Annotated in this window: 54 protein-coding genes (2 of these 54 running past the window's edge); 23 read left to right on the top strand and 31 right to left on the bottom strand. The window is 64.2% G+C overall.

What is annotated here, in order from left to right:
* Together ACO07C_RS24615 and ACO07C_RS24610 are read right to left on the bottom strand one after the other, a co-directional pair.
* A protein-coding gene (locus tag ACO07C_RS24615; protein WP_421916769.1) for an MFS transporter crosses the window boundary here: on the bottom strand, nt 1-172 show its 5' portion. The gene continues 1,640 nt to the left of window position 1, outside the view; only the first 172 of its 1,812 coding nucleotides appear in the window; its start codon is at nt 170-172; the stop codon falls past the left edge of the window.
* Nucleotides 169-648, bottom strand: coding sequence for a MarR family winged helix-turn-helix transcriptional regulator (locus ACO07C_RS24610; protein ID WP_421916768.1), 480 nt, complete (start codon nt 646-648; stop codon nt 169-171). The genes ACO07C_RS24615 and ACO07C_RS24610 overlap by 4 nt, the downstream gene beginning before the upstream one ends.
* A gap of 133 nt (nt 649-781) precedes the next feature.
* On the opposite strand from ACO07C_RS24610, the gene ACO07C_RS24605 reads away from it, so the two are divergent.
* The 3 genes from ACO07C_RS24605 to carB all read left to right on the top strand — a co-directional run bounded on the left by ACO07C_RS24605 (nt 782) and on the right by carB (nt 6,617).
* A complete protein-coding gene (locus ACO07C_RS24605) occupies nt 782-1,537 on the top strand; it encodes a metallophosphoesterase family protein (RefSeq protein ID WP_421916767.1) in 756 nt (251 codons plus the stop codon).
* Nucleotides 1,538-1,682: 145 nt separating this feature from the next.
* Entirely contained in the window at nt 1,683-2,903 is a 1,221-nt protein-coding gene (locus ACO07C_RS24600) for an SH3 domain-containing protein (protein WP_421916765.1), read from the top strand.
* 222 nt (nt 2,904-3,125) lie between these two features.
* Nucleotides 3,126-6,617, top strand: a complete 3,492-nt coding sequence (carB, locus tag ACO07C_RS24595; RefSeq protein WP_421916764.1) for a carbamoyl-phosphate synthase large subunit — start codon at nt 3,126-3,128, stop codon at nt 6,615-6,617.
* 104 nt (nt 6,618-6,721) lie between these two features.
* Here carB and ACO07C_RS24590 read toward each other — a convergent pair whose 3' ends face one another.
* The 8 genes from ACO07C_RS24590 to ACO07C_RS24555 form a co-directional block, all read right to left on the bottom strand.
* Nucleotides 6,722-8,275, bottom strand: coding sequence for an anti-phage dCTP deaminase (locus ACO07C_RS24590; RefSeq protein ID WP_421916763.1), 1,554 nt, complete (start codon nt 8,273-8,275; stop codon nt 6,722-6,724).
* A gap of 304 nt (nt 8,276-8,579) precedes the next feature.
* Nucleotides 8,580-8,972 (bottom strand): Rid family hydrolase, encoded by a 393-nt coding sequence (locus tag ACO07C_RS24585; protein ID WP_421916762.1) that lies wholly within the window; start codon nt 8,970-8,972, stop codon nt 8,580-8,582.
* A gap of 102 nt (nt 8,973-9,074) precedes the next feature.
* The gene (locus ACO07C_RS24580; RefSeq protein WP_421916761.1) at nt 9,075-9,539 is read right to left on the bottom strand and encodes a cupin domain-containing protein; all 465 of its coding nucleotides are present in this window, start codon (nt 9,537-9,539) and stop codon (nt 9,075-9,077) included.
* A 428-nt stretch (nt 9,540-9,967) separates the two neighbouring features.
* Nucleotides 9,968-10,507: a DUF4142 domain-containing protein gene (locus ACO07C_RS24575; RefSeq protein ID WP_421916760.1), complete on the bottom strand. Its 540-nt coding sequence runs from the start codon at nt 10,505-10,507 to the stop codon at nt 9,968-9,970.
* Between the two features lie 104 nt (nt 10,508-10,611).
* On the bottom strand, nt 10,612-11,034 hold the full coding sequence (locus ACO07C_RS24570) for a pyridoxamine 5'-phosphate oxidase family protein (protein ID WP_421916759.1): 423 nt from the start codon (nt 11,032-11,034) through the stop codon (nt 10,612-10,614).
* A 229-nt stretch (nt 11,035-11,263) separates the two neighbouring features.
* Complete coding sequence (locus ACO07C_RS24565) at nt 11,264-11,677, bottom strand: lysozyme inhibitor LprI family protein (protein ID WP_421916758.1); 414 nt, start codon at nt 11,675-11,677, stop codon at nt 11,264-11,266.
* A gap of 550 nt (nt 11,678-12,227) precedes the next feature.
* Entirely contained in the window at nt 12,228-12,716 is a 489-nt protein-coding gene (locus ACO07C_RS24560) for a GNAT family N-acetyltransferase (RefSeq protein ID WP_421916757.1), read from the bottom strand.
* 5 nt (nt 12,717-12,721) lie between these two features.
* Complete coding sequence (locus ACO07C_RS24555) at nt 12,722-13,684, bottom strand: transglycosylase SLT domain-containing protein (RefSeq protein WP_421916756.1); 963 nt, start codon at nt 13,682-13,684, stop codon at nt 12,722-12,724.
* Between the two features lie 182 nt (nt 13,685-13,866).
* On the opposite strand from ACO07C_RS24555, the gene ACO07C_RS24550 reads away from it, so the two are divergent.
* Complete coding sequence (locus ACO07C_RS24550; RefSeq protein ID WP_421916755.1) at nt 13,867-14,436, top strand: methylated-DNA--[protein]-cysteine S-methyltransferase; 570 nt, start codon at nt 13,867-13,869, stop codon at nt 14,434-14,436.
* Nucleotides 14,437-14,529: 93 nt separating this feature from the next.
* On the opposite strand, the gene ACO07C_RS24545 is transcribed toward ACO07C_RS24550, so the two are convergent.
* Nucleotides 14,530-14,856, bottom strand: coding sequence for a hypothetical protein (locus ACO07C_RS24545; RefSeq protein ID WP_421916754.1), 327 nt, complete (start codon nt 14,854-14,856; stop codon nt 14,530-14,532).
* A 279-nt stretch (nt 14,857-15,135) separates the two neighbouring features.
* Here ACO07C_RS24545 and ACO07C_RS24540 point away from each other — a divergent pair, with 279 nt between their 5' ends.
* Entirely contained in the window at nt 15,136-15,348 is a 213-nt protein-coding gene (locus ACO07C_RS24540; RefSeq protein WP_112396569.1) for a cold-shock protein, read from the top strand.
* Between the two features lie 426 nt (nt 15,349-15,774).
* Here the strand turns inward: ACO07C_RS24540 and ACO07C_RS24535 are convergent, their stop codons facing one another.
* The 3 genes from ACO07C_RS24535 to ACO07C_RS24525 form a co-directional block, all read right to left on the bottom strand.
* Entirely contained in the window at nt 15,775-16,383 is a 609-nt protein-coding gene (locus ACO07C_RS24535; RefSeq protein WP_421916753.1) for a glutathione S-transferase family protein, read from the bottom strand.
* Between the two features lie 80 nt (nt 16,384-16,463).
* Nucleotides 16,464-17,339, bottom strand: coding sequence for an EAL domain-containing protein (locus ACO07C_RS24530; protein WP_421916752.1), 876 nt, complete (start codon nt 17,337-17,339; stop codon nt 16,464-16,466).
* On the bottom strand, nt 17,336-18,232 hold the full coding sequence (locus tag ACO07C_RS24525) for an EAL domain-containing protein (protein ID WP_421916751.1): 897 nt from the start codon (nt 18,230-18,232) through the stop codon (nt 17,336-17,338). Before ACO07C_RS24525 ends, ACO07C_RS24530 begins: the two co-directional genes overlap by 4 nt.
* 250 nt (nt 18,233-18,482) lie before the next feature.
* On the opposite strand from ACO07C_RS24525, the gene ACO07C_RS24520 reads away from it, so the two are divergent.
* The gene (locus ACO07C_RS24520; RefSeq protein WP_421916750.1) at nt 18,483-19,685 is read left to right on the top strand and encodes a pyridoxal phosphate-dependent aminotransferase; all 1,203 of its coding nucleotides are present in this window, start codon (nt 18,483-18,485) and stop codon (nt 19,683-19,685) included.
* An 80-nt stretch (nt 19,686-19,765) separates the two neighbouring features.
* Here ACO07C_RS24520 and ACO07C_RS24515 read toward each other — a convergent pair whose 3' ends face one another.
* Both ACO07C_RS24515 and ACO07C_RS24510 read right to left on the bottom strand, forming a co-directional pair.
* Entirely contained in the window at nt 19,766-21,283 is a 1,518-nt protein-coding gene (locus ACO07C_RS24515) for a DHA2 family efflux MFS transporter permease subunit (RefSeq protein WP_421916749.1), read from the bottom strand.
* 66 nt (nt 21,284-21,349) lie between these two features.
* Entirely contained in the window at nt 21,350-21,745 is a 396-nt protein-coding gene (locus ACO07C_RS24510; RefSeq protein WP_421916747.1) for a (R)-mandelonitrile lyase, read from the bottom strand.
* A gap of 261 nt (nt 21,746-22,006) precedes the next feature.
* On the opposite strand from ACO07C_RS24510, the gene ACO07C_RS24505 reads away from it, so the two are divergent.
* From ACO07C_RS24505 to ACO07C_RS24490, 4 genes are all read left to right on the top strand, one after another.
* Complete coding sequence (locus ACO07C_RS24505) at nt 22,007-23,533, top strand: putative bifunctional diguanylate cyclase/phosphodiesterase (protein WP_421916746.1); 1,527 nt, start codon at nt 22,007-22,009, stop codon at nt 23,531-23,533.
* A gap of 199 nt (nt 23,534-23,732) precedes the next feature.
* Nucleotides 23,733-25,784 carry an elongation factor G gene (locus tag ACO07C_RS24500; RefSeq protein WP_421916745.1) on the top strand — a complete coding sequence of 684 codons (2,052 nt, stop codon included), beginning with the start codon at nt 23,733-23,735 and terminating at the stop codon, nt 25,782-25,784.
* 912 nt (nt 25,785-26,696) lie between these two features.
* Entirely contained in the window at nt 26,697-27,518 is an 822-nt protein-coding gene (locus ACO07C_RS24495) for an alpha/beta fold hydrolase (protein WP_421916744.1), read from the top strand.
* A gap of 296 nt (nt 27,519-27,814) precedes the next feature.
* Entirely contained in the window at nt 27,815-28,999 is a 1,185-nt protein-coding gene (locus ACO07C_RS24490; RefSeq protein ID WP_421916743.1) for an MFS transporter, read from the top strand.
* Nucleotides 29,000-29,181: 182 nt separating this feature from the next.
* Here the strand turns inward: ACO07C_RS24490 and ACO07C_RS24485 are convergent, their stop codons facing one another.
* From ACO07C_RS24485 to ACO07C_RS24470, 4 genes are all read right to left on the bottom strand, one after another.
* Nucleotides 29,182-29,550: a response regulator transcription factor gene (locus ACO07C_RS24485; protein ID WP_421916742.1), complete on the bottom strand. Its 369-nt coding sequence runs from the start codon at nt 29,548-29,550 to the stop codon at nt 29,182-29,184.
* A gap of 105 nt (nt 29,551-29,655) precedes the next feature.
* Nucleotides 29,656-30,279, bottom strand: coding sequence for a response regulator transcription factor (locus tag ACO07C_RS24480; protein ID WP_421916741.1), 624 nt, complete (start codon nt 30,277-30,279; stop codon nt 29,656-29,658).
* On the bottom strand, nt 30,279-31,844 hold the full coding sequence (locus tag ACO07C_RS24475; RefSeq protein ID WP_421916740.1) for a sensor histidine kinase: 1,566 nt from the start codon (nt 31,842-31,844) through the stop codon (nt 30,279-30,281). Before ACO07C_RS24475 ends, ACO07C_RS24480 begins: the two co-directional genes overlap by 1 nt.
* The gene (locus tag ACO07C_RS24470) at nt 31,841-32,533 is read right to left on the bottom strand and encodes a YoaK family protein (RefSeq protein ID WP_421916739.1); all 693 of its coding nucleotides are present in this window, start codon (nt 32,531-32,533) and stop codon (nt 31,841-31,843) included. Before ACO07C_RS24470 ends, ACO07C_RS24475 begins: the two co-directional genes overlap by 4 nt.
* A 213-nt stretch (nt 32,534-32,746) precedes the next feature.
* Here ACO07C_RS24470 and ACO07C_RS24465 point away from each other — a divergent pair, with 213 nt between their 5' ends.
* Together ACO07C_RS24465 and ACO07C_RS24460 are read left to right on the top strand one after the other, a co-directional pair.
* Nucleotides 32,747-33,799 carry a cupin domain-containing protein gene (locus ACO07C_RS24465; protein ID WP_421916738.1) on the top strand — a complete coding sequence of 351 codons (1,053 nt, stop codon included), beginning with the start codon at nt 32,747-32,749 and terminating at the stop codon, nt 33,797-33,799.
* A gap of 42 nt (nt 33,800-33,841) precedes the next feature.
* Nucleotides 33,842-34,339: a Dps family protein gene (locus ACO07C_RS24460; RefSeq protein WP_421916737.1), complete on the top strand. Its 498-nt coding sequence runs from the start codon at nt 33,842-33,844 to the stop codon at nt 34,337-34,339.
* A 155-nt stretch (nt 34,340-34,494) separates the two neighbouring features.
* Here ACO07C_RS24460 and ACO07C_RS24455 read toward each other — a convergent pair whose 3' ends face one another.
* On the bottom strand, nt 34,495-35,391 hold the full coding sequence (locus ACO07C_RS24455) for a LysR family transcriptional regulator (RefSeq protein WP_421916736.1): 897 nt from the start codon (nt 35,389-35,391) through the stop codon (nt 34,495-34,497).
* A gap of 81 nt (nt 35,392-35,472) precedes the next feature.
* Nucleotides 35,473-36,447, bottom strand: a complete 975-nt coding sequence (gene trxB / locus ACO07C_RS24450; RefSeq protein WP_421916735.1) for a thioredoxin-disulfide reductase — start codon at nt 36,445-36,447, stop codon at nt 35,473-35,475.
* Nucleotides 36,448-36,707: 260 nt separating this feature from the next.
* On the opposite strand from trxB, the gene ACO07C_RS24445 reads away from it, so the two are divergent.
* Nucleotides 36,708-37,184, top strand: coding sequence for an Lrp/AsnC family transcriptional regulator (locus ACO07C_RS24445; RefSeq protein WP_421916734.1), 477 nt, complete (start codon nt 36,708-36,710; stop codon nt 37,182-37,184).
* 99 nt (nt 37,185-37,283) lie between these two features.
* Here ACO07C_RS24445 and ACO07C_RS24440 read toward each other — a convergent pair whose 3' ends face one another.
* The 4 genes from ACO07C_RS24440 to ACO07C_RS24425 form a co-directional block, all read right to left on the bottom strand.
* The gene (locus ACO07C_RS24440) at nt 37,284-37,919 is read right to left on the bottom strand and encodes a D-glycero-alpha-D-manno-heptose-1,7-bisphosphate 7-phosphatase (protein ID WP_421916733.1); all 636 of its coding nucleotides are present in this window, start codon (nt 37,917-37,919) and stop codon (nt 37,284-37,286) included.
* A complete protein-coding gene (locus ACO07C_RS24435) occupies nt 37,912-38,484 on the bottom strand; it encodes a D-sedoheptulose-7-phosphate isomerase (protein WP_421916732.1) in 573 nt (190 codons plus the stop codon). The genes ACO07C_RS24440 and ACO07C_RS24435 overlap by 8 nt, the downstream gene beginning before the upstream one ends.
* A 7-nt stretch (nt 38,485-38,491) precedes the next feature.
* The gene (gene rfaE1, locus ACO07C_RS24430) at nt 38,492-39,982 is read right to left on the bottom strand and encodes a D-glycero-beta-D-manno-heptose-7-phosphate kinase (RefSeq protein WP_421916731.1); all 1,491 of its coding nucleotides are present in this window, start codon (nt 39,980-39,982) and stop codon (nt 38,492-38,494) included.
* A 151-nt stretch (nt 39,983-40,133) separates the two neighbouring features.
* On the bottom strand, nt 40,134-40,766 hold the full coding sequence (locus tag ACO07C_RS24425) for a LysE family translocator (RefSeq protein WP_421916730.1): 633 nt from the start codon (nt 40,764-40,766) through the stop codon (nt 40,134-40,136).
* 470 nt (nt 40,767-41,236) lie between these two features.
* Here ACO07C_RS24425 and rfaD point away from each other — a divergent pair, with 470 nt between their 5' ends.
* Genes rfaD through waaC form a run of 3 tightly spaced genes read left to right on the top strand, consistent with a single transcriptional unit; the run spans nt 41,237 to nt 44,153 of the window.
* Nucleotides 41,237-42,187, top strand: a complete 951-nt coding sequence (gene rfaD, locus ACO07C_RS24420; RefSeq protein ID WP_421916729.1) for an ADP-glyceromanno-heptose 6-epimerase — start codon at nt 41,237-41,239, stop codon at nt 42,185-42,187.
* A complete protein-coding gene (gene waaF, locus ACO07C_RS24415) occupies nt 42,160-43,167 on the top strand; it encodes a lipopolysaccharide heptosyltransferase II (protein ID WP_421916728.1) in 1,008 nt (335 codons plus the stop codon). Before rfaD ends, waaF begins: the two co-directional genes overlap by 28 nt.
* Nucleotides 43,164-44,153 carry a lipopolysaccharide heptosyltransferase I gene (gene waaC / locus ACO07C_RS24410; RefSeq protein WP_421916727.1) on the top strand — a complete coding sequence of 330 codons (990 nt, stop codon included), beginning with the start codon at nt 43,164-43,166 and terminating at the stop codon, nt 44,151-44,153. The genes waaF and waaC overlap by 4 nt, the downstream gene beginning before the upstream one ends.
* Before the next feature lie 246 nt (nt 44,154-44,399).
* On the opposite strand, the gene greA is transcribed toward waaC, so the two are convergent.
* Nucleotides 44,400-44,873 carry a transcription elongation factor GreA gene (greA, locus tag ACO07C_RS24405; RefSeq protein WP_421916726.1) on the bottom strand — a complete coding sequence of 158 codons (474 nt, stop codon included), beginning with the start codon at nt 44,871-44,873 and terminating at the stop codon, nt 44,400-44,402.
* Nucleotides 44,874-45,156: 283 nt separating this feature from the next.
* Complete coding sequence (locus tag ACO07C_RS24400) at nt 45,157-45,696, bottom strand: tetratricopeptide repeat protein (RefSeq protein ID WP_421916725.1); 540 nt, start codon at nt 45,694-45,696, stop codon at nt 45,157-45,159.
* A 163-nt stretch (nt 45,697-45,859) separates the two neighbouring features.
* Between ACO07C_RS24400 and ACO07C_RS24395 the strand changes: the two genes are divergently transcribed.
* From ACO07C_RS24395 to ACO07C_RS24365, 7 genes are all read left to right on the top strand, one after another.
* A complete protein-coding gene (locus ACO07C_RS24395; RefSeq protein ID WP_421916724.1) occupies nt 45,860-46,285 on the top strand; it encodes a DUF3775 domain-containing protein in 426 nt (141 codons plus the stop codon).
* 63 nt (nt 46,286-46,348) lie between these two features.
* Entirely contained in the window at nt 46,349-47,515 is a 1,167-nt protein-coding gene (locus tag ACO07C_RS24390) for an extensin family protein (protein WP_421916723.1), read from the top strand.
* A gap of 199 nt (nt 47,516-47,714) precedes the next feature.
* Nucleotides 47,715-48,521: an extensin family protein gene (locus ACO07C_RS24385; RefSeq protein ID WP_421916722.1), complete on the top strand. Its 807-nt coding sequence runs from the start codon at nt 47,715-47,717 to the stop codon at nt 48,519-48,521.
* Between the two features lie 194 nt (nt 48,522-48,715).
* Nucleotides 48,716-49,420, top strand: coding sequence for an LssY C-terminal domain-containing protein (locus tag ACO07C_RS24380; RefSeq protein ID WP_421916721.1), 705 nt, complete (start codon nt 48,716-48,718; stop codon nt 49,418-49,420).
* Nucleotides 49,421-49,519: 99 nt separating this feature from the next.
* Nucleotides 49,520-50,830, top strand: a complete 1,311-nt coding sequence (locus ACO07C_RS24375; protein ID WP_421916720.1) for a hemolysin family protein — start codon at nt 49,520-49,522, stop codon at nt 50,828-50,830.
* 183 nt (nt 50,831-51,013) lie between these two features.
* Complete coding sequence (locus tag ACO07C_RS24370) at nt 51,014-51,418, top strand: YciI family protein (protein WP_421917595.1); 405 nt, start codon at nt 51,014-51,016, stop codon at nt 51,416-51,418.
* Nucleotides 51,415-52,686, top strand: coding sequence for an RNA polymerase sigma factor (locus ACO07C_RS24365; protein WP_421916719.1), 1,272 nt, complete (start codon nt 51,415-51,417; stop codon nt 52,684-52,686). Before ACO07C_RS24370 ends, ACO07C_RS24365 begins: the two co-directional genes overlap by 4 nt.
* Before the next feature lie 6 nt (nt 52,687-52,692).
* On the opposite strand, the gene ACO07C_RS24360 is transcribed toward ACO07C_RS24365, so the two are convergent.
* From ACO07C_RS24360 to ACO07C_RS24350, 3 genes are all read right to left on the bottom strand, one after another.
* Nucleotides 52,693-53,619, bottom strand: a complete 927-nt coding sequence (locus ACO07C_RS24360; protein ID WP_421916718.1) for a DMT family transporter — start codon at nt 53,617-53,619, stop codon at nt 52,693-52,695.
* A 133-nt stretch (nt 53,620-53,752) separates the two neighbouring features.
* Nucleotides 53,753-55,258, bottom strand: coding sequence for a DHA2 family efflux MFS transporter permease subunit (locus ACO07C_RS24355; RefSeq protein WP_421917594.1), 1,506 nt, complete (start codon nt 55,256-55,258; stop codon nt 53,753-53,755).
* A 64-nt stretch (nt 55,259-55,322) separates the two neighbouring features.
* Nucleotides 55,323-56,070, bottom strand: partial view of an HlyD family secretion protein gene (locus ACO07C_RS24350; protein ID WP_421916717.1) — the 3' portion only. It continues 356 nt past the right edge of the window; the window shows 748 of its 1,104 coding nt (coding positions 357-1,104); its start codon lies beyond the right edge, outside the window — the gene reads right to left on this strand; its stop codon occupies nt 55,323-55,325.

The following is a 56,070-nucleotide window of genomic DNA, read 5'->3' as shown; positions in this document are numbered from 1 at the left end:
GGGTTGGTTGAAGGGCGTCGCCCGGTTCCGTCTCCGCCGCGTCGGCCTTCGGCTCTTCCTCGATGACCGCCGCGTCGCGATTGTCATTATCGCCTGTCACCGTTTTGGGCGCCCGCCTGGCGGCGCGGCGCAACCGCGCTGCCTTGGGGCCGGATGTGTCGGACGTCGTCACGGCTGTTTTCCAGTCACCGGCTCGAGTTCGACAAGGCGGTCGGCGGCGCTGTCGATGTTGACAGCCATCTTGCGCAGGATGCCGTGCGCCGACCGAAGCTCGTGCCTGGGGATACCCGCCAGCACTTCCTTGCCGACCTGCATCGCCATCAGGTCGACAACATCGGCAAGCGCCTCGCCTTCGCTGGTCAGCACCACCTGCTTGGCGCGGCGGTCGCCCTCGACCTCGTGCCGCTCGATCAACCCTTGCGCTTCCAGCCCGTCGATGATGCGCACCAGCGTCGCCGTCTCGATCTCGAGTTCGTCGGCGAGTTCCTTCTGGTTGGCTGCCTCGCAGCGCGAAACGCGCACCAGCGTGCGGGCCCGCGCCAGCGTCAGGCCGCGCTCGCGCACCCTGGCATCGAACAGGGTGCGGAGCTTGCGGCTGACGCGCGCGGTTTCCTCCAGGATCTCGAAGCGTTGCGTGGTGGCGCTCATCGGTAACAACCAAATAGATAGCATGCTAACTAATTGGATACTATCTATACCCACTCTCGACAAATCTCAAGGCCTTGCTACGAAAAGCAGGCTGCAAATCCGCCAGTTCGCACTTCGAAACCAGGAGCCTTCCATGCGCGTAGCCGTGCTCGCCGACATCCACGGCAATGTGCTCGCGCTGGACGCCGTGCTGCGCGACCTCGACCGGCGCGGTGGCGCCGATATCACCGTCAATCTCGGCGACAGCGTTTCCGGCCCGCTCTGGCCGCGCGAGACGATGGAAAGGCTGGAAGGGCTCGCCCTGCCGACCGTGCGAGGCAACCACGACCGCCGCGTCGCAGTCGATCCCGTCAATGACGACATGTGGCCATCCGACCGCTACGCGCGGGAGCGGCTGACGCAGGCGCAGCGCGCGGCGCTGTTCGCCCAGCCGCTGACGCTGGAGATCGCGCCCGGCGTCCTCGCCTTCCATGCCCGTCCCGACCATGATGAAGAATACCTGGCCGACGCTGTGGTCGACGGCCAATTGGTGCGTGCGCCCATCGCCGACATCCGGCGGCGGCTCGGCAATCCCGGGCACCGCATCGTGCTGTGCGGCCACAGCCATCGCGGCGAATTGATCAGCCTGCCCGGCGGCCCGGTGATCTTCAATCCGGGAAGCGTCGGCTGCCCCGCCTATGACGATGACACGCCGCCCGCGCATGTGTCCGAACAGGGCTCGCCGCATGCGCGCTACGGCATCGTCAAATTGGCTGGCGAAGCGGGCAATCGCGACCGTTTCGAAGCCGTCGCTGTCGACTACGACCACGAGGCCGCCGCACGCCAGGCTGAACGGGCGGGACGGCCGGAATGGGCCCATGCGTTGCGCACCGGCTTCATGCCCCGTTGACCGATGACGGGAACGTCAGGCCCCGGCAAAGCATTTTCGGGGTGACATGTTACCGCTTCGTCCCCTATAAACCCGCCTTGGCATGCGGCGGCGCCTTGGTGCCTGACCGCGCCTTCGATGAAAATCTATCGCCCACGGCCAGGTGATGAGGCGCACAGTTACGCTCCGAACGACGTTGCACGCGCTGCTTGCCGCTCCGGTTCTGTTCACGGTGCTGCCGGCTGTCGCCGAGGAATTGCCGCTCGTCATCTCCATCGTGAGCGGGCTCGCCCCCGACGACTTGTTGAATGTCCGCGCCACCGCATCACCGATCGGCAGGGTGCAGACGCGCCTGCCCAACGGTTCCAGCGTCAAGAACCTCGGCTGCAACGACGTCAACGGCCATCAATGGTGCAAGGTCGAGGACGTCGACAACCCGAAGGTGACGGGATGGGCACCTGCCCGCTACCTGATCCCGACCAACCCGGCGCCATTCGCCGACACCGCGGCTCCGGCCGTCGCCGCCGACAAGCCTGGCCAGGCCCCCGCCGGTGCGCCGGCCGCCGTTGCGACGGCCAGCGATGGCGCGGCTCCGGCCGCGGCAGGCCCCTTGAACCAGGCGGCAAACCCGCCGCCCGCTCCACAGCCGCCGCCGGCCCCGCCACCCGATCTGGCGGCGCGGCTGGGCAGCGCCGATCACGCGGCTGAAACCGCCGTGAATTCCGCTGCCGCGATCGGCCGCGCCGCCATGCAGGATGCCTACGGCCTGGCGTTCGCGGCGAAGGACAACCCGGCGGAAATCCACACGCCCGCGGACCCGGCCGCGCAGGCGCAAGGCCCGGCCCAGACGGACGACGGCCAGAAACCCGCCCCCGCGACGGCCGACACGCAGGCGGCCGATGCGACGCCAACCGCGACGGCGGCGGACGACCCGGCCGATGATGGCGCCGCCCCGGTCACGTCGGCTATTCCGGTGCCCACGCCGCGCCCGGAACTGGCCGGCGCGAAGCCCGCCGCGAATTCGAAAGCCCCGGACCCGGCGGCGGCCCCGCAGGCCGCCAATCCACAGACCGTCGCCAAGCTGGACCCTCCGGCGTCACCGGCGAGAGCCCCCGACGCCACCGGCGAGGTTCCCTGCGCCCGCTATGTCGGCCAGCCGATGACGCGTTGCGAGGCATCGATCGTGCGCATGGGCAACAACAAGGCCGACGTCACCGTGACCTGGCCCGATGGCGGCACGCGCGTCATTTCCTTCTACGACGGCCTGCCCGCCGGCTCGAACTCGCGCAGCGATTTCCGCTTCACCCGGGAAGGCGGCCTCAGCATGATCCGCGTCGGCGTGTCCGAGCGCTTCGAGATCACGGATTCGCTGGCCTTCGGCGATTGAGGTTTAGGGATTGGGCAGTAGGCGGTAGGGAATAGGCATGAGATGCGTGAGCCTACCGCCTACTGCCTAATCCCACTGCCTTCCTCGCATTTTCGGGGTTACATCCCGCAAAACTCTTCCCTATAAGGCCCACCTAGCCTGATACCAGAATCGCGAGCACAACCGGCCGGGTCTTCCCGTCCCGGTTTTTTGTGCAAGCCGCCCGCCAAACGGAACTTCGCCATGCCAAGACGCACTGACATCAAGTCGATCCTGATCATCGGGGCCGGCCCCATCGTCATCGGCCAGGCCTGCGAGTTCGACTATTCGGGCACCCAGGCCTGCAAGGCGCTGAAGGAAGAGGGGTTCCGCGTCATCCTGGTCAATTCCAACCCGGCCACCATCATGACCGACCCGGAACTGGCGGATGCCACCTATATCGAGCCGATCACGCCGGAAGTGGTCGCCAAGATCATTGCCAAGGAGCGGCCCGACGCGCTGCTGCCGACCATGGGCGGCCAGACGGCGCTCAACACCGCTCTGTCGCTGCGCCGCATGGGTGTGCTCGACCGCTACAATGTCGAGATGATCGGCGCCGACGCCACGGCCATCGACAAGGCCGAGGACCGCGCGCTGTTTCGCGAGGCGATGAAGAAGATCGGCCTGGAAACGCCGAAGTCGATGCTGGCCAACGCCACCGACGTCAAGAACACCGACCGCAAGATGCACGAGGCCGAGCGCGCCGCGCTGAAGGCCGAGAAGCCGGCCGATCTCGACGCCGCGCTCGACGCGCTGGAAACCCGCTGGAACCTCGGCGAAGGCGACCGCAAGCAGCGCTACATCAGCCACGGCATGGCCATCGCCGCGCAGGCGCTCGACCATGTCGGCCTGCCCGCCATCATCCGCCCGTCCTTCACCATGGGCGGCACCGGCGGCGGCATCGCCTACAACCGCGCCGAATTCTACGACATCGTCCAGTCCGGCCTCGACGCCTCGCCGACCACCGAAGTGCTGATCGAGGAAAGCGTGCTCGGCTGGAAGGAGTATGAGATGGAGGTCGTCCGCGACAAGGCGGACAATTGCATCATCGTCTGCTCCATCGAGAACATCGACCCGATGGGCGTGCACACCGGCGATTCCATCACCGTCGCGCCGGCGCTGACGCTGACCGACAAGGAATACCAGATGATGCGCAACGCCTCGATCGCGGTGCTGCGCGAGATCGGCGTCGAGACCGGCGGCTCCAACGTGCAGTTCGCCGTCAACCCGGCCGATGGCCGCCTCGTCGTCATCGAGATGAACCCGCGCGTCTCGCGCTCCTCCGCTTTGGCCTCCAAGGCGACCGGCTTCCCGATCGCCAAGATCGCGGCGAAGCTCGCCGTCGGCTACACGCTGGACGAGCTGGAGAACGACATCACCGGCGGCGCGACGCCCGCCTCCTTCGAGCCGTCGATCGACTACGTGGTGACGAAGATCCCGCGCTTCGCCTTCGAGAAATTCCCCGGCGCCGAGCCGGTGCTGACCACCGCCATGAAGTCGGTCGGCGAAGTCATGGCCATCGGCCGCACCTTCCAGGAATCGCTGCAGAAGGCCCTGCGCGGCCTCGAAACCGGCCTGACCGGCCTCGACGAGATCGAGATCCCCGGCCTCGGCGCCACCAACAGCGCCGACGACCGCAACGCCATCCGCGCCGCCCTGGGCACGCCGACGCCCGACCGGCTGCGCATGGTGGCGCAGGCGATCCGCATGGGCACCTCGCTGGAAGACGTGCACGCCATGTGCAAGATCGACCCATGGTTCCTCGAGCAGATCGCCGGCATCGTCGCCATGGAAGCGCGCATCCGCGAGCACGGCATCCCGCAGGATGCCGTCAACCTGCGCATGCTGAAGGCCATGGGCTTCTCCGACGCGCGCCTCGCGTCGCTGACGAAGACCGACGCCGAAGTGATTGGCAGGATTCGCGAAAAGCTCGACGTTCATCCGGTCTACAAGCGCATCGACACCTGCGCGGCCGAATTCGCCTCGCCCACCGCCTACATGTACTCGACCTACGAAGTGCCCTTCGCCGGCGCGCTGGCCAGCGAGGCGCATGTGTCGTCGCGCAGGAAAGTCGTCATCCTTGGCGGCGGCCCCAACCGCATCGGCCAGGGCATCGAGTTCGACTATTGCTGCTGCCACGCGGCGTTCGCGCTGCGCGATGCCGGCTATGAAGCGATCATGATCAACTGCAACCCGGAGACGGTTTCGACCGACTACGACACTTCCGACCGGCTCTATTTCGAGCCGCTGACGGCGGAAGACGTGCTGGAGATCCTGCGCGCCGAAAAGGCGTCGGGCGAACTGGTCGGCGTCATCGTCCAGTTCGGCGGCCAGACGCCGCTGAAGCTCGCCGACGCGCTGGAGAAGGCGGGCATTCCGATCCTCGGCACCTCGCCCGACATGATCGACCTCGCCGAGGACCGCGACCGCTTCCAGAAGCTGCTGCACAAGCTCGGCCTCAGCCAGCCCAAGAACGGCATCGCCTATTCGGTCGAACAGGCCCGCCTCGTTGCCGGCGAACTCGGCTTCCCGCTGGTGGTGCGCCCGTCCTATGTGCTGGGCGGCCGCGCCATGCAGATCATTCACAGCGAAAGCATGCTGCAATCCTATCTGCTCGACACCGTACCCGGCCTGGTGCCGGAGGACATCAAGCAGAAGTACCCCAACGACAAGACCGGCCAGATCAACACGCTGCTGGGCAAGAACCCGCTTTTGTTCGACACCTATCTGTCGGGCGCCATCGAGGTCGATGTCGACTGCCTGTGCGACGGCAAGGACACCTTCGTCTCCGGCATCCTGGAGCACATCGAGGAGGCCGGCATCCATTCGGGCGACTCGGCCTGCTCGCTGCCCGTCCATTCGCTGCCTTCCGAACTGGTCGACGAGCTGGAGCGCCAGACATCAGCCCTGGCCCGCGCGCTCAATGTCGGCGGCCTGATGAACGTGCAGTACGCCATCAAGGACGGCACGGTCTATGTGCTGGAGGTCAACCCGCGCGCGTCGCGCACCGTGCCCTTCGTCGCCAAGACCATCGGTCGTCCCATCGCCAAGATCGCCGCCCGCATCATGGCCGGCGAGAAGCTGGAAGACGCCTTCGCCCATTACGGCCCCCTGCCCGATGCCCGCAACCCCGGCCACATCGCGGTCAAGGAAGCCGTGTTCCCCTTCGCCCGCTTCCCCGGCGTCGACATCCTGCTCGGGCCGGAAATGCGCTCGACCGGCGAGGTCATGGGCCTCGACCGCGACTTCGCGCTGGCCTTCGCCAAGAGCCAGCTTGGCGCCGGCGTCGACCTGCCGCGCTCCGGCACGCTGTTCGTCTCGGTGCGCGACGAGGACAAGGCCGGAATATTGCCGGCGGTGAAGCGCCTTGCCGGCCTCGGCTTCAAGGTGCTGGCCACCTCCGGCACCGCCCGCTTCCTCGCCGAAAACGGTGTCGACGCGCAGAAGATCAACAAGGTGCTGGAAGGCCGCCCCCACATCGAGGACGCCATCCGCAACCGCCAGGTGCAGATCGTGTTCAACACGACGGATGGCCAGAAGGCGGTGTCGGACTCGAAGTCGCTGCGGCGGGCCACGCTGATGCAGAAGGTGCCGTATTACACGACGCTGTCGGGTGCTGTCGCGGTGGCGGAAGCGATCGCGGCGCTGAAGGCGGGGAGCCTGGAAGTCAGGCCGCTGCAGGAGTATTTTGCCTGAGATTATTGGCTGACTGCTGACCTTTTAAGAAATTGACAGACGGTCAAACAGCACGATTTCGCTTCGTTTCATCCAAAAGTGCCGATCACGGCAGCTATGGACGCTCACTGATTTTCTAATTCAATACCAAGTTCCTGAACCACTTTTTCGAGCGTCGAGAAAATTCCAGATTCCTCATTCCAAATATAAGATGGACCCTTGTCTTCAAGTCTTGGCTTTGCAGTGTCCTCGTACCATTCTGCCAATTGGCCACCACCGCCTCGTCGAGAGTTTTTCTCGAATATATCCCGGTACCTTCTCGGAGATATTCCAACGAAGTGCTCAAATATAACTCTCTTCTCTTGACCATCGTCCAACGAGACAGAATCTTCATGCAATGATAGAGCCTTGCTCTTTGGATAAGGTTCAATAAAAACGACCCTCTTGATTCCTGACGCGATTATATGTTTAGCGCAGTTGTGACATGGAAACGTGGTCACGAATATTGTGGCTCCGGCGGTAGCTCTGCCCAAACGAGCGGCATCGCATAGCGCCGTCATTTCAGCATGGGTCATCCTGCCAAATTCCGTTATGTCGGAAATTGCAGCATCCTTGATACGCTTGCGAACGTTTTCATCAGAGTAAATAGTTGCGGCGGATGCTCCATCCTTCAAAACTTGAGCTCCTTCCAGAGTGCGAAGAAAGTCAAAAATTATGCGATTCTTCTCGGTGCGATTCGCATCGATCCCGTCATCAAAATCTCGATGAGGATCGTCGTCTTCGGTCCAATAGGTGCCGCCACCAAATTTTGGAACTTCGTTGCAACCTAGCGATATCACCTCGCCTCGCGTTGAAAATATGGCCGCTCCAATTTGCCGAGAAAGGTCGATAGATCGGAGTGAGGCTGATGCTGCCATGTAGGCGCCATACTCATCCTTTGTCGGGCTTATGGAATTTTTCCCAAAAAACGCGGCTATAAAGCGGTCAGTCGTCCGCGATATGCTATCCTCGTTGCGACCACTTATAAACGCATCTCCCATGTGAAAAACCTCTTCAATGCGCTGACCATGAATGTCTGAACGCTCACTCATATCGGTCTCGACGAGGCTTTCTGCATACTCGGTACATTGCTTCGGTGTTAAATTCGCATTGTTAAGGGCGATGTCACGTTCAAGATTTTTCTTTCGATCCTTCTCGCTTAAATGAACGGAGATTTGTATGAATTTCCGTCCATAAACTTTTCTAAGCAGCAGAATTTCTTCGGCTCGTTTTAATTGCCGAAGGATATAAGCTGCACGCTCTATGGGACGCTTTTCGGAATCAGGGGAAGGATCCGCTTGCTTCCAATAGGCTTCACGACGATTTCGAATCTCATCAATCGCCAACGCGGCAAGAGCGGCGTCATTTTCACATTTTTTCCGAACTGCGTTTGCATATCGGATCTTCGATTCATATTTCGCGACCGGATTCGACCCGTCGTCAATTTCGATATCTTCGACCGCAATTCGGGACATCAGATCGGTCAAGCGAATTGACTGTGGATTGTAACCAACTGAGACAAGCGCCTCACGCAATTTTTGTTCTACGATGCGCATGTTGACGCCGATTGGACCCACCAACCCAAAAATGAGTTCGGGCCAATCTGTCGACTCGTTCGATGCGTTGTCATTCAATGTCATGAGTTCCCGTGGAACCGGACATTTAACTTGTCCGTTGAAACGAAAAGATTCATTAATAGGAATCATGGAGGAATCAACTGATGGCTCAAAATCTGCGAGGGGAACCTGTGACAAACACAAATGTTAAACAGCACTCCAGCCAGCTACGCAGAAATTTGAGTCAGGTAGCTAAATCCCTAAGCGCACGCCCGCAGGAGTTGCGTGGCCCGTTTAGCGTAAGGTCGGCATCTCTGAAGGCGTCTTCGGGAACCGACAAAAAATAGTAAGATAGGTGCTACTTGGATAGGACGCCTTCATCCTATCCTCACGCCACCGCCACGCACTCAATCTCGATATCAAACTCCATCGGCCAAGACGCCACCGGCACGAAACTCCGCGCCGGCGGGCTGATCGAAAAGTACCGCGCATAGACCCGGTTGATGGCGTTGTAGAAGCCGGAATTGACGGCGTAGATGCGCACCATCACCACGTTTTCCAGCGAGGTGCCGGCCGCTTCCAGGCAATGTTTCAGCGCCTTCAGCGACGCCTCGGTCTGAACCTCGATGTCGCCGCGCACCATCTCGCCGGTCACCATGTCCACCGGCGGCGTCGCCGAGATGAACACGAAGCCGTTGGCTTTCACCGCCGTCGAGCACGGCAGGCCGAGCGCCCGCACCTTGGCCGACATGACCGGCACTTCGATAATTTCTTTTTTCATGGTGATGCTCCCTGGGTTTGCGCGGAGCTTATCCTGCGATCCGCCGAACGCCAGCGCCTCCTCCTTCTCCCCTTGCGAGAGAAGGAAGGCCAGCGCCTTGCTTCACCCCTGCCCCGGATAAGGCGTGCCATCCTTGTGCAGGAACCGCCCGTCCCGGCTCGGGCTCATCATGTCGATATCGGAGCATGTGATGACATCGTCCGGGTTGCGCGAGCCGACCTCCAGATAAACAGCCGTCGCGGAAGACCGGTTGATCATGTGATGGCCGTTGCCGCTGTTTTTGGCGAAGGTGGCGCAGTCGCCGGCCTTCAGCAGCGTCTCGCCGTTATCCTCGACCAGCGTCAGCTCGCCTTCCAGCACATAGACGAGCTCGTCCTCATGGCTGTGCCAGTGGCGCTGGCTGGACCATCCGCCGGGCGGCAGGGTCATCAGGTTGACGCCGAAATCGGTGAGGCCGCCGGCATCGCCCAGGCGGCGACGGGTGCGGCTGGCGCAGGGCTGGTCGAAAGGCGCGGGATAGCCGGAGCCTTGGCGGATGGGCACGGCGGACAGGTCGATCTTGGGCATCGGGGGCTCCATGGGTTGGTCATGGAAGTAGGGCAAGGCGGACGCAGGGCCAGCTTGGCGGTAGTGGGTTTGCCAAGCTGTTGCCAAGAGCCGGAGGTGAGCCGAAGCGGTCAGCCCCACCTTCGTCATCCTAGGGCGAAGCAGCCGCGAAGCGGCGTCGCGGAGACCCTAGGATCCATGCCGTGACCTCAATCGGAGGTGACAACGTTGCATAGTTCTGAACCGTTACTCTGCTCCCGAACCGGTGCAGAATTCTGGACCGTTGCGGCTCTCCAGAGTCACGGCATGGATCCTCGGGTCTGCGCCGCGTCGCTGCGCTCCTTGCTCCGCCCGTGGATGACGAGATGAGAGTGGCTCCACCGGTCAGGAGAAATGGCGGCTCCAATGGTCAGAGGGATAGTCCGGCTGACCGGTCAACCAGCGCTCCCCTAATGCACCGCCGCGACATCCTTCAGGTGCATCTCATGCATCTTCAGCGTGTCCAGCGTCTTCTTGGCGAACTCCTTCAGCGCCGGGTCGTCGCCGGACTGAGCGTAGGTGGAAAACATCGCCACCGCCTGCTTGTGCGCCTGCGTCTGCAAGGTGATGTACTTCGCCTGGAAGGCCTCGCCGTCGAGCGCCTTGAGCTGGTCCAGCATCGCCTGGTCATTCGGCAGCAGCGTCGGCCCGTCGGGCGTCGTCGATGCCGTGGTCTGGCTCTTCTCCAGTGCCATCTTGAAATCCGCCGCGATCCGGGTGTGGTCCTTGACCATCAGCGAGGCGAAATCCTTCACGTCGGCGGCCACGCCCTTGTCCTGCGCCAGCTTGCTGCTGTCGATCTCGAAGCGGTTGGCGCTGACCAGCGCCCTGTTGAATGTGTCGGTGTCGACCTTGTTTTCCGAAACAGGCGGCGCGCCGCTGGCCGACTGCGCCATGGAGGGCGAACCGGCCAGCAGCGCCAGCGTGGCGATGGCAAGATAGGATCTCATCGAAACTCTCCGTGTTGGTGTCCTTGAAGGGCCAACGCGGCACGGGCGTCGAGGTTGCGCCCTTTCTCGCCTCGCGGGCGTCGAGCATGCGAGGGCAGCGCTTGTCAGGCGGCCAACGTCACTTCGCCCTCGTCCTTGCCGTCCCAGTAATGGGCGCGGTCGGCCTTGACGCGGATCATGGCCAGGCCCGGCGTGTCGGTGCCCTGCTCGAACCACTCGTCGATGTCCTCGTTCCAGTGCTCCTCGAACGCCGCCTTGTCGCGGATGACCTCGGCCTTGCCCTCGACCGCGACCCAGAAACCGTCGTCGCCCTTGAAGGACAGCGACACATTGGCATCCCGCTCGATATCCTCCACCACCTGCGACTTTTCCCAGGTGAAGTAGTAGGAATCGCCGTCATAATCGACATCGCGGTTGTTGCTCATCGGCCGTCCGGCGATGGCGCCGCCCTGCGTATGGGTGGACAGCATGGCGACGTCGATGTCGCGCATTTTCTCGGCGATTTGCGAAAGGCTTCTCTCGGTCATGGCGTGCTCCTGCGCATGGGGTTGGCTTGGGCAACGTCCGACATCGGCTTTGGTTTCTACGCGCACTTCCCACTCCCTTCTCCACTTTTGGGAGAAGGGGAGCCCGTTCAATTCAATCGCAGCACCCCTCGCCATACTTCTGCTGCCCGTTCCAGGCGGCCGGTGCCGACATTTTCGCTCAAGGCGGCGGGCGATGAGGCCTGCCCTCCCCGCAAAAGCGCGGATGAAATCACCGCGCCGGGACCGGGCAGCTCATGTCGCCTTCCTGGCAGCTTAGATAGGCTTTAAGCTGCTTGACGCGGTCGTTGGTCAGGCCTGTCCTACAATTGGCGACCAGCAACGGATAGATGCTCCCCCCGACGCTGGCCGATGACTGGAAGGTGCATTCCGAATCGCGAAAGGCGATCCAGGATTTCTGCGCATCGACCAGCAGCTTCTTCGTCGCGGCATCGTCCTTGAGACGGGCATTGATCTGCCTGTAGACGTCATTCAACGCCTTGTCGGCCTTGTCGAAATCCTTGCCTGCGCATGCGTTCATGGTCGCCTGGTCCTGCGCATTGGCGCAATCGTCGGCCCGCGCCACGCCCGACAGCAGTGGAGTGGCGAGGATCAGTGCCGCAAGGCCGGTCTGCAAGGGCCGCATCGTGTTTCTCCGGATTTGGTTCAACCGCAAGTGGTCGGACACCGGAGATTACCCATCGGGACAATGGCGGCAAGATGCGGCCTGCGGCCTTGGTGGACAGTTTCTTTCGTGCCGCGCCGGAGTGCCTTGACGGCGGATCGGTGAAACCCGGCTCCGCCGGCTCGCCGACGCTGGTTTCGCGCTCCCAGCCCTCATTCTCCAGTTCCGTGCTCTGGATGGCCAAGGCAGCGCCTGGGCGCTCGACCTCAAGAAGAAGATCGGCAACGCCCGGATATCCAGCAACGCATGGATAGATGGCGAGCAGGAGGGTCCCGGAAACCCGCGCCCCGGGACCCACCGTTGGAGGGGTGGCACATGCCGGTGCAGCCTCCTCCTGTGCCCAGCCGGTCGACGATCCCCGACCGGCTGAATGTCGTGGTGACGTAGGGTTAGCATGTGCCCGGGGCGGCCTATGTGAAGCGGTTCACAAAGCCCATGCGCTTCCCGTCGGGCCGGATCCGAAGAGCGACGCGGGTTGGCTCCAAACCTTGGTGCTTCCGGGCGACGGGCGTCAGCCCTCCCAGGCGACGGGCTTCATGCCCAGCCGCTCGTAGAGACGCACGGCGGCGGCATTGTCCAGCGTGTTGGTCTTGAGATCGACATGACCGGCGCCGCGCGCGGCAAAGGCGGCGAAGGCCTGCCGCATCAGCGCTTCGCCAATACCCCGCCCCCGCGCCTCCGGGTGAACGACAAGGTCTTTCACGAAGGCCGAGGTCCAGCACAGCGCGGCCCCCGCCAGCAGGCCCTTGCCGTCGATGACGAGAAAGCACAGTTCGGGGTCGAATTCGGCGTCGCCGGACAGGCCTGGCCACCATGCGTCGAACGGCGCATCCTTGCCCTCCTCGAACACTTCGGTGAGCAGCGCGTGCAAGGCCTGCGCGTCGGTGTGCTCGAAAGTCCGCATGAGGAAGCCGTCGGGCCAGCGCGGCGCGATCAGCGTATCGTCGAGGATCTTGCGCAGCCGGATGTCGTCTGGAGCCGGCGGGCGCGGTTCAGGCATCAAGCCTAGGCATCCGGCTGGAGCCGGCGGCGCAGGCTGTCGCGGCCAAGGCCAGTCGCCTCGAGCAGGCCCTTGTGCTTGGCTTCGTAATAGTAGCCGGTCTGGTAGAGCAGGTCGGCGCGCTTGGCGTTGCCGCCGGCCACCAGCCAGGCGCCGCGCAGATATTTGACCGCGTATTTCAGATTGGTCTCGGCGTCGAACAGGCCCTTGGGCGGACCGTCATAGCCCATGCCGCGCGCCGTCGCGTGCTTGATCTGCATCAGCCCCCAATGGCCGTTGTTGTAGGCCTTGGGATTGAACGTGCTCTCGCGGTTGACGACATGGCGCACCAGGTCGATCGGCACCTCGTAGAGGGCGGCGTATTTGGCGATGAGCCGCTCGATATCGCCGCGCGTGCCCGTCGAACGCTGTTCTTCCGGCGCCACCGGGGTCTGGATCAGCGCCGCGGGGTTCTGCGGCACCACATAGGCGGCCTGCAGGACGCCGGGCATCATGGCGCCCTGGACGACGGTGCCCCCGGCAACCGGAGCGAGGACTGGCTTGGCCGCGACCTGTTTGATCGAGGCAGGCGTCACCAGGCCGGCGATGGAATAGGCCGAGGCGGCCGTGGCGACGACCCTGACGGGAGCGGGCGCTGCGTTGGCGGGCGCGGCGTTGGCTGTGATCATGGCCGCGGCGGCCGGCGCCGCCAACGGAGTTGGGCCGGCAAAGGCGGCAACCGGTTCGGCCGGCGGCGCGGCCTGGCCTGGCGCCAGTTCCGCCGTCTGGACCGGTGCGATGCCGGATGATTCCGGCACCACCGAAACCGTTTCCGGCAGGGGTATGGTGAAGCCCGCATCGGCGCCGGCGGCGGTTGCCGTCTCGGTGAGGGCGGGCGCCGTCTTCATCTGCGACGTCGAGGTGCAGCCGCTGACGCTTGCCGCGGCAAGGATCACGCCGATCGCGATAAGGTTGAGTTTTGCTGGCAAGCCGCGTTCGGGTCCGGTTCGTCGGATGTTAAGAAACCCCTTACACCAGCGATTCTCGTCGGGCAATCGGGGCCAGTTGATGGTTTTCGGGTGGCGAGACTCAGGGCAAAGTGCGATATTGTTCCCTGTCTGTACTCGTAGCAACTGCCGTTTTTCGCCGTTTTGCGGAGAGGAGCACGTCAATGGAAAACACGTCCGCGATCACAGCCGGCCACGCAGTGTTAGAAACAGTGATCGGTTTCATGGGCATTGCGTGGAGCCAAAAGGGCCTCATCCGCCTCTGCCTGCCCGAGCGCACACGTGATCAGGTCGAGCGCCGGCTGCTCCGCCATGGCGGTGTCTCGCCCTCGACTGGGCAGCCGGAATGGGTCGTCGAGCTGATCGCCGCGATCAAGGCCTATGCCGCCGGCGAGGATGTCGATTTCTCCGGCGTGCCGGTCGATCTGGCCGGCATCGATGATTTCCGCCTCGCCATCTACGACGAGGCGCGAAAGCTCGGTTTCGGCGAAACCACCACCTATGGCGAACTGGCCAGGCGCGCCGGCCATGCCGGGCTTGCCCGAGAAACCGGCGCCGCCCTCGGCGCCAACCCGGTGCCGCTGGTCATCCCCTGCCACCGCATCCTCGCCGCGGGCGGCAAGATCGGCGGCTTCTCGGCGCCGGGCGGCTCGGTCACCAAGGAAAAGATGCTGGCCATGGAAGGCGTGCGCGTCGGCCCGCCACCGCCTGCGCAGGTGTCGTTCGGGTTCTAGGCCATGGAACCCGGAACGGGCCAACCTTGTGGTCCGGGTTTCAGGTCAGGGAACCGCCTTTTGCAGACCGGCATCACCTGAACATCGACACGCCTAATTGTGGAAGAACCGCCGGTGGAAACGCCGATCCATCTCCGGCCGCTTGCAGATGTAGACCGCGCAGAAGCTCGTGTCCGCGCTGGGCACCGAAGCGCGCGTGCGGACCTCGCCCATATTGCAGAACCGGTCGCTTTGCACATAGCGGTCATAGAGCGGCAGCCCCGGCACGCGCGACGACTGGTAGCGCAGGATGACCGCGCCTTCCCGCGCAATCGTCGACTGGATCCTGTTGCAGCTCATATGAGTCGGATCGTAGCGCGAGATCGCCTGCGCCTGTGCGGCCACCAGTGTCAGGCAGGCGGCAATGAAAACAGCCTTCATAACCCTCTCCGGAACCTACCCCGGCGCTTGATGGCGGGGCGGTCCGCCGCAACGGTTTCATGCGATTGGGGCGGCCATTGGGCAGGCCGATCGCATCGCCTTTTTTCGCGCCATCTTGTTTTCGGTGCAAAAGCAGACTATATCAGCCCCATTGATATTTCGGCCGATCGATCCGGGCCTCGCGATCTTCGCGTTTGCTGACGTCTATCTCCAAAATCTCGATGCACACCGGCTGGACTGTGGTCTGGTCAAACCAAAGCAAATGCAAGGACTATTTTTATGGCAACTGGAACGGTCAAGTGGTTTAACTCCACCAAGGGCTTCGGCTTCATCCAGCCCGACAATGGCGGCGCGGACGTTTTCGTTCACATCTCCGCTGTTGAGCGCGCTGGTCTGTCGACCCTGGTCGAAGGCCAGAAGATCAACTTCGAGATCGAGCAGGACCGCCGCACTGGCAAGTCGTCCGCTGGTTCTCTGAGCAAGGCGGCCTGATTTTGCGAATGGCGCGCGCCGGGCGAAGGTCCGGGGCGCGCGGCAAGTCACGGATGTACTGACGGTCGCGTGAGAAGCGCGCCGGAGCGGAAAGAACCGACAAGCTGGATCAGCGGATAGCTGCCAGCCCGGACTGGAAGCTCCCATCAGGCTACCAAGCATGGAAGGCGGGATTTATCCCGCCTTTTTGTTTGTCTGGGGTTCAGGCGATTGGCGAACCCGGTGAAGCTGCGTCCTTCTCCCCGTCACTATACGGGGAGAAGTGCCCGGCAGGGCGATGAGGGGCAGCGCCAACGCTGTATAAATCCCCATTTTTGAGTCATTGAGAAAGGCTGGCGCCGCCCCTCATCTGGCTGCCGCCATCTTCTCCCCGTAGAACGGGGAGAAGGACGCAGCTTTGCCGCTTTCGCCAATAGCCTACGCTGCCTACCCCACCCACTCCATCGCCACGTGCCCCGTGTCCGCTTCCACCCTCTTCAGCCACGCCGCGACCGCCGGATAGGCATTGAGCTGGAAGCCGCCCTGCTCCGCCGTGTGCGTATAAGCGTAGAGCGCGATGTCGGCGACGCTGAAGGCATCGCCGGCGAAAAAGGCATTGTTTTCCAGATATTTGTTCATCACGCCAAGCGCCTTGTTGCCGCGCTCCAGCGTCACCGCCAGCCGCTCCGGCGTCGCGTCCCCGGCCCGCTCGGGAAAGGTCAGCAGCGCCTTGCGCACGGCAATATAGGGTTCATGGCTGTATTGTTCGAAGAACAGCCATTGATAGGCCAGCCCGCGCTCATATCTGTCCGCCGGCAGGAAACGCGTGCCCTCGGCGAGATAAAGCAGGATGGCGTTCGATTCGGCCAGGCGCCGGCCGTCATCGAGTTCGAGCAACGGCACCATGGCGTTCGGGTTCTTGGCGACGAAGTCGGCCTTGCGCGTCTCGCCAGTGTGCGAACTGACCTCGATCGTGGTGAAGCTCAGGCCGAGCTTGGCCATCAGCAGGCGCGGCTTGTAGCAATTGCCGCTGTCGATCATGCTGTAGAGTATCATCGTCGCTCCCAGGGCATCACGCACCGCGCGATTATGGCAGGGGCCGCCGTCTCATCCAGTGATTTGTTTTGGCCGGTAGATCAGCGGCGCTGATGCAACTGGATCACCTTGCCCGCGGGTTCGAGGCCCACAGGCTCGAGCAGCGCCTCGATGGCCAGCGGATTCTCGTTGAAAATCGTTCCAGCCAGTTTCGGCCGGGCAAGATGGAACCCCTGCAGCAGGTCGACGCCACCCTCCAGCGCGACGCGCAGATGCGCCGGATGCTCGATCCCCTCGACCAGAACCTTGGCGCCACGGTCATGCAGCGTGGAAACCAGCGGCCGGAAGAATTTTTCGGCCGCCGCATGGCGGCAGAGTTCGGAAAACCAGGCACCGTCGATCTTGACGATGTCGGGACTGAGCAGACTCACCCGCTCCTCGGTCGAATGCCCGGCACCGAAGTCGTCGATCGCGATGCGGATGCCGTCGCGCCGCATCTCATGCACCAGCTTCAGAAGCAGTGCGTCATCGGCGGCCTGTTCGGTGACCTCGCAGACCAGCATGCCGGCGCTCAGCCCGAAATCGGCAAGGTGCCTGCCCATCAGCCTGATCTCGGCCAGGGCCCGCCCGGGATGGTCGTTGATCAAAGGGTTGAAGTTGAAGAACAGGTCGAGCCCTTCGACGCCGATGTTGCTGTAATTTCGCAGGTGAAGGGCCCTGCACATGGCCTCGACAAACAGGCGGTCCCCCGCCGGAATCTGGTCGAAAAAGGCCTGCGCCGAACTCGGCCGCCCAGCCAGATGCGGCTCGACCAGGGCCTCGACAGCGACGGCCGCCAGGGCCGCTCCACGCGGCGCGAAGATTGGCTGGTAGAGGCTTCGCAGCCGGAACTCTCCGTAGATCCCGTATGCGATGCCGACCTCGTCGGCAAAGATCTCATCGGCCACATTGCGTCGCCTGTCGAACCCGGAAATCATCGCACGATCCTTCGCCCAAAGGCCTTCGCGCGCCGCGCCGGGGTTGGCGGGACCAAAGGCTCCCTGCCGGTCTTGTCGGACGGCGCCGCCGGCGCGGGCTCGGCCGAGTTGAAGACGTGGAAACGGGTTGGCGCGAGCTCCGGCCGCGCCAGCACGAAACCCTGCACCATCGAGGCGCCCGACTTCTCGGCCAGTTCGAGCTGCCAGCTTTCCTCGATGCCTTCGAAGACGGTGCGGATGCCCTGGTCCTCGAAGCTTTTGACCATGGCCGTCAGCAGCGCGAAACCGGCCCCGGATTCCATCAGTTGCGTGATCCACTGGGCATCGAACTTGACGATGTCCGGCTTCAAATCCTTGATGCGATTGATGTCGGAATCATCGGCGCCGTAGTCGTCGACCGCGATGCGAAAGCCGTTGCCCCTGAGGGCCGCGACGAAACTGAACAGGGTTTCCTGCGACGCCGATCTCTGCTCGGTCACCTCGCAGACCACGCGGCGCGGATCGATGCCGGCTTCGTGCAGCACAAGGCGCATCTCCCGCAGGGCATTGTCGGCGATCGTGCGTTCGGTGAACACCGAGGGATCGAAATTGACGAAGATCGATGCTTCCCGCGGCAGGCACGAGCCGGCGTTCAGAAGGTGCAGCGTCCGGGTCAGCGCCTCGATATGCAGGCGATCGGCGGCCGGGCAGGTGGAGAAGAAGCTCATCGGCGACTGCGGCTCGCCGTCACGGAACGGCCGGATCAACCCTTCGAACGCGGCAAGGGAAAGCTTGCCCTCCTTGAAGGCGAAGATCGGCTGGAAGGCGCTTTGCAGAGTGTAGAGCCCCCAGACACCGGTAGAGGTGCCGTCCTTCTGACGAATGATGTGGGCAAGCCCGATGCTTCGCGACAAGGGTTCCTCGCTCCGCAATGCCGGCGGAATTGGAATGTGATCCTGCCACGCAAGCCTCTACCGCTCGTTAATGAGTTTACTCTTGCCGATCACAGGTCCCTGATCGCGCTTCCGATGATCATAGGTCCCTCAATCACGGCTCATTGAGCGCTGGCTCAGCCGACAATGCTTGCGCTCGGCGGGATCATGCGACATGAGAAGCGCCGCGGCCGTGCTTGGCCGCGAGAACCCTCTTTGGAGATAATTCGTCATGGCCTTTCTTGCCGATGCCCTTTCCCGCGTAAAGCCGTCCGCGACCATCGCGGTGACGCAGAAAGCGCGCGAGCTGAAAAACGCCGGCCGTGACATCATCGGCCTCGGCGCCGGCGAGCCGGATTTCGACACGCCCGACAACATCAAGAATGCGGCGATCGAAGCCATCCGCCGCGGCGAGACGAAATATCCGCCGGTGTCAGGCATCGTGCCGCTGCGCGAGGCGATCGCCAGGAAGTTCAAGCGCGAGAACAATCTCGACTACAGACCGGAGCAGACCATTGTCGGCACCGGCGGCAAGCAGATCCTGTTCAACGCCTTCATGGCGACGCTGAACCCCGGCGACGAGGTCATCATCCCCCGCCCCTACTGGGTCAGCTACCCCGAGATGGTGGCGATCTGCGGCGGCACATCGGTCTTCGCCGAAACGTCCATCGACAACGGTTTCAAGCTGACGGCGGAAGTCCTGGAAAAGGCGATCACGCCGAAGACCAAATGGCTGCTGATGAACTCGCCGTCCAACCCGTCGGGCGCCGCCTATACAGAGGCGGAATTGCGCGCGCTGGCCGATGTGCTCCTGCAGCATCCGCATGTCTGGACGCTGACCGACGACATGTACGAGCACCTGACCTATGGCGACTTCGTCTTCAAGACCATCGCCGAGGTCGAGCCTAAACTCTACGAGCGCACGCTGACCATGAACGGCGTGTCGAAAGCCTATGCCATGACCGGCTGGCGCATCGGCTACGCCGCCGGTCCCGTCGCGCTGATCAAGGCGATGGACATGATCCAGGGCCAGCAGACCTCCGGTGCCTGCACCATCGCGCAATGGGCCTCGGTCGAGGCGCTGAACGGCCCGCAGGACTTCATCGCCAAGAACAAGGCGATCTTTCAAGGCAGGCGCGACCTCGTCGTCTCGATGCTCAACCAGGCGCGCGGCATTACCTGCCCGTCGCCGGAAGGCGCCTTCTATGTCTACCCGTCCTGCGCACAGCTGATCGGCAAGAAGACGAAGGCCGGCAAGGTGATCGACACCGACGAGACCTTCTGCTCGGAACTGCTCGAAGCGGAGGGCGTGGCGGTGGTGTTCGGCTCGGCCTTCGGCCTTGGCCCCAATTTCCGCATCTCCTACGCCACCTCGGAGGCGCTGCTGGAGGAAGCCTGCACGCGCATCCAGCGCTTTACGGCGTCGCTGACCTGACCGGAAACGCACCGCGAAAATGAAAAACCCGGCGCAATGCCGGGTTTTTCATTGCGGGCGCGAAGGTCTCGCCCGCAGCATCACTTCTCCTGGGCCACTTCGCGCGAATTGCGCGCCTCGGCCGGCGCCAGCACGACCAGCAGCAGCGCTGCGGTCAGGAATGAAACGATTGCCGCCGTCAGCATCGCTGCGTGGAAGCCTCCGGCATAGGCAGTCTCGAACAGGCCGCGCAGGCCGCTCTCGCCCATTGCCGCATCGGTTGCGAAATCGTGCCGCGAAACGGCGGCCCGCGCCGCCGCTTCGGCATTGCCGACGCCGGCAGTCGCGAGATTTTCCGTCAGCAGGCTTGTCGCCCGCATGCTCATCAGGGCGCCAAGCAGCGCGATGCCGATGGCAAGGCCGGTCTGGCGGGTGGCGTTGATGACCGCCGACACCATGCCCGAGCGCTCACGCGGCGCGTAGGACATCGCGGCGGCATTGCTGGTCGGGATCGACAGCGCGTTGCCGAGGCCGCCGACCGCGAACAGGAGGGCGATCATCGCATAGGGCGTCGCGGGTCCGGCCCAGCACATGCCCAGCATCGAAACGCCGATCAGGAAATAGCCCGAGGTCATCAGCACGGAATGCCCATGGCGGTGGCTGAGCCTGCCGATCACCGGCGAGACCAGCATCTGCACAAGGAAGATGGGCGCCATGCGCAGGCCGGTCTGCGTCGGCGACCAGCCCTGCGCCTGCTGCAGGAACATCGAGTAAAGGAAGACGCTGGTGTAGGAGGTCAGGCCCATGGCGAAGGACGCGACATTGGCGACGGCGAAGCGAATGTCGCCGAACAGGCCGAGCGGCAGCATCGGGCGCGGCGTGCGCGCCTCGAAGCCGAGAAAGAGCACCAGGCCGACGACGGCGACGGCAAGCGCGATGACCGTCTTCTGGTCGCCCCATCCGTTCTCGCCGGCCGATATCAGGCCGAAGGTCAGCGCCCCCAGCCAGACGATGCTGAGCGCCAGGCCGACGAGGTCGAGATGGGCATGCTCGGGATGCGCCGTCTCCTTGATCGAGAGGGCGCCGAGCACGATCGTGAACAGGCCGACCGGCAGGTTGATCAGGAATATGCTCTGCCATCCGGCGGCTTCGACCAGGACGCCGCCGAGGATCGGGCCGACCAGCAGCGAGACGGCCGCGAAGGACGACCAGCCGCCAATGACGCCGGCCCGTTCACGGACATCCGGAAATGCCTGCGTCAGGATCGATAGCGCACCGGGAATAAGCAGTGCCCCCGCGACGCCCTGCACAACCCGGCCGGCCAGCAGCACCGAGAGGTTTGGCGCGAAGGCGCAGATGGCGGAACCGGCCACGAAGATGCCGACGCCGGCCAGCCAGGAGCGCTTGCGCCCATAGCGGTCGCCGATCAAGCCCGCCGACAGCATGAATGCCGACAGGCACAGCGTGTAGGAATCGGCAACCCATTGCAGGCCACCGAAATCGGTGTTCAGCGCCTTCTGGATCGTCGGCAGCGCGACATTGACGATGCTGACGTCGAGCAGCGCCACGAACGTGCCGAGATAGACGGCGGCAACGAGATAGAAACGGCGGCCCGACATGGCGGCTCCACGAATATCGTTGATCTGGAAATGCTGGAGCAGGTCGCCTGGCTCGTCGCGCCCGTCTCAGCCGCCATACTGCTCGTCGCTCACCTTCTCCAGCCAGTCGGCGTGGACGCCATCGAGCGCTTCCTGCATGGCGATATGCGTCATCGCCGAGGTCGGGCCGGCGCCATGCCAGTGTTTTTCGCCTGGCTCGAACGAGATGACGTCGCCGGCCCTGATCTCCTGGATCGGCCCGCCCCATGTCTGCGCCCGACCGGCGCCTGACGTGACATAGAGCGTCTGGCCGAGCGGATGCGTGTGCCAGTGGGTGCGCGCGCCGGGCTCGAAACTGACCAGCGTGGCCCTGAGTCGTGCCGGCGCCTGCTTCTCGATGACCGGCGTCTGCAGCACCCGGCCGGTGAAGTACTTTTCCGGCGCGATGATGGTCGGCACGCTGCCGCAGGCAATGATTTTCATGACCGGTGATCCTCGATTTGCGGGCGAACGGCGACACTCGCCAAGACGCCTCATTGGCCGGCATTTTCCTCTCATATCGGGCGGCGCGCAACAGTGCTCGGGCCCTGGCCCCCGCCCGACCGGCATCTGCACCAAGCTTCTTAACCATGAACGCTCGATCGCCAGCGCGGGCACCCGAATTGACGGCTGGCCGCCGCGGTTTCAATGGCTTCTTAACGGCTGCCCTCTAGCCCTTTGGCAGCGGCTGCAGGGGGCAACCAGATGAGCATACTGGCGACGATCAGGGACCATAGCGGCAGGGTCTATCGCGGCATCCAGTCCCTTTTGGTGCTGAGCATCGGCGCGGCAGCGCTTGGCGCCTTCGATGTCTCGCAGGACCTGCCTTCAGGCGTCGCCTTCAGCATATCGATCACCGCCACGGCGCTCGCTTTGCTGGCGCTGATGTACATGCGCAGCAGCGTCGTCCATCGCTTGCAGTCGGCGGCGGCCGCGGAGGCGGAAAAACACCATTTCCTGACCAAGGACGCCATGACGGGGGCGATGACCCGCCGTTACTTCCTCGAAGCGCTGCGCGACAGCCTTGGCACCATGCGCGACAGGCGCGAGGCGACCCTGCTGCTGATCGATCTCGATCATTTCAAGCAGCTCAACGACACGTTTGGCCATCAGTTCGGCGACCTCACCCTGGCGCATCTGGTCAGGACCGCCGAGCGCATCTTTGCCGGCGGTATGGTCGGACGCCTTGGCGGCGACGAGTTCGGCGTCATCGTCGCCCACAGCGACCTCACCACGATCAACAAGGATGTACGCCGCCTGCTCGACGCCATGCGGGCCGGCAAACCGCATGAGGGCAAGATCATCCCGCTCTCCATCTCCGTTGGCGTGGCGCTGGCGCCATCGCATGCGTCGAATCCGACGGAGCTCATGCTGCTTGCCGACCTGGCGCTCTACGAGAGCAAGGCTGCGGGGCGCGGCCGCGTTACCGTGTTCGACGAGGAAATGCTTTCCGACAAGCGCTATCGTCGCCTGGTCGAGCGCGAATTGCGCGCGGCCATCTATCTTGGCGAGCTCGAGTTGCACTATCAGCCCATCGTCAATCCCGATGGCTCTCCCTACGCGCTGGAAGGGCTGATACGCTGGCGCCATCCCGTGCGCGGCCTGATTTCGCCGGCGGAGTTCATTTCGATCGCCGAACGCTCGACTCTGATCGACATGCTCGGAGAATGGGTGTTCAGGCGTGCCTGCGCCGATATCGGCCACTTCCAGGGCCGCCGCATCTCCATCAACGTTTCCGGCGAACAGCTGAAGCGCGACGAGATCGTGACGATGTGCGACCGCGTGCTGAAGGAAACCGGCTGCTCGGCCGCGCAGTTCGTCATCGAGATCACCGAGACGGTGGCGACCGCCGCCACGCCCGAAATCCTGCGGCGCCTCGAAGCGCTGCGCGGCCTCGGCTTCCACATAGCGCTCGACGATTTTGGCACCGGCCATTGCGGCTTCAACTATCTGAAGACCCTGCCCATCGACAGCATCAAGATCGACCGTTCCTACATCCGCAGCCTTGCCTACGACCAGGTCGCGCAGATCTTCGTCTCGGCGCTCGCGCAGATCGCGCGCATCCAGGACGTCACCATCGTCGCCGAGGGCGTCGAGACGCAGGAAGAGTTCGCGCTCGCCAAGGCGGCCGGCTGCAACCGCTTCCAGGGCTATTTCTTCGGCCGTCCGGTGCCCCGCGACAAGATAGCCCCCATTCCCGACAATGTACCGCCGCTGGCCCTGATCGCCTGAGACGGCCGGCAAGGCGCTTGCCTCCTATTTTTCTTGCCCTGCCGGCAAACAAGTGGGACGATGCTCATGGGCAGGTGGCCATCCAAAAGAACCCCGCCCGCGACGGTCGAACAGGCCGGCCGCCGCTCAGGACCGACTGACCTCGCCTGACCATGAATGCCAGCCGGTCCTACGGGAAACGCCTGAGTGGAGGTCAGTCATGGGTACTCGCGCCGGAGGACGACGCACGGGACCGAAATGCATTGCCATAGTCGGTCCCTTTGCAAGCGGTAAGACGACACTTCTCGAAGCCATATTGGCCCGCACGGGCGCCATCCCTCGACAAAATCCCGTTTCATCGGGAAACACCGTTTCCGATCATTCGCCCGAGGCCCGCGCCCACGCCATGAGCGTCGAGGCGACAATCGCCACAACCGATTTCATGGGCGAGCAACTCACCTTCGTCGATTGTCCCGGCTCCATCGAATTCTCCTTCGAAGCCGAGCCGGTGCTGGCAGCTTGCGACCTCGCCGTGGTCGTGGCGGAAGCCGACGAGAAGAAGATTCCCGCCCTGCAGCTGATCATGCGCAAGCTCGACGATCTCGGGGTGCCGCGCATCCTGTTCCTCAACAAGGTCGACAAGTCGGTCGCCGGCGTGCGCGACACGCTGAAGATGCTGCAGCCGGCGAGCTCGGTGGCGCTGTTGTTGCGCCAGATTCCACTGCGCAAGGATGACGTCGTCATCGGCTCGATCGATCTGGCGCTGGAGCGCGCCTACATCTACCGCGAATATGCCGAGAGCGAGGTCGCCGAAATCCCCGGCGACGACAAGGCGCGCGAACTGGAAGCACGCTTCTCCATGCTGGAGACGCTGGCCGACCACGACGACCAGCTGATGGAACAACTGCTTGAGGAGATCGAACCGCCGAAGGACGCCATCTTCGACGACCTCGCCGCCGACCTGCGCGACGGCGCCGTGACGCCGGTGCTCATCGGCACCGCCGAGAAAGGCAACGGCGTGCTGCGCCTCCTGAAGGCGATCCGCCATGACGCGCCGGACATCGAGGCGACTCGCAAGCGGCTTGGCCTCGCGGAGGGCAACGCGACCGTCGTCCAGGTGATGAAAACCATCCACACGCCGCATGGCGGCAAGCTGTCGGTCTCGCGCGTCCTCTGCGGCCAGATCGGCGATGCCTCCGAACTCTATCTGTCCAATGGCGAGACGGCGAAGGTATCCGGCATCTACAGGATGCTCGGCAAGGACCAGGTGAAGGTCAACATCGCCAAGGCCGGCGACACCGTGGCGCTCGGCAAGCTGGACGGCGTCACGACCGGGCAGACGCTGAGCTCGGCCAAGGGAGGCATCAAGCCGCTGGTCGCGCTGACGCCGCCCCAGTCGGTCTTCGCCTTCGCGCTCCGGCCAAAGGAACGCAAGGACGAGGTCAAGATGTCGGCGGCCATCCAGCGCCTTGCAGAGGAAGATCCCTCGCTCAGCCTGCGCCACAACCAGGACTCGGCCGAGACGGTGCTGTCGGGCCATGGCGAGATGCACCTGCGCGTCGTGCGCGAACGGCTGGAAGGCAAGAACCAGATCCCGGTCGAAGGCCATGCGCCCGCCGTGCCCTACCGCGAAACGATCCGCAAATCGGTCCAGCAGCGCGGCCGCCACAAGAAGCAGTCGGGCGGCCACGGCCAGTTCGGCGACGTGGTGATCGAGATCAAGCCGTTGCCGCGCGGCTCCGGCTTCCAGTTCACCGACACCATAACCGGCGGCGTGGTGCCGAAGACCTACATCCAGTCGGTGGAGACCGGCGTGCGCGACTATCTGAGGTCGGGCCCGCTGGGCTTTCCCGTCGTCGATGTCGCCGTCAATCTGTCGGACGGCTCCTACCATGTCGTCGATTCCTCCGACATGGCCTTCCAGATGGCGGCCAAGCTGGCGATGAAGGAAGGCATGGCGGCCTGCTCGCCGGTGCTTCTGGAACCGGTGATGAAGGTCGAGATCGTCACGCCGTCGGATGCAACGTCGAAGATCATCGCGCTGATCCCGCAGCGGCGCGGCCAGATCCTCGGCTATGATGCACGGCCCAACTGGCCGGGATGGGATGTCGTAGAGGCGACCATGCCCCAGGCGGAGATCGGCGACCTGATCATCGAACTGCGCTCGGCGACTGCCGGTGTCGCCAGCTACCGCGCCACCTTCGACCATATGGCCGAGCTTACCGGGCGCCTGGCCGACGAGGCGATGAACGCCAACGGCAAGGCCGCCTGACACCTTGCCGGCGGCAACATTTGCAGACATGAAAAACGGCGCCCGGATGTTCCGGACGCCGCTCTATTTGCGGACCGTTCTCCTGGGAGGTGAAACGGTAGGTCCGCCGCATGTTTGTAGCCGATGCCCCATGGCCGGCAGAATTGGTTCGGACGCGGTAGCTGCCTGAGCCCGGACCGCTCGAGTGATGCCCCCATCCCCCGAACGAACCAAAACCGCGTCCTATGGTCTGCTTAGCAGGCTCGACTGATCCGCGGCATGTTACCCGATGTTACATGTCACTGTTACGCGGCAGCAGTGCGTGGGTTTTCATGGGGCGTGGCAGGTCCCAGATAACAAAAAAGCCGGATCAATGAAGATCCGGCTGAGTTTGATTGGAAGTGCCGATTAAGGCTAACCTCCAGAGGGGAACACTCGAGGGCGCTAATGGGAGGAGAACGCGCCCAGGAGATGATCTATATATGTGCTCAACATGCCCAAGAAACAAGCATCTATTTTGCAACACACGCATGCAAAAAGACGTAGGCTGTGGTCTAACCCATCCGCTGGCCCGATAGGACCAGCAGAATCGGCCCAACAAGGCGCTTCCCGCCCTGATATTCCTGGATAATCGCTGCTGGGAACCGCATTCCGTGGCAAAACGCCGAAAATGCGCGGTGACGTTGAAACGGGCAGCAAGCGTTTACTTTTGCGGCAAGTGCGGGCCTGCCGCTGGCGAGGCACTTTTCGACCACCGCCGGCGCACGGAAAGTGCACGGCCACCGACGCATCCGTTCCGCAGCCTCGTCCCATACGCAAGTATGATCCCGGGAACCTCACGTAGAATGGTTCATGCTCACGGAAAATTCGATCCTGCGATCGTCATCCAGCCGCGAGACGGCCGGTTCATTGGGATCACGAAGGAGTACGGACATGAGCACTTTCCAGGTCAAGGACGGCACCAACATCGCCTATAAGGATTGGGGCACCGGACAGCCCATCCTGTTTTCTCACGGCTGGCCCCTGGCCGGCGATGCATGGGCTCCCCAGATGCTGTTCTTCGCATCGCGGGGCTATCGTGTGATCGCCCATGACAGGCGCGGTCACGGCAAGTCGGACCAGCCCTGGAACGGCAACAACATGGATCAGTATGCCGACGACCTGGCCGAACTGATCGAGGCGCTCGACCTGCGCGACATGATCATGGTCGGCCATTCCACGGGCGGCGGCGAGATCGCCCACTATGTCGGCCGCCACGGCACGGACAGGGTCGCCAGGATGGTGCTGGTCGGAGCCGTGCCGCCGCTGATGCTCAAGACCGACGCGAACCCCGAAGGCACGCCCCTCGACGTCTTCGACGGCATCCGCAAGGGCACCGCGGGCGACCGTTCGCAATTCTTCAAGGATCTGTCGATGCCCTTCTATGGTTTCAACAAGCCCGGCGCCAAGGTCAACGAGGGCCTGCGCGAGAACTTCTGGCTGCTGGGCATGATGGGCGGCATAAAGGCCGAATATGACTGCATCCGGGAATTCTCGGAAGTCGACTATACCGACGACCTGCGCAAGATCGACAAGCCGACGCTTGTGATCCATGGGGACGGCGACCAGATCGTTCCGATCGCCGCCGCCGGGCTGAAGACGGCGCGCATCGTCAAGGACGCCACGCTCAAGGTCTATCCCGGAGCGCCGCATGGCCTTGCCGAGACGGAGGCCGACACGTTCAATGCCGACGTGCTTGCCTTCATCACGGCTTGATGCGTCGCACCCGGCAACGCGCCGAACGTCCTGGATGACGGCACCATCGACCGCGGGTCGCATGATCTTTTCGATGCGACCCGCGCCAGCCGGGCCGAGCGCCAGGGGTTCACGCCATAGTGAGGCATGGGAGCCCTTGGCATGACGCCGACAATGCGGTTGGTGGCAAGCTCATTCCCCCCGCACCCGCCATCGCCGAATCGAGACCGGTTCGGCGATGGGGGGTGTCCAGAGGCGCGACACGCCGCCAAGAACCAGCCACCAGCAATTGCCATCGACACGCAAGGACATCGATCATGAGCACCGCCACTTCCGGCATTGATGGCGAAACGAGCGCGCAGGGAGGGCTTGCGACGACGCTTGCCATGGCGGTCGCGGCGGGCATTGCCGCCGCCAACATCTACTACAACCAGCCCATGCTCGGCATCATCGAGCACGACCTGCCGGGCAGACTGACAGCGCTGGTGCCGACAGCCACACAGCTTGGCTATGCCACGGGCCTCTTCGTTCTGGTGCCGCTTGGCGATCTCGTCGAGCGGCGGCGGCTCATCATCCTGCAATTCGTCCTGCTGGCGGCCGCCCTTGCATTCGCGGCCGCGGCACCCGGCCCGGCGCTTTTGCTGCTGGCATCGTATCTCGTGGGCATCTGGGCAACCGTCGCGCAACAGATCGTGCCCTTCGCCGCGCATTTGGCCGCGCCCAGCAAGCGCGGCGCCACCGTCGGGGTCGTCCTTGCCGGAATCCTGACAGGAATCCTGCTCAGCCGCACCCTGGCGGGCCTTGTCGCGACCCATTCGGGCTGGCGCACGATGTTCTGGCTGGCCGTGCCGCTGGCATTGGCCGCCGGCACGTTCATGGCGCTGCGGCTGCCGCGCAGCCAGCCGGAAACCACACTGCGCTACGGCCAGCTCATGGCGTCGATCATCCATCTGTGGCGCGAATACGGCGCCTTGCGGCTGGCCGCGGCCACGCAGGCGCTGCTGTTCGCGGCCTTCACCGCCTTCTGGACCATCCTCGCCTTCCTGCTGGAAGAGCCGAGATTTGGACTCGGTGCGGATGTCGCCGGTCTTTACGGCATCCTTGGCGTCGTCGGCGTGCTGGCCGCGCCGCTCGCCGGGCGCCTGGTCGACAGGATCGGGCCGCGACCCGTCGTGCTCACGGCCGCCATCATCGTGCTCGTCTCCTGGGTCGTTTTCGGCTTCTGGGTCTCGCTGGTCGGCCTTGGCGTCGGCGTCATCCTGCTCGATTTCGGTGTCCAGTGCGCGCTGGTGTGCAACCAGCACATCGCCTTCAGCCTGCAGCCCTCGGCCAGGTCGCGCCTGAACACGCTGCTCATCGGCTCGATGTTCCTGGGCGGAGCCGCCGGCTCGGCCGGCGCCACGCTTGCGTGGACTTCGGGCGGCTGGCTGGCGGTCACGGCGTTCGGATGTATCCTGGCGGCGACGGCGGCGGCCCTGCAACTGATCGCCTGGCGCCGATAGGTCATTGGACGCGACGCAGCGTAATCCGATCGACCGTATCGAGCCTTGCCGGGCGTCGAGTTGCACATCCACACCGGATTACCGTGCTGGAAGGCGACGCGGCGCCTGGCTGGTCGCCGCCATATGTCCATCATGCAACCGGCGTCCGGCATCGGCGCGCCCGGGTCGTCCGGCAAGCCGCGTCACGCCTCCAGCGCGCGCTCGATGCAGTCAATCAGCGCCTGGCCCTCGAATGGCTTGCCCAGAAAACCGTAAGCTCCGGCCGCCATGACCCGGTCGCGAATGCGATCGTCGGGAAACGCGGTGATGAAGATGACGGGCGTGTCGTCGCCCCGTTCGCGCAGCACCTGCGACAGCTCGACGCCGCCCATGCCGTCCATCTGGACATCGGTGATGAGACAATCGGCCGGGCGGCTGCCCACTGCTTCCAGATAGTCCTCGGCGCAGGAATAGGTTGCCACCTTAAAGCCGAGCGAGCGCACCAGGCTCTCCGTTGCGACGCGCACCGAGGGATCGTCGTCGACGATGGCTATGGATTTGCCTTGGGACACTGGACTTCCTTCAGGGGCGGCGCCGGTTTGGAACGCGCCGGTTCATGCTCCCCTAGATGGGCCTGTCCAAGGCGAAAGGGAATCATACACAGGTTTAGCCCGTCTCTATTTCGCCGTCGCCGCCAGCAGCGCCTGGTCCATCTTGACCAGCTCGGCCAGCGAGCGTGCCTGCATCTTCTCCATCACGTGGCCGCGATGGATCTTCACCGTGATTTCGCTGACACCCAGCTTCCCCGCGACCTGCTTGTTCATGAGGCCGGTGGTGACCAGCGCCATCACCTCGCGTTCGCGCGCCGTCAGCGTCGCATACCGGCCCTTGAGCGTGGCCAGGTGCGCCTCGCCCGCGCGGCGCTCGCGATCGGTGCCCAGCGCAGCGGACACGGCATCGAGCATGTCCTGGTCGCGGAACGGCTTGATGAGGAAGTCGAGTGCGCCTGCCTTCATCGCCCTGACCGACATCGGCACATCGCCATGGCCCGTCATGAAGACGATTGGGATGTTGTTGCCGAGCCTGGCCAGCTGGGTCTGGAAGTCCAGGCCGCTTACTCCCGGCAGGCGGATATCGAGAACCAGGCAGCTCGCCTGGTCGACCGGCCCGCGCGCGAGGAACTCCGATGGCGAGCCGAACAGTTCGACGCGCATGCCCACCGAGCGGAAAAGGCTGCCCAGCGCCTCGCGCAAGGAGGCGTCGTCATCGACCACGAACACCAGCGGCGCGATCTCTCCCATCAGGCGGTCTCCTCAAAAGCGGGCAGGATGATTTCGAAGCTGGCGCCGCCGCCGGAGGGCGAGCTGGCCTTCAACCGGCCGCCATGCGCCTCCACGATGGAGCGGCAGATGGACAGGCCCATGCCCATCCCTTCGGGCTTGGTCGTGAAGAACGCGGCGAACAGATTGGCCGCGTCACCGGGCGAAAAGCCCGGTCCGCTGTCGGCGATTTCCAGCGCGATGCCGCCATCGGCACGGCGCGACGTGATGGCGATCTCGCGTTTCTCGCCGCCGCCGGCCGCCATGGCCTGGATGGCGTTGACGACCAGGTTGATGATGACCTGCTGCAGCTGCACGCGATCTCCCGAAACCCTGTCCAGGCCGTCGGGCAGTGACAGGCGCAGCATGATCTGATGAGCGCCGATCTCGCGCTGCACGAGGCTTAGCGTATCCTGCACCAGGTCATTGAGGTCGAGGGGCATCGGCTGCGGCGCGGCCTTGCTGGACAGCGCCCGCAGGCGCTTGATCACCTCGCTGGCGCGCCGCGCGTCGGCTATCATGCGTTCGATGGACTGCGTCACCTCGCCCATGTCGGGCTCCGGACGTTTCAGCCACCGCAGCCCGGCCTCGCCATTCGTCACCACGCCGGCCAGCGGCTGGTTGACTTCATGCGCGATCGAAACCGTCAGCTCGCCCAGCGTCGCCACGCGCGAGACATGCGCCAGCTCCGCCTGCGCCTGGTGAAGCGCGTTCTCGGCCTGCCGGCGCAGGGTCACGTCCATGATGCTCACCAGCACAAGGTCGAGCCGCTTGCGGTCCGCCGGCATGGCGACCGTGTAGAGGACGTTGAGACGCCGTCCGTCGAGCGCGTCCATGACGCTTTCGGACTCGAAATGCGGCTGGCCGCGCCAGATGGCGTCGAGCAGTTGCCAGATCGAAGGCTCCATGTCCGCCGGCACGAGCAGCGGCAGCTGCGCCTTGAGGATGGCGAGATCCGAGGCGCCGAATGTCGCATAGGCCGTATCGTTGGCATTGATCAGGCGCATCAGCCCAAGTGCCTGGCGCGCGAAATCGGGCTGACGCCGCGCGATATCCGCCATGTCGCGCGCCCCGGTGCCACGAAGCGCGTCGAGCCGTGTCTTCAGCGCCGAAAGGTCCATCTCGAGTATGGCAACGCCCGTGGCGAGGAAGATCGTGCGATAGCGCTCCTCGCTCTTGCCGATCTCCGCGATGGTGGTCGCGACGCGCAGGGCGAGCAAGGTCGTGATGCCGATGGCCGCGAGACTGACGAAACAGCGGGCCACGGGCGCGGATTCGGGAGTGGCGCCATGAGTGATGGCGAAGCTCAAGAGAGTAAGCCCCATGCAGCCGGCGGCCACCAGCAGCGTGCCGCGCCTGCCCGTGAAGTTCAGCGACAGCAGCACCACCGAGACGTAGAGGACCGCGATCGCGACGTCGTAGGGCGCCAGTGTGTCGAAGACGAAGATCGCGGCGGCCAGGACAAGCGCTGCGACCGGCGAGTACCGCGACATGAGCCCCCCAAATGGCATCTGGCTGTCGGCAAAATCGTATCGGAAAGTCCTCATGCCAGATTATCGCCGGTTCGCACAAGCCGGGCCTCGACGAGGGCGACGGCGAGGATGATGGCGACCGCGATCGCCAGGCACGAAAGGCCCATGGCCCTGAATGCCAGCCCGCCAGCCGTGACGCCGGCGAGGAATCCCACGATGACGGTCGCGGTCGCGACCAGCCCGGGCGCGAGGCGGCGGCCGAGAACGCTGTCGGTCAGGTCGATCGACAATTGCGTGATGTTGGTGGTCATGACGTTGGTCGAGGCGTGGCCGGGCACGAGGAGATGCACGGCGGCGCTTTGCACGCCCATGGCCGCGAGGCCGAACAGGGCCGGCGCGACCGCGAGAGCGCCGGAACCGTCCACGCCGCTGACCGTCAGTCCGCTCAGCAGGACGGCCTCGAGGCAGAGCGCCACGACCAGCGCCTGCCGCGTCTTGCAGGCCCAGCACCTTGCGATGCAGGTCGTGACGACGCCGGCGAGGACGAAGACAGGGATCGCCACGACCTTGAGCGCGAACAGGCTGTTGCTGGCCACGAGTTCGGAACCGGCGACCACGAAACTGCCGGTCACCTGGGCGACGAAGAAACCGCTGAAGGCGAGGAACGTGCAGGCATCGACGAACCCCGCCACGAAGGCGAGGCTGACCGTCAAGGCGGGGTTGGCAAGCGCGCTGTCGGGCCGTGTCAGTGTCGGGGCGTCCATGGATGGCATCCTTTACTCGGCGTGTTCACATGCACGCACAGCGTATGGGCGCCACGGCCCGTGCGAAATCATCCGTGCCGACCATAGCCGCGCCTGTCGGTGCTAGTCGCCCTATACGCATGTATGAGCCCACCCAAACGACCATCCGATATTGCCGGGACGCGCCCCGATCTAGCTTGGGTCATCCAACACGGACCCGAGAGGAAAAGCTCCATGACCACGACATCCCAGCAATCGCGCCACGTCGTCTCCCTGGCAAATCAGCCCCCGCGTTTCCAGGGGCCCAGGGGATCGATCACCCATATGGATGCCGGCGATCTGCCGCTGCTGCGCCGCCTGTCGATGCGTCGCCTGCTGCTGGACCATGGCGGGGCGCGCGAACCGCATTGGCACGCCAACGCCCATGAGCTCGGCTACTGCATTCGCGGTGAGGCGCTGATCACCATCGCGGCAAACCATGCCGAACGCGAAAGCTTCGTCGTCCATGCCGGCGACATGTTCTTCGTACCGTCGGGCGCCATGCACGCCATCGAAAACGTCGGCGACGGCGACGCCGAGTTCATCCTGGCCTTCTCGCATGAGCGGCCAGAGGATTTCGGCATGAAGGCGGCCTTCGGCGCCATGTCCGATGCCGTGCTGGGCAACACCTACGATCTGCCGGCGGAAGCCTTTTCGCGGCTGGACCGCTCGGCGGGCGGCAGCGACATCCTGAGCTTTGAAAGCCGCACGGAAGTCGAGGAGCAGGCCCGCCACGTCAACCCCTACAAGTACAGCGTCGAGGCGACGCCGCCGCAGATCGACTTCCCCGCCGGCACCGCACACACCACGAAATCGGCGCTGTGGCCTATCCTGCGCGACATGGCCATGTTCTCGGTGACGATCAGCCCGAGCGGCATGCGCGAGCCGCACTGGCATCCTGAAACCGCCGAGATGGGCTACGTCGTCGCCGGCAAGGCGCGCATGACCATCCTCGACCCAGACGGCACATCCGACACCTATGTCGTCCAGGCGGGCGATGCCTATTTCATTCCGCCCGCCTATCCGCATCACATCGAGAATGTCGGCGACGGCACGTTTCATGTGCTCATCTTCTTCGACCAGGTCTCGCCCGGCGACGTCGGCTACCGATCGCTGATCAACGTCTATCCGCGCGCGCTTCTGGCCGCTTCCTTCGGAATGAGCGAGGCGGACCTGCCGCCCTTCCCCTTCACCGAGATCGATCCGCTGCTGGTGCCGCGCGCCAACCCGGTCGAGCCGGTCGCCTGAAATCCACCGCAACCACCACCCCAACCAGAAAGGAACCACGCCATGACCACGCTTACCGCCTCCCTGCGCACCCCCACCGACCTTGGCCAGAACGCCACCCGGGACATCGCCGGCGCCCTTACCGGCCTGCTCGCGGATACGTTCGCGCTGTACCTGAAGACCAAGAATTTCCACTGGCACATGTCGGGGCCGCATTTCCGCGACTACCACCTGTTGCTCGACGACCAGGGCGACCAGATCTTCGCCATGACCGATGCCATCGCCGAACGCGCACGCAAGGTGGGCGGCACGACCCTGCGATCCATCGGCCACATCGCCCGCATCCAGCGGCTTGCCGACAACGATGCCGAGTTCGTGACACCACAGGACATGATCGCCGAACTGGCAAGCGACAACCGGCAACTGGTCGGCTTCCTGCGCGCAACGCATGTCGTTGCCGAGGAACACAACGACGTGGCCACGACCAGCCTGATCGAAGTGTGGATTGACGAAACCGAGCGGCGCGGCTGGTTCCTCTTCGAGATCACCCGTAACGCATAGACCCGGTCAGGTCGGAGGCGCGATGCTGGCGCCCCCGGAAACGAAATTGAGCGGGGCCTTGGTTAGAGGCACCGCTCCCAACGCTTGCGGTACCGCGGTTCGCCGATCGCGCGACGCCGGACAGCGTCCGATCTCGTCGATGGGCTCGGACGGGATCAGAACGACCAGCTGCGCGCCTTCGCAATGATGAAATCGCGGAAGACGTGCAGCTTCGCCTGGTTCTTCATCGCGTCCGGATAGGCGAAATAGGTGTCGAAGGACGGCACTTCGGTCTCCGGCAGAAGCTGTACCAGCCCGGAATCCTTGCTGATCACATAGTCAGGCAGCATGGCGATGCCGGCCCCGCCCTGCACGGCGCGCTTGATCGACAGGATGTCGTTGATCTGCAGCGTCGGCACGCGCTGCCCGCCTTCGAAATCGCCGACCGTCTCCAGCCAGTTCAGTTCCGACAGATGCGAGGGCACCGGCACGCCGAAGGTGACGATGCGATGGCTCTTCAGTTCGGCCACCGAAGCCGGTTTGCCGTGCTTGGCGACGTAGGACGGAGCCGCGTAGAGATGGAAATGCACGGTGAACAGGCGGCGCTGGATGAGATCCGGCTGTTGCGGCTGCCGCAGGCGGATGGCGCAATCCGCCTGGCGCATGGTGAGGTCGAGTTCCTCATTGGCGAGGATCAGCTGCAGGCTGATTTCGGGATAGAGCTCGATGAATTCCTGCACGCGCTCGGTCAGCCAGCCGGCGCCGAGGCCGACGGTCGTGGTGACGCGCAGTACGCCGGAAGGACGGTCCTTGGTCTCGGTCAGCCGCGACTTGATCGTCTCGAGCTTCATCAGCACGTCATGCGCCGTGCGAAACAGCATTTCGCCCTGTTCGGTCAGCACCAGGCCGCGTGCATGGCGGTTGAACAGCGGTACGCCGACGTCGTGCTCGAGCGCGCTGACCTGCCTGGAAATCGCCGATTGCGACAGGTGCAACGTCTCGGCGGCATGGGTAAACGACCCCGCCTCCGCCGCAGCGTGAAACACCCGTAGCTTGTCCCAGTCCAACGCCATGATTCCCCTCGTTCTGTTTTTGGCGTCTGAATGAAAAATCAGGCTTTTAAACGGCGTTCTTCAGCCGCTTTTGGAGCGTCCTCACTCCGCCGCTTCGCGATGAACTTCGATGCCAGCCAGATACTTTTCCGCCTCGAGCGCCGCCATGCAGCCGAGTCCCGCCGCCGTCACCGCCTGGCGGTAGACATCATCCGTCACGTCGCCCGCCGCGAACACGCCGGGCACGTCGGTGCGGGTGGAATCGGGCGCCGTCCACAGGTAGCCGTTCGGCTTCTGCTTCAGCTTGCCGACGAACAGGTCCACCGCCGGCGCATGGCCGATCGCCACGAACACGCCGTCGACCTTGAGATGCGTCTCCGCGCCGGTCACCACGTTGCGAAGCTTCAGCCCTTCCACCGAAGGCGGCAGCGGCGTCTTGCCGGGCCGGCCGGTGATCTCGTCGATGACCGTGTCCCAGATGACGCGGACGTTCTCCTTCTTGAGCAGCCGCTCGCGCAGGATACGCTCGGCGCGGAAGTCACCGCGCCGGTGGATGACGGTGACGCTCTTGGCGAGGTTCGACAGATAGAGCGCCTCTTCCACCGCCGAGTTGCCGCCGCCGATCACCGCGACATCCTTGCCGCGATAGAAGAAGCCGTCGCAGGTGGCGCAGGCCGACACGCCAAAGCCCATGAAGTGCTGTTCGGTCGGAATGCCCAGCCATTTCGCTTGCGCGCCGGTGGCGATGATCAGCGCGTCCGCGGTGTAGGTGGTGCCGGAATCGCCCTTGGCACGGAACGGCCGCACATTGAGGTCGACCTCGGTGATGATGTCGTTGATGATGTCGGTGCCGACATGCTGAGCCTGCTTCAGCATCTGCTCCATCAGCCACGGCCCCTGGATCGGATCGGCGAAGCCCGGATAGTTCTCGACATCGGTGGTGATCATCAGCTGACCGCCCTGCTGCAGGCCGGCAACCAGCATCGGCTTCAACATGGCGCGTGCCGCGTAGACAGCCGCCGTGTAGCCTGCGGGGCCGGAACCGATGATGAGAACGGGAGCGTGTTTGGTGGTCATCTAGAGCCTCTGCGGAGAGCAGCCAGCAAAATGCGGCGCGAAAATCTCGTCTGATATCGCTGACAATGTAAGTGTTGCCCGCAACGCCAGCAAGACGATCAGGCCGTCGTCCCCGGAAAGCTTCGGCCCATTTGACTATTCGCGGGGTAGACCGCTTTCGTTACCGCCGGAAAATCGCTGTCGTGAGGGCTGGCGCCGCCACAAAAGTCGTTTAATTACAAAATCACGAAAGATTCTTTCGTGCAGTCCGAAAGCCGCCCATGCCGCTCAAAGCCGACCTCGACGCCATCGACTGGAAGATCCTGCGGGAACTCCAGGGCGACGGACGCATGACCAATGTCGAGCTCTCTAGCCGCGTCGGCATTTCGGCGCCACCATGCCTGCGCCGTGTCAAGCGGCTGGAGGAGAGCGGCATCATCCGCGGCTACCGCGCCCTGCTCGATGCGCCGGCGCTCGGCCTCGATGTCGTCGCCTTCTGCCTGGTCGGCCTGCATCACCAGGCCGACGCGGAGCTGCGCACCTTCGCCGAGCGCACGCGCGGCTGGCCGATCGTGCGCGACGCCTGGATGGTGTCGGGCGAATCCGACTTCCTGCTGCATTGCGTGGCGAGCGACCTCGGCGCCTTCCAGACCTTCGTCATCGAGGAACTGACCTCGACGCCCAATGTCGACACGGTGCGCACCGCGCTGACCATCCGCCGCGTCAAGGACGAGGGCCTGGTGGCGTTGAAGGCTTGATATTCTGGTCGAAGCGGCAAGCCCGCTGAAAACCGATGGAAACCAGAGGGATAGGGCGCCCCCTTGAATCTGTTGGCCGACGAACAACAGTAGGCCGGCTCAAAGCGTCTCGATTGCCACCAACAACCCATTCAGATCGTCGTGATCGCGCAGCGGCAGCACCTCGAACCCAGCCTGGCTGGTCGCTTCGCCGTCGACCAGCCAGCCGCGCGACAGTCCGGCGCGCCGGCCCGCTTCCATGTCCGCCGGCTTGTCGCCGACGATCAGCGAGCGCTTGAGATCGAGCCCAATGCGCGTCGCCGCCTCAAGCAGCATGCCCGGATTGGGCTTGCGCATCGGATGATCGGCGATCGCCAGCGGCCCCTCGCCCGCCTCGTGGTAGGCGCAGGCGACGATCATATCCACGAACGCATCGCGGGCGCGCAGCAAGTCGAGCACGCGGCCGTTGACATCAGCGAAATCGCCCCAGCCGAAATAGCCGCGCGCTATGCCCGACTGGTTGGTGACGATGATGACGGGTATGCCACCCCGGTTGGCTGCGGCGATGACCGGCACGATATTGTCCAGCAGCACTATCTTTTCTGGATCATCGGGATAGCCGGTATCGACATTGATAGTGCCGTCACGGTCAAGGAATAGCGCCGGCGTGCCCTTGGCAAAGGTCCTATCGCCCACCCGCTCGACCCACAGGCCGGGCTCCACCAGCGGGAACGGGTTCGGCGATGCGTCAGCCATTATGCAGGCGCGCTTCGACCACTTCGCACAGATAGTGATAGAGGCATAAATGCCCCTGTTGGATGATCGGCGTTGAGCTCGAGGGTACGTTGAGCAGGATATCCGACAGCGGCTTCAGCTTGCCGCCTGTGTCGCCTGTCAGTCCGATCACCGTCATGTCCATCATCCGCGCCTGTTCGGCGGCGGCCAGGATGCTCGGCGAATTGCCGCTGGTCGAGATCGCCAGCAGCACCGCGCCGGCCGAGCCATGCGCCTCGACCTGGCGCGAAAACACCGTGTCGAAGCCGTAGTCGTTGCCCCAGGCGGTCAGCACGGCCGCGTTGGCCGGCAGCGCTATGACGTTGTAGGCCTTGCGCTCCTTGAGGAAGCGGCCGACCAGTTCGCCGGCGATGTGGATGGCATCGCTGGCCGAACCGCCATTGCCGGCGATCAGGAAGGCCTTGCCTTGCGAAAGAGCAGCCACGACGGCGTCCGCCGCCCGCTCCATCTCGCTGGTCAGGTCGCGCTCGACCATGGAGGTGATGGCGGCCGCCGAGCGGACCAGGTAATCGTTCAATGCAGACATGAAATCCTCAATTGCCTCCCGTAGCGCGCAATTTGCCGATGGTGCCGGTCGTGCTCTTGCCGGCGACGAGATCGACAAGCACGACGCGCCCACCCCCCTTCCGCACCACGTCGGCGCCGACAACCGTGTCGATCGTATAGTCCGCGCCCTTGACCAGAATGTCGGGCAGCAGGGCCTCGATCAACGCCAGCGGCGTGTCTTCCTCGAAGACTACGACCGCATCGACCGAGGCAAGGGCGGCGAGCACGCAGGCCCGGTCATGCTGGTCGTTCACCGGGCGGCTCGGCCCTTTCAGCCGGCGCACCGAAGCATCGCTGTTGAGGCCGAGCACCAGCCGGTCGCACTGGCTGCGCGCAGCGTGCAGCAGGCTGACATGGCCGGCATGGAGAATATCGAAGCAGCCATTGGTGAAGCCGACGCTGAGGCCCTCCTCCTTCCATGCCGCGACCATCCGTGCGGCGGCTGACGCGTCAAGGATGGCGTCCTTGTGCACCGTCGGTCCGTGCGAGCGAAACAGCGCGCCGGTCAGTTCCTCGGCCGTCAGGCGCGCGGTGCCGCGCTTGCCCACCACCACGCCGCCGGCGGCATTGGCGATGGACGCGGCAGCGACACGGTCGGCGCCGGCGGCGAGCGCCAGCGCGAAACTCGCGATCACCGTGTCGCCCGCGCCCGAAACGTCGAACACTTCGCGCGCCTGAGTGGCGATATGGCGGGCGTCATCCGCGCCGACGACGCTCATGCCCTTTTCGCTGCGCGTCGCGACGACGAACTCGAAGCCGTGGGCCGAGATCAGCTCGCGCGCGGCGGCGACGATCTCCTCGTCGGAAAACACCGCGCGGCCGACGGCCTCGCCGAGTTCCTTGCGGTTAGGGGTGATGGCGGTGGCGCCGGCATAACGGGCATAGTCGCGGCCCTTCGGGTCGACCAGCACCGGCTTGCCGGCCTCGCGGCAGATCGCGATCAGTTCGGCGGCGACGCCGTCGAGCAATATGCCCTTGCCGTAATCGGACAGGATGACGATGTCGGCGCTTTCCAGCGCGTCGCGGAAATGCCGGATCAGCCCTGCCCGCTCGGCGGCGGCAAGCGGCTTGATCTCTTCCTCGTCGAAACGCAGCACCTGCTGGTTGAGCGCGCTGAAACGGCTCTTCGAGGACGTCATGCGGCCGCGATCCCGCGACAAGCCGGCCGTGTCGACGCCAAGCTCGCCCAGCATGCGCATCAGATTGTCGCCGGCATGGTCGGCGCCGATCGCCGACACCGGTACGGCCCTGGCCCCGAGAGAGACGATGTTGCAGACGACATTGCCGGCGCCGCCCATGGCAGACATTTCGCCGCGCCCGTGCAGCACGGGTATCGGCGCTTCCGGCGAGATTCGTTCGATGACGCCGTTGACGAAGCGGTCGAGGATGAAATCGCCGACCACCAGCACGGTGGCCTGGCCAAACCGCGCGATGGCGCGGTGCAGGGGTTCGGGAGAAGGCGGATTGTGCTTGATCATCTCACTGGCAACACGCTGATAAGGCCGATCTCAATCATATAGGTCATCACCGACAGGCCGGATCGTTCACGGCCCGGATCGTTCATGGCGAAAGCCGATATACCGCAAATCCAAGCAGCGCAACGCCAGCCCTTCACCCCGCTCCTGACCGTCAGCTCTTCTGCAGAGCGACGTGGACGCCCAGCCCGACCAGCACGGCCCCGCCCGCCCGCCGCATCAGGCGTTGCGCATGGCTGGAGCGGCGCAGCCGGCCGATCACGGCACCGGCCAGGAACACGCAGGCGATGTCGGCCGAGGAGAACATCAGGTTGACGATCGTTCCCAGCACCGCGAATTGCAGCCAGACCGGGAATGCCGCCGAGGCGTCGATGAACTGCGGCAGGAACGCCATGAAGAAGATCGCCGTCTTGGGATTGAGCGCCTCGACGGTTATGCTCTCGAAAAAGGCGCGGCGGGCCGATTTCCGCGCGATGCCGGGCAGTTCCACATCGCCTTGCGCCTTGGCGCGAAATAACGCGACGCCCAGCCAGATCAGGTAGAAGGCACCGACCAGTTTCACCGCCATGTAGAGCATCGGCACGGCATGGAACAGCACCGACAGGCCGGCGGCCGCGGCAAAGACATGCACATAGCCGCCCAGATGAATGCCCAACGCCGCAGTCAGGCCGGACCAGCGGCCACGCGCCATCGTCTGCGCGGCGGCATAGAGCATGGCCGGGCCCGGGATATAGGCGAAGATCGCCGTGGTGGCGAAGAACGCGATGAGCAGTTCGGTCGACGGCATCTATTTGTCCCCTCACGATCGGCCGAGCCGGCAAGTGCCGACTGAGCGGAAGCATTGCGGCACCACTGTGACGCCTGCTGTGCCGCGGGGCAATCGACTCGTGGTTCGCCCCATTACCCTTTCTTACCAGCTTCAGCGCCGCCCCTCGCCTGCGTGCCGGGCACTTCTCCCCGTATAGTGACGGGGAGAGGGGCGCTCGCATCGCCGGTTTCGCCAATCACCAGGGTCGCAAGACGGGCGCCTAGGTTGCGGCCAGCCTCCTTCTCCCCGTCACTATACGGGGAGAAGTGCCCGGCAGGGCGATGAGGGGCAGCGCCAACTTCGATAATTGGCGTCTCCGCCACAAGTTGGAAACTGTCATCGACCTGAAGCCATTCATCTACGGCGCCGCACCGCTTTATCGACAGCCTATCATAGCTCCCTTATAAGGGCCGGAATCGGCAAGCGAAACGAGCATCAAGGCCAACAACATGATCATCGTCACAGGCGGCGCCGGCATGATCGGCTCCAACATCGTCGCCGCGCTCAACGCCGAAGGCCATGACGATATCCTGGTCGTCGACGACCTGACCGATGGCCACAAGATAGCCAACCTCGCTGACCTCAGGATCGCCGATTATCTCGACAAGGATGACTTTCTATCACGCCTCGAAGCCGGCGGGATTGGCCGCATCGAGGCCGTGTTCCACCAGGGCGCATGCTCGACCACGACGGAGTGGAACGGCAAGTTCATGATGGAGGTGAACTACGCCTATTCGAAACGGCTGCTGCACGAATGCCTCAAGCTGCGTGTGCCGTTCCTCTACGCCTCCTCGGCCTCCGTCTATGGCGGCGGCTCCGAATTCCGCGAGGAACCGGCGCTCGAACGGCCGCTCAACGTCTACGCCTATTCCAAGAAACTGTTCGACGACTATATCCGCCGCACCGTCTTCGACACCGACCATTCGCCGGTGGCCGGCCTGCGATACTTCAACGTCTACGGGCCGCGCGAGGCGCACAAAGGCGCCATGGCCTCGGTCGCCTTCCATCTGTTCAACCAGGTCGAACGCGGCGAGAACCCAAAGCTGTTCGGCGCCTATGACGGCTTCGGGCCGGGCGAGCAGAGCCGCGACTTCATCCATGTCGGAGATGTCGCCGACGTCAATCTGTGGCTATGGAAGCGGGAACTGAGCGGCATCTTCAACTGCGGCACCGGCCGCGCCCAGCCGTTCCGCGCCATTGCCGAAACGGTGATCGACACGCTGGGCAAGGGCGAGATCGAGTTCATCGAATTCCCCGATCATCTCAAGGGCAGCTACCAGAGTTTCACCCAAGCTGATATGTCCCGCTTGCGCGCGGCCGGCTATAATGGCCAATTCCGGACGGTCGAAACCGGTGTCAGAGACTATGTCGAATGGCTGAGAGCCCCACGATCCTCGTGATCGGTCCACGCTGGGTGGGCGACATGGTGATGGCGCAGTGCCTGTTCTCGGCGCTGAAGCAACTGCATCCCAATGCCGCTATCGATGTGCTGGCGCCGGCCTGGGCCGCGCCGCTGGTCAAGCGCATGCCCGAAATACGCCAGCAGATCGACTTTCCGCTGAAACCCGGCGCACTCGAATTCAGCCATCGCCGCCGCTTCGGCCGCCTGCTGCAAGGCCGTTACGACATGGCCTATGTCCTGCCTGGAAGCTGGAAGTCGGCGCTGATCCCCTTCTTTGCCCGCATTCCCCGCCGCGTCGGCAATCTCAGGGAAATGCGCTACGGCCTTTTGACCGATATCGTGCCGCTGCCTGATGCCGTGAAGCGGCGCACGGCGCAGACCTATTTCGGCCTCGCCCGGGGCGGTACGTTCCGCGCGCCCAGACTTTCCATCGATGCCGAGAACCAGACGGCGCTGCTCGGCCGCTTCGGCTTGCAGGCGGGAAGATTCGTCGGGCTCATGCCCGGCGCCGAGTTCGGCCCGGCCAAGCGCTGGCCGAGTGAAAGCTATGCCGGCCTTGCCCGCGATTTCATGGCCAAGGGGTTCAAGGTCGCGCTGTTCGGCTCGAAGAACGACCGCGACGTGACGGCGGAAATTGCGGCCCTTGCGCCGGGTGTCGTCGATCTCGCCGGCCAGACGCGGCTGGAAGACGCCATCGACCTGATCGGGGCGGCGAGGCTTGCGGTATCCAACGACAGTGGCCTGATGCACGTCGCCGCCGCCGTCGGCACGCCGATCGTCGCCGTCTACGGCTCGACCTCGCCCGAGAACACGCCGCCTCTGGCCGAACGGCGCGAACTGGTCTGGCTTCACCTCTCCTGTTCGCCCTGCCACAAGAAAGTCTGCCCGCTCGGCCACCTCAACTGCCTGAAAACGCTTGAGGTCGCGCAGGTCGCAGCCGCGGCCGAACGGTTGCTGGAAGTGCCGGCGGCGGCATGAAGGTCCTCATCGTCAAGACATCATCGATGGGCGATGTCATCCACACGTTTCCAGCGGTGGAGGACGCCAGCCACAAGCGGCCGGACGTATTCTTCGACTGGTGCGTGGAGGAGGCTTTCGCCGGCATCGTGGCGCTGCATCCGGCGATCGGCACCATCCACACCGTCGCCATCAGGCGCTGGCGCAAGCACCTGTTCGACCGGAGCACCTGGCGGCAGGCGACTCACCTGCGCCATGCCTTGCGCGACAGCCACTATGATCTGGTCATCGATGCACAGGGCCTGCTGAAGTCCGCCGTGGTGGCGAAACAGGCGGCGGCCCCGATCGCCGGCTTCGACAGGTCGAGCGCCCGCGAACCCAAGGCCGCGCTGTTCTACGACCATGGTTACAACGTGCCGCGCGACCTGCACGCCATCGAGCGCACCCGGCGTCTGTTCGGGCTGGCGCTCGGCTACGAGCCCGATCTTTCGAAGCTGGACTCCGGTATCGTCCCGCCGGTGGGCCACGGCGCGGACATTGATGGCAAGACCGCCTTCCTGCTGCACGGCACCAGCCGCGAGGACAAGAAATGGCCGGCCGAAGACTGGATCGGAACCGCCCGCCTGCTGGTCGACAGGGGCATGGTTCCGGTCACGACCTGGTCGAATGACCGTGAGAAGGCGGTGGCCGAGGCGATCGCGGGAGCGGTTCCACAGACGGTTCTCGTGCCGAAATCATCGCTTGCCGCGATCGCCGCGATCATCGGCCGTTCGACGCTGGTCATCGGCGCCGATACCGGCCTGACCCATCTCGCCAGTGCCTTCGGCTTACCGACCATCGCGGTGTTCCTGGCGACAGAACCCGGCCTCACCGGGCCGCGCGGCCCCTATGCATCGACGCTGCTGGCCGCGCCCGGCGGACGAGTGACGCCGGCGGAGGTTATGAAGGAAGCGGAGAGATTGATGGAGCGTCGGTCGCATGGACGGAACGGCGCCCGCAAGAACTGATTTATTCAATCAATTCAATCGGAAGTGGCGGCTGCCCCTCATCCGCCTGCAGGCACCTTCTCTCGTATAGGAACGGCGAGAAGAGAGTTGGCCGCAACCTTGGCACTCTTGTCTGAAATGTTGAAAATTGGCGAAATCATTGATGAGAGCATCTTTCTCCCCGTCACTCTACGGGGAGAAATGCCCGGCAGGGCAATGAGGGACGGCGCAAGCCTTGGCTTGAAAAGCGACGCCCCCCCGAATCCCCTAGATAAACTGCAGCTTGACGATCTCGTAGCCCCTTGCGCCGCCGGGAGCGTTGACTTCGATGGCGTCGCCGACGGCCTTGCCGATGAGCGCGCGGGCGATCGGCGACGAGATCGAGATGCGGCCGGACTTCACGTCCGCCTCCTGGTCGCCGACGATCTGGTAAGTCTTCTTTTCCTCTGTGTCCTCGTCGACCAGCACCACGGTCGCGCCAAACTTGACCTTGTCGCCGCTGAGCTTGCTGACGTCGATCACTTCGGCGCGGGCAATGAGGTCCTCGAGCTCGTTCACACGGCCCTCATTGAGGCTCTGCGCCTCCTTGGCGGCATGATACTCTGCATTCTCGGACAGGTCGCCATGCGAGCGCGCTTCGGAGATCGCCTCGATGATGCGCGGGCGCTCTTCCTGCTGGCGCCAGCGCAGTTCTTCCTTCAATGACGCGAACCCTCCGCCTGTCATCGGGACCTTGTTCATGATGCCTGACCTTTCCTGCCGCCACCCCCGCGTTTCGGGGAAAGCCTTGTCGATGGTACAAAAAGAAAACGGTCCGGCAGCCTCGGGCTAACGGAACCGTCTCACCACAATTTCGGTGAATATAGCAATCTTCGCGGGTTTTTCACGCCAAAAAATCGGTTTTGAAAAAATCATCCGCTGCTTTCGCAAATGCCGTCGCGCCAGACAGGGTCTGTTAGCAAGGTGACGACAAAAAACGGCTGCGATTGCTCGCAGCCGTTTTCGAGGAAATCCTGGAGACGAATCAACTCCGCATGAAATGGTCGATCTGCTCCGACAGCATGCCGTATTCGCGCGACCCCTTGCCTGTGCGCTTCTCGATTTCCATCAACTGCTGCTGGGCGCCGGCGAGATCGCCGATCTGCAGATGCGCTTCGCCGAGATACTCGCGCACCAGCGTGTAGTTCGGGTCGATGCGCAGCGCTTCCTCGTAATAGCCGAGGCCGACGGTTACACGGCCGGAATGGCGGTGCGAATATCCGAGATAATTGAGGATGCGCGGATCCTGCTTGTTGGCGGCAAGAGTGAGCACCGAGATCGCCTCGTCATAGCGCCCGGCCAGCGCCAGCGCATGCCCGGCATCATAGATGCTGTCATCGTCCAGCATGCCTTCCTTGGGCGCGACGCATTTCTTTTTCTTCTTGTCCCAGACCTCGCCCTTCTTGCACTGGGTCACCGTTTGGTCGGTGCCGGTACTATCGCCGCCGGCCGCGAACACCGGAACGGCGAAGAACTGCAGCGCGACGAGAGCGGTCGCCGCCTGGATCAGCATTCTCTTATGCATCGAAGCCTCCTTGGGGATGACAATGCAACACTAACGCGGGTCGAGCCGCGTTTCATCCCGGAAAAATCCGGATTGCCAACTTCGTCCGATGCGGCAGCGGCGATCGTGACGTGACGGACGCTGCAAATCCGCTATCATCGCGACTTCGGAAAGGAGACCGCCAGTGCAGCAGCGACTGGAGAAGGAATGGGAACTTTTGATCGGACCCGAAACCGTGCGCCTGTTCATCCTCAAGGCCAAGGCGCTCAGCGCAGCCGTCAACGAGGACTACGAGGACGGCGCCGAGCACGAGGTCGAACTCGACGGCCAGTCGCATGTCAATCACCACCATGATGGACTCGCCGAGGAAAGCTCCGAAAACCTCACCGGGGAAGAGCTGCGCGAATTGATCAGCGACCTCAATGTCGACGAAGCGGCCGAACTCGTGGCGCTCGCCTGGGTTGGCCGAGGCGACTACGATGCCTCGGAATGGGCCGACGCGCTGGCGGCGGCGCGCGAACGCGCCAACAAGCGCACCGCGAAATACCTGCTCGGCATGCCGCTGCTCGCCGACTGGCTGGAAGAAGGGTTGGAAGCCATCGGCGCGTAACAGCGCCGTCACCGTTCGTGATGGAGCGCAGGCAACCTCGGGGCGGCCGTGCCGTTGACGGCGATGGCAACGTTCGTCTTCTCGCGGAAATACAGCATTGCATTGGTCATGGCCGTCACCGCTCTGCTGGTGGTGCCGGCCGACGCCAGGCACCGGCATCACAAGCCGCTAACGCCCCGGGTGGAGCAGCCACTGACACAGCGGGCCGACCAGCCGCTGAGGTCGAGAGGCAAGCAGCGCCTGAAAACGCGCGGTTCCCGGCACGTAACGCCGACGCAGACACAACAGGAAACGCAGGGACCGCGGACATCGCCAGCCGCCGTGCCTGTGCCTGAGCCGCGTCCCGTGGACGAGCAGAAGCCCGATGCCGCAGCGGCGGACAAGGAGAGGCCGCGGGCTCCAGCGACCACTGTTGCGCCCAACCAGCCCGATCAAGACCGGGTCATTGAAGCAAAGCCCGGTCTGGAAAAACAGGCACAGCCATCCGCACCAGAGCCGTCCGCCGATACGGAAATCGAGCCGGAGCCGCCAGCCGACGCACCGATCCCGACCCCAAAGCCCGATATCGCCGAGCCTCAGCCCCAGCCCCCGGTTGTAGCCCCCCAACCACCGCCAAAGCCGGCTGACAACAGCGACAAGAAGATGCTTCCCGACCCGCGTTCGGCTGATGTGCCCGCTGAAAAAATGCCCGCGGAGGAAGTCGCCTGCCGTGAACGGCTGAAGACGCTTGGCGTCGAATTCGAGGAGCACAAGGCGGAAAGCAATCCCGAAATCGGCTGCTCCATCCCTTACCCGATCGTGCTGAAGACGCTCGGCAAGTCGATCGATATCGCGCCTGGCACCGAGATCAACTGCCCGATGGCCGAGGCGGCGGCACGGTTTGCCGCCGATGTCATCCAGCCGGCGGCGAAAGCCGAATTCGGCGCCGACCTCAAATCGATCAGCCAGGCGTCGGCCTTTGTCTGCCGGCCGCGCCATGGCACCAGGAAACTGTCGGAGCACGCCTTCGGCAATGCGCTCGACATCGCGAGCTTCACCCTGTCGGACGGCAAGAAGATCGAAATCAACTCGTCGCCGCCGGAAAAGGACGCGAAGTTTCTCAACGCTGTCCGCAAGGCGGCCTGCGGGCCATTCAAGACCGTGCTCGGCCCGGGCGCCGATGCCGACCACGCCCTGCATTTCCATCTCGATCTCGAGCCACGCAGGAATGGCGGGACGTTCTGCCAGTAGCTGATCAGCAGGAACGGCGTGCCGCATTTCAGCCGCAGGCATGAATGCGGGCGCTGAGCTTTCCTTTACTCTTGATCGTTAAAATGCCGGATATCTCGACCATGATCCCGAAAGGTGGAAACCGGTTTTTCGCAAAGGATCATGGTCAGGCAAAGGTAGAACCTGATCCTGGTCAGGTTCGGGGACAGGAACTCCGCCAATGGCCGGCAAATCTCGCGCCGTGTTTCTAACCATCGCGCGCCAATCGAAACGCGTGGCGCTGCTGGCCACCGGCCTTACGCTCGCGGCGGTTTCGGCCTGCAATACCGGCAGCGTGCTGTCCCTGCAGCCGGCCGTCGACGTTGGCGCACAGACATCGTCGGTCCCCCAATATACCGGCATGCAGCGGCTGGTCCCTTCCAATCCCTACATGACGCAGGCCGCCTACCCGCGCATGGACACCCCGATGTCGCCGGTCGAACAGATCCCGGCCAGCGAAACCGATTGCCGCCAGCAACTGAAGCGGATGGGTGTGGTCTATACGGACCTCGCGCCGATCCATGAAGGCCAGTGCGGCATAGATTATCCCGTCAAGGTCTCGGCCATCGGCAGCGTCGAGATGAAGCCGGCGGCGACGCTGACCTGCGACATGGCCGCCACCTTCGCCGCCTGGACGAAGAACGAACTGGTTCCATCCGCCCGCTGGCGATACTTCTCGGGCGTCAAGACCATCCACCAGGGCTCCAGCTATTCCTGCCGCAACATCGCCGGCGAAGGCGTGCTGTCAGAACACGGCAAGGGCAACGCGCTCGACGTCATGAGCATCGAGCTCAACAATGGTGACGACATCGACGTGCGCAAGCCCGGCCTGTTCGCCTTCCGCACACGCGGCTTCCTCAACAATGTGCGCGCCGACGGCTGCCAGTATTTCACCACGGTGCTGGGTCCAGGCTACAATTACGACCACCGCAATCACTTCCATTTCGACATCAAGAACCGCAAGAACGGTTATCGCGCCTGCCGCTGATCAGGCCCGAGAGGCCCGCGGCGACAGCCGAATTCCTTAAGGAATGCACGCTGGCGCCGAAACGAGGATCGATACCCGTCACATCCCCAGCCGCTTCACCGTTCAAAACCGAATTTGACCACAAATCGGCTGCATGCCTCCATTGATTTCCCGAATGGGGCGGGTGACAGATGCTGCAAGGCACGAGCGGGGTCATGATTCAACCAAGCCTTCGGCGGCGCGCGACGACATGGCTGTTAACGTTCTGCGCGGGCTATCTGGCGCTGGCCTACCTTGCCGCGCCGGAATTCTGGTCGTTTCGCGATCGCGGCTTTCGCACGCAAAGCTTCGAGATGGTCACGCACACGCCGCAAGGCATTCCCGGCGACCCGATCAATGTCGGCATTGTCGGCAGCGAGAAGGAACTGGTCCACGCCTTCGCCATCGCCGGCTGGGACACGGCCGACGCCACGACACTGAAGACCGCGATCAGGATCGGCGAAAGCGTCCTGTTCAGCCACCCCTACCCCGATGCGCCGGTCAGCCGGCTGCTGTTCGAGGGGCGCGCGCAGGACCTTGCCTTCGAGAAGCCGGTCGGCAACAGCCCCGACCGCCGCCATCATGTGCGCTTCTGGCGCACCGATGCGATCGGCGATGACGGCCGCACGCTGTGGCTGGGTTCGGCGAGCTTCGATCGCGGCGTCGGCCTCAGCCACAACACCGCAGCCATCACCCATCACATCGGCCCCGACCTCGACGCCGAGCGCGACTTCCTCATCGGCGACCTGTCCGCCGCCGGCGTGCTGACCTCGACCAGCGACATCGCCGGCATCGGCGCGACGCGCACCGGCCACAATGGCGGCGGCGATCCGTATTTCACGGACGGCAAGGCCGTCATCGGCGTGCTGCTGCAGCCGTAGCGTGTGGACCGCAACATCGTGAAGCGACAAGGCAGCTCATCTTGTAAAAATGGCGGCGGACTATTTTCGAAGACTATGCGGCAATGCTATTGACCCCGCATGCTATACGTCGAAATTGCCATCGTGGTCGTCCTCATCTGCGTGAACGGCCTTTTATCGATGTCCGAGCTTGCCATCGTCTCGTCCCGGCCGGCCCGGCTGAAGACGATGATAGACCGCGGCGTCAATGGCGCCGGCCGTGCCCTTGAGCTTGGCTCGAATCCCGGCAAGTTCCTGTCCTCGGTGCAGATCGGCATCACCCTGGTCGGCGTCCTCTCGGGCGCCTTCTCCGGCGCCACGCTCGGCGACCGGCTGTCGGTGTTCCTGGCCTCGACCGGCATCCGCGAGAGCATCGCCGATCCGCTCGGCGTCGGCATCGTCGTCGCCATCATCACCTATTTCTCGCTGATCGTCGGCGAACTGGTGCCCAAGCAGATCGCGCTGCGCGATCCCGAGCGCGTGGCCGCACGCGCCGCACCTGCCATGACCATCCTCGCCACCATCTCGGCGCCCCTGGTCTTCCTGCTCGATATTTCCGGCCGCGCCATCCTTTGGCTGCTCGGGCAACGGGGCGAAAGCGACGAGAAGGTCACCGACGAGGAGATCAAGATGCTGGTCGCCGAGGCCGAGCATCATGGCACCATCGAATCCGACGAGCGGCGCATGATCGCCGGCGTCATGCGGCTTGGCGACCGCGCCGTGCGCGCCGTGATGACGCCGCGCACCGAGGTCGACTGGATCAACCTGCAATCCGACGAGACAACCATCCGCAAGCTGTTGATGGAAACACAGCACTCGCGCCTGCCGGCCGGTGACGGTGGCGTCGACGTCATGGTCGGCGTCGTCCAGACCCGCGACGTGCTGGCCGCGATCCTTGCCGGCCGCCCGCTCGACCCGCGCAAGCATGTGCGCGCCGCGCCCATCGTCTATGACCAGGCCGATGCGCTGGATGTGCTGCAGAAGCTCAAGGAATCCGATGTGCCGATGGCGCTGGTCCATGACGAATACGGCCATTTCGAAGGCATCGTCAGCCCCGCCGACATACTGGAAGCCATCACCGGCGTCTTCCGCTCGGATGTCGACGCCGGCGACGAGGAAAACGCGGTCAGGCGCGATGACGGCTCCTGGCTGCTCGCCGGCTACATGCAGGCCGACGAGATGGCCGAGATCCTCGGCATCGACCTGCCCGAGAACCGCGACTACGAGACCGTCGCCGGCTACGTGCTGTCGCACATGCACCATCTGCCGGCGACCGGCGAATGCGTCGACGCGCAGGGATGGCGCTTCGAAGTGGTCGACCTCGACGGCCGCCGCATCGACAAGCTGATTGCCACCCGGCTGCCCGGCAGCCAACGCGAAGCGGTGCGCTGATAGCATCTGGGATCGGCTGCCGGCATGCCGGTGGCCGTCCAAGCAGAACTATCAACAGGCGAACTCGGCGCGGCCCATCCCGGTAGCGCGACGAAGGGCATTTCAAACTTTTTTCGCGCCCCGGTCGATTCTCCAGTGCCCCGTTCGTCATATCATCGAACCAACGCAATGAAGGAGAAGACCATGCGGTTCATGATGCTGATGATTCCCGCCGGCTACGCGGAGGCGGCGCCCGATGTCATGCCCGATGCCAAGGCGGTCGAGGGGATGATGAAATACAATGAGGAATTGAAGAAGGCCGGCGTGCTGCTGGCGCTGGACGGGCTGCATCCGCCGTCATCGGGCGCGCGGGTCACCTACAAGGGCGGCAAGCCCGCCGTCACCGACGGACCGTTCGCCGAGGTCAAGGAAGTTCTGGGCGGCTATTGGGTGATCGACGTGCGCTCGCGCGAGGAGGCCATCGAATGGGCTCGCCGCTGCCCCGCGGGCGAGAATGACGTGATCGAGGTTCGTCGCGTGTTTGAGATCAGCGAGTTTCCCGAAGACGTCCAGAAGGTGGCGGAAGGCTTTGGCGAGCTGAAGGGTTGACGGCCACAGCCACCATCGAAGCGGTCTGGCGGATCGAGCAGCCCAGGCTCACCGCCAGGCTGGCTCGCTATCTCAGGGACGTCGGGCTGGCCGAGGAGATCGCCGGCGATGCCTTCCTGCTGGCACTGGAGCGCTGGCCCCGGGACGGCATCCCGCGCAACCCGGCGGCTTGGTTGACACGGGTCGCCAGGAACCGGGCGCTCGACCGGCTGCGCCGTACCACCATGATCGACGGCAAGCATCGCGAACTCGCCATCGACCTCGCCAAACTGGAACGCGCAATGCCCGACATCGAGGGGGCGATCGACGAAGACGTGGATGACGACCTGCTGCGCCTGATCTTCACCGCATGCCATCCGGTGCTGGCGCCGGAACAGCGCGCCGCGCTTGCCCTGCGGTTGCTGGGCGGGCTGTCGACGACCGAGATCGCCCGCGCTTTCCTCGTTTCTGAAACCACTGTCGCCCAGCGCATCGTGCGCGCCAAACGGGCGCTTCGCGATGCCGCGATACCGTTCGAAACACCGCGCGGCGAGGAGCGGCGCGAACGGCTCGCCGCCGTGCTGGAGGTGGTCTATCTGATCTTCAACGAAGGCTATGTTGCGACAGCGGGGCCGGACTGGCTGCGGGGCGATCTCTGCGGCGAGGCCTTGCGCCTGGGCCGCTCGCTGGCGGCGCTGATACCGGACGAGCCCGAGGTGCATGGGCTTTTGTCCCTGATGGAATTCAACGCCTCGCGCTTCGCCGCCCGCATCGGCAAGGCGGGCGATCCGACCCTGCTGCTCGACCAGGACCGCACCCGATGGAACTGGTCGCTCATTCGGCACGGTCTCGGCGGCATGGGCCGCGCGATGACCCTGACGTCGACGCCGGGCCCCTATCTGCTGCAGGCGATGATTGCCGCCTGCCACAGCCGCGCGGTGGCCGCGGCCGACACCGACTGGATCGCCATATCAGCCCATTACCAGGCGCTTGCGCTGGCTGCTCCCTCGCCGATCGTCGAGATCAACCGGGCGGTGGCCGTCGGCATGGCGTTCGGACCCGCACAAGGTCTCGCCATCGTCGACGCGCTAAAGGACGAACCGCGCCTGAAGGACTCGCATCTCTTGCCCACGGTGCGCGGCGATCTTCTGGAGAAGCTGGGGCGTCCCGCCGAAGCCCGCGCCGAGTTCCGTCGTGCCGCCGGTTTGACCGGCAATGACAAGGAGCACGCGCTGTTGCTCAGCCGCGCGGGTGATTGGCCTGAGCACTCAAAGGGCAGCCCCTCCTGAAATCCCTCAGACAGCTGCTTCGATCGGTTCGGCAAGCCTTGGGTTCGAGCGCGCCGCGATCAGGCAACTGGCCACGATGAGGCCCGCTCCTGCCAGCGTGGTCCATGTCGCCGCCTCGTCGAAGAACAGCCAGCCGATCGCGACCGCCCAGATGAAGGCCGAGTATTCGGTCGGGATCAGGTATTGCGCTTCGGCGCGCGCATAGGCCCAGCTCATCAGGAACTGGCCGGCAAGCGACAGTGCCGTGACCCCGGCCAGCGGAAGCCAGAGATCGCACGGCAGGGCGATGGCGAGCCAAGGTGCCGCCAGCCCCAGGACGACCGCGACGGAAAGGTTCTGGAACAGCATGATCTCGATCGGCTTGGCCAGCAGCGCCTGCTGCCGCGCAAGGATCAGATTGTAGGCGTAGAACACCGTTGATGCGAGCACCGCCGCCGTGCCAAGCAGCGCATCCCTGGCATAGGTCGCATGCCCGAACTGTCCGGCCACGATGATGGCGACGCCGGCGATGCCGGCCACCGAGGCCCAGATCGCCTGACGCTGTATGCGTTCGCCGAGCATGAGCGCCGCGAGCAAAAGCGCGAACAGGGGCGCGATGAAACTGAGCCCGATCGCCTCCGCGAGCGGCAGCCTGGCGAGCCCCCAGAAGAACGACAACAGGACGATGCCGACAACCACGGCACGCAGCACATGCAGCCTCAGCACTGAAGCCGCCGGAAGCGAACGTGGTCCTGCCGACCAGCCCACGCCCGCGACCACCGTCGCTAGCATACTGCGCCACAGCACGGTGTTGTAGACGCCCATCGCGATGACCAGGACCTTCATCGCCGCGTCCATGGCGGACAGAAGGAAGATCGCGAGCGCGCATACGAGCACCGGGATCATGGGGGAAACGACACCGGCCAGGCTGGGTGACTTCACGGACTTGCTCATGCTGGGCATCGCAGCCGGATATATCGCGGCGAACGGCAGGGCCAGATGGCAGCCCGGTCCATGTGCCGGTCCAAGAGGATACGGGGCTGTGCCGCGTCGGCTGCCGCCATCCCACCATTTTTCTGGCTCCGCCTCAGTGTGCGTCGGCGGGCAGAGGCTTTGGCGCGACGTTGCGCAGGAACGGAACGAGCGCCGTGGCGATGACGAAGGCGACCATGATCACCAGGAACGCGTCGGCGTAGGCCATGGTGGATGCCTCGCGATATGCCAGTTGCCAGAGTTGCTTCAGCGACGCCGTATGACCGTCGTCGATTGCGCCGGGCAACTGCCCGTAGCGAAGCGCGACGTTGTCGACGAGCCGCATGGCGGCCCCGTTCCGCGGCGTCAGATGCGAGGCGATGGTCAGGAAATGGAAGTTGGTGCGGTCGTTCAGGATCGCGCCGCAAACGGCGATGCCGACCGCGCCGCCAAGATTGCGCATCGTGTTGAACAGGCCGCTGGCATATTTCAACCGTTCGGGCGGCAGGCTGCCAAGGCCGAGATTGACGCTTGGCGCCACCGCGAAGACCTGCGGGAAGCCGCGAAAGATCTGGGGCAGGAGCAGCTGCGCGGCGCCCCATTCGCTGGTGATGGCACTGAAACTCCACATCGACGCGCCGAAGGAGGCCAGCCCGAACATCATCAGCCAGCGCGTGTCGAAGCGCTTGGCGAGAAAGATGTAGACGGGAACGCCAACCATCGAAGCGACGCCGGTGGAGAATACCGCCAGTCCGGTCTGCAGGGCGTCGTAGCCGCGCACGTAACCCAGGAACAGCGGTGTGAGATAAATCGTGGCAAAGATGCCGATGCCGGTGACGAAGGACAGGAAGCAGCCAATGGCGAAATTGCGGTTGCCGAAGGCGCGGAAATCCACGACCGGCTGGGAATAGGTCAGGCTGCGGATAACGAAGAGGACCATTGTGATCCCGGCAACCATGGCGCCGTTGCGGATCGTGGCATCGTCGAACCAGTTCCAGCGCGAGCCCTCCTCAAGCACGTATTCCGCCGTGCCGAGGCTGACCGCCATCAACACCATGCCGATATAGTCGGCGCCTTTCAGCAGCGACGGATCGGCCTTGTCGATCTTGACCAGCAGTGCCACGAGGAGCGTGATGATGGTGCCGGGAATGACGTTGACGTAGAACAGCCAGTGCCAGTTCAGCGTGTCGGTGATCCAGCCGCCGATGACCGGCCCGAGCGTCGGCGCGATCGAGGCGATGCTGCCGACCACCGCTGCCGCATAGACCCGCCTCGGCCCCTGGAAGTAATGAAACGACGAGGTGAAGACCGTCGGGATCATCGACGCTCCGAGCAGCCCCTGCAACGCACGGAACACGATCATGCTCTCTATGTTCCAAGCCAGGCCGCACAGCATGCTGGCGAGCGTGAAGCCGGCGGCCGAGATGGTGAAAAGCCAGCGTGTGGAAAACACCCGGGTGAGCCAGCCCGACAGCGGAATGACGATGATTTCCGCCACCAGATACGACGTCTGCACCCAGCCGATCTGGTCTTGCGCCGCCGATAGGCCGCCGCCGATGTCCTGCAGAGAGGAGGCCACGATCTGGATGTCGAGAAGCGCGATAAACATCCCCACGCACATGACCATGAATGGCGCGATGCTTGCGAGGAAAGACTGAGGAGCGGCGGGCTCTGACATTGTGCCCTCAGTGCGAAGCCGTATCGACCGTCACGGTGGTCGACAGCCCCGGCCGTAGCGCGACTGTCCGTGTCTGGCCGGGGTCGATCGTGACCCGGACCGGGACGCGCTGGACGATCTTGGTGAAATTGCCGGTCGCGTTCTGCGCCGGGATCACGCTGAAGATCGCTCCCGTCGCCGGCCCCAGGCTGGTGACATGCCCCTTGAGCGGCTCGTCTGGCGCAATGTCCGAATAGACCGTCGCCGCCTGCCCGTCTGTCATGTGGAGCAGTTGGTCTTCCTTGAAATTGGCATCGACCCACAGGCCCTTGTCCGGAACGATGGTCAGCAGATAGCTGCCCGGCGAGACATAGGTGCCGACCTGCGCCAGCCTGTTGCCGACGATGCCGTCGATGGGCGAGCGGATTTCGGTGAAGCCGAGATCGAGCCGCGCCGTATCGAGATCGGCCTTCGCCGCCGCGACCTCCGCGGTCGCTTCCGAAATCTGGGTGTTCAGGACGTCAAGTTGCTGTCTGGCGGCCGCAAGCCCGGCACGAGAGGCAGCCTCCGATGCCTTGGCCTGCCCGTCGGCTGCAAAACTCCTCTGGGCGTCCTGCTGCGAACCGGCCCTGGTGCTGGCGAGCACTTCATAGCGCCTGGCATCCTGCGACGTGAAAACGGCGGCGGCGCTCTTGGCCTCGAGATCGGCTTGCGCCTGCTCGATCAGCGAATTCTGCAGCGAAATCTGGGCGCCAAGATTGTCGAGCGCCGCCTGC

Source organism: Mesorhizobium sp. (genome assembly GCF_965229135.1).
GTDB lineage: Bacteria > Pseudomonadota > Alphaproteobacteria > Rhizobiales > Rhizobiaceae > Mesorhizobium.
This window is presented reverse-complemented; position numbering and strand designations above follow the sequence as displayed.

Coding starts and splice junctions, on each gene's coding strand:
- ACO07C_RS24610 (WP_421916768.1), bottom strand. CDS start 648: ATGAGCGCCACCACGCAACGCTTCGAGATCCTGGAGGAAACCGCGCGC.
- ACO07C_RS24605 (WP_421916767.1), top strand. CDS start 782: ATGCGCGTAGCCGTGCTCGCCGACATCCACGGCAATGTGCTCGCGCTG.
- ACO07C_RS24600 (WP_421916765.1), top strand. CDS start 1,683: ATGAGGCGCACAGTTACGCTCCGAACGACGTTGCACGCGCTGCTTGCC.
- carB (WP_421916764.1), top strand. CDS start 3,126: ATGCCAAGACGCACTGACATCAAGTCGATCCTGATCATCGGGGCCGGC.
- ACO07C_RS24590 (WP_421916763.1), bottom strand. CDS start 8,275: ATGACATTGAATGACAACGCATCGAACGAGTCGACAGATTGGCCCGAA.
- ACO07C_RS24585 (WP_421916762.1), bottom strand. CDS start 8,972: ATGAAAAAAGAAATTATCGAAGTGCCGGTCATGTCGGCCAAGGTGCGG.
- ACO07C_RS24580 (WP_421916761.1), bottom strand. CDS start 9,539: ATGCCCAAGATCGACCTGTCCGCCGTGCCCATCCGCCAAGGCTCCGGC.
- ACO07C_RS24575 (WP_421916760.1), bottom strand. CDS start 10,507: ATGAGATCCTATCTTGCCATCGCCACGCTGGCGCTGCTGGCCGGTTCG.
- ACO07C_RS24570 (WP_421916759.1), bottom strand. CDS start 11,034: ATGACCGAGAGAAGCCTTTCGCAAATCGCCGAGAAAATGCGCGACATC.
- ACO07C_RS24565 (WP_421916758.1), bottom strand. CDS start 11,677: ATGCGGCCCTTGCAGACCGGCCTTGCGGCACTGATCCTCGCCACTCCA.
- ACO07C_RS24560 (WP_421916757.1), bottom strand. CDS start 12,716: ATGCCTGAACCGCGCCCGCCGGCTCCAGACGACATCCGGCTGCGCAAG.
- ACO07C_RS24550 (WP_421916755.1), top strand. CDS start 13,867: ATGGAAAACACGTCCGCGATCACAGCCGGCCACGCAGTGTTAGAAACA.
- ACO07C_RS24545 (WP_421916754.1), bottom strand. CDS start 14,856: ATGAAGGCTGTTTTCATTGCCGCCTGCCTGACACTGGTGGCCGCACAG.
- ACO07C_RS24540 (WP_112396569.1), top strand. CDS start 15,136: ATGGCAACTGGAACGGTCAAGTGGTTTAACTCCACCAAGGGCTTCGGC.
- ACO07C_RS24535 (WP_421916753.1), bottom strand. CDS start 16,383: ATGATACTCTACAGCATGATCGACAGCGGCAATTGCTACAAGCCGCGC.
- ACO07C_RS24530 (WP_421916752.1), bottom strand. CDS start 17,339: ATGATTTCCGGGTTCGACAGGCGACGCAATGTGGCCGATGAGATCTTT.
- ACO07C_RS24520 (WP_421916750.1), top strand. CDS start 18,483: ATGGCCTTTCTTGCCGATGCCCTTTCCCGCGTAAAGCCGTCCGCGACC.
- ACO07C_RS24515 (WP_421916749.1), bottom strand. CDS start 21,283: ATGTCGGGCCGCCGTTTCTATCTCGTTGCCGCCGTCTATCTCGGCACG.
- ACO07C_RS24510 (WP_421916747.1), bottom strand. CDS start 21,745: ATGAAAATCATTGCCTGCGGCAGCGTGCCGACCATCATCGCGCCGGAA.
- ACO07C_RS24505 (WP_421916746.1), top strand. CDS start 22,007: ATGAGCATACTGGCGACGATCAGGGACCATAGCGGCAGGGTCTATCGC.
- ACO07C_RS24500 (WP_421916745.1), top strand. CDS start 23,733: ATGGGTACTCGCGCCGGAGGACGACGCACGGGACCGAAATGCATTGCC.
- ACO07C_RS24495 (WP_421916744.1), top strand. CDS start 26,697: ATGAGCACTTTCCAGGTCAAGGACGGCACCAACATCGCCTATAAGGAT.
- ACO07C_RS24490 (WP_421916743.1), top strand. CDS start 27,815: ATGAGCACCGCCACTTCCGGCATTGATGGCGAAACGAGCGCGCAGGGA.
- ACO07C_RS24480 (WP_421916741.1), bottom strand. CDS start 30,279: ATGGGAGAGATCGCGCCGCTGGTGTTCGTGGTCGATGACGACGCCTCC.
- ACO07C_RS24475 (WP_421916740.1), bottom strand. CDS start 31,844: ATGAGGACTTTCCGATACGATTTTGCCGACAGCCAGATGCCATTTGGG.
- ACO07C_RS24470 (WP_421916739.1), bottom strand. CDS start 32,533: ATGGACGCCCCGACACTGACACGGCCCGACAGCGCGCTTGCCAACCCC.
- ACO07C_RS24465 (WP_421916738.1), top strand. CDS start 32,747: ATGACCACGACATCCCAGCAATCGCGCCACGTCGTCTCCCTGGCAAAT.
- ACO07C_RS24460 (WP_421916737.1), top strand. CDS start 33,842: ATGACCACGCTTACCGCCTCCCTGCGCACCCCCACCGACCTTGGCCAG.
- ACO07C_RS24455 (WP_421916736.1), bottom strand. CDS start 35,391: ATGGCGTTGGACTGGGACAAGCTACGGGTGTTTCACGCTGCGGCGGAG.
- trxB (WP_421916735.1), bottom strand. CDS start 36,447: ATGACCACCAAACACGCTCCCGTTCTCATCATCGGTTCCGGCCCCGCA.
- ACO07C_RS24445 (WP_421916734.1), top strand. CDS start 36,708: ATGCCGCTCAAAGCCGACCTCGACGCCATCGACTGGAAGATCCTGCGG.
- ACO07C_RS24440 (WP_421916733.1), bottom strand. CDS start 37,919: ATGGCTGACGCATCGCCGAACCCGTTCCCGCTGGTGGAGCCCGGCCTG.
- ACO07C_RS24435 (WP_421916732.1), bottom strand. CDS start 38,484: ATGTCTGCATTGAACGATTACCTGGTCCGCTCGGCGGCCGCCATCACC.
- rfaE1 (WP_421916731.1), bottom strand. CDS start 39,982: ATGATCAAGCACAATCCGCCTTCTCCCGAACCCCTGCACCGCGCCATC.
- ACO07C_RS24425 (WP_421916730.1), bottom strand. CDS start 40,766: ATGCCGTCGACCGAACTGCTCATCGCGTTCTTCGCCACCACGGCGATC.
- rfaD (WP_421916729.1), top strand. CDS start 41,237: ATGATCATCGTCACAGGCGGCGCCGGCATGATCGGCTCCAACATCGTC.
- waaF (WP_421916728.1), top strand. CDS start 42,160: ATGGCTGAGAGCCCCACGATCCTCGTGATCGGTCCACGCTGGGTGGGC.
- waaC (WP_421916727.1), top strand. CDS start 43,164: ATGAAGGTCCTCATCGTCAAGACATCATCGATGGGCGATGTCATCCAC.
- greA (WP_421916726.1), bottom strand. CDS start 44,873: ATGAACAAGGTCCCGATGACAGGCGGAGGGTTCGCGTCATTGAAGGAA.
- ACO07C_RS24400 (WP_421916725.1), bottom strand. CDS start 45,696: ATGCATAAGAGAATGCTGATCCAGGCGGCGACCGCTCTCGTCGCGCTG.
- ACO07C_RS24390 (WP_421916723.1), top strand. CDS start 46,349: ATGGCAACGTTCGTCTTCTCGCGGAAATACAGCATTGCATTGGTCATG.
- ACO07C_RS24385 (WP_421916722.1), top strand. CDS start 47,715: ATGGCCGGCAAATCTCGCGCCGTGTTTCTAACCATCGCGCGCCAATCG.
- ACO07C_RS24380 (WP_421916721.1), top strand. CDS start 48,716: ATGATTCAACCAAGCCTTCGGCGGCGCGCGACGACATGGCTGTTAACG.
- ACO07C_RS24375 (WP_421916720.1), top strand. CDS start 49,520: ATGCTATACGTCGAAATTGCCATCGTGGTCGTCCTCATCTGCGTGAAC.
- ACO07C_RS24370 (WP_421917595.1), top strand. CDS start 51,014: ATGCGGTTCATGATGCTGATGATTCCCGCCGGCTACGCGGAGGCGGCG.
- ACO07C_RS24360 (WP_421916718.1), bottom strand. CDS start 53,619: ATGAGCAAGTCCGTGAAGTCACCCAGCCTGGCCGGTGTCGTTTCCCCC.
- ACO07C_RS24355 (WP_421917594.1), bottom strand. CDS start 55,258: ATGTGCGTGGGGATGTTTATCGCGCTTCTCGACATCCAGATCGTGGCC.